Genomic DNA, 57,671 nt, shown 5'->3' with positions numbered 1-57,671 from the left:
CGCCCCGTCATGGGCCAGCGCCAGGTTCAGCGCGGCCGTGGACTCGCCCAGGGACTCATCGCCGTACAGGCTCTGGACCCAGTCGCCGTCCTGCTCGATGCATTGGGCAAGCGAGCCCAGGCGCGCGCCGGCGGGCAGCACGCCTATGCTCGACAGGGAGGCGTCGTAGCGGCCGTCGACGAACACCAGGAAATAACCGTCTTCCTGCTGACGCACCGCCTTGACCAGTTCGGCCGCAAGGCCTTGCGTACGCGGCGCAAAGCGCTGCTGCTCCAGCAAGGCCAGCGAGGTGTGGTGCCAGGCCTCGATGCGCGTGGTCGGCCAGCCTTCCTGCGCGAAACGGTCCAGGGCCCGCTGGCGCAAGGCGCTCAGCCAGGGCAGCGCGGCGCCGGGCCGCTGGGCGGCCTGGGCAGCGAAATCATTCACCCAATCCGGCAGGCTCATACGGCAGCTCCTTTGGCGGCCTCGTCGGCCGCGGCCTGTTCCAGCACCCAGCCGTAGCCGCGCTCTTCCAGCTCCAGGGCCAGCTCGCGGCCGCCCGAGCGGATGATGCGCCCGCCCGCCAGCACGTGCACGAAATCAGGCACGATATAGTCCAGCAGGCGCTGGTAGTGAGTAATGACCAGCAGCGAGCGCTCGGGCGAGCGCAGGCGGTTCACGCCGTCGGCCACCACGCGCAGCGCGTCGATGTCCAGGCCCGAATCGGTCTCGTCCAGAATGGCCAGCTTGGGTTCCAGCAGGCTCATCTGCAGCACTTCGTTGCGTTTTTTCTCGCCGCCCGAAAAACCTTCGTTCACGGAGCGGTAGAGGAATTCCTCGCGCATGCCCACAACCTTCATTTCCTCCTTGACGCGCTTGAGGAAATCCATGGCGTCCAGTTCGGGCAGGCCCTGGTGGCGGCGCACGGCGTTGACCGAGGAGCGCAGGAAGTAGGCGTTGGACACGCCGGGGATCTCGATGGGGTACTGGAAGGCCAGGAACAGGCCCGAACGGGCGCGTTCCTCGATCTTCATCTCCAGCAGGTCCTGGCCCAGCCACTGGACCGAGCCGCCCTCGATGGTGTAGTCCTCGCGGCCGGCCAGCACCTGCGACAGCGTGCTCTTGCCCGAGCCGTTCGGGCCCATGATGGCGTGGACTTCGCCGGGGTTGATCTGCAGGTTCAGGCCCTTCAGGATGGGCTTGTCTTCGACCGAGGCGCGCAAATCTTTAATCGTCAGCATTTCATTGTTCTCCTTAACCTACACTGCCTTCCAAGCTGACGCCGAGCAGATTCTGTGCTTCGACTGCAAACTCCATGGGCAATTCTTTGATCACTTCTTTACAAAAACCGTTCACGATCATGGACACGGCGTCTTCGGCGCTCAGGCCGCGCTGCATGGCGTAGAACAGCTGGTCCTCGCCGATGCGCGAGGCCGTGGCCTCGTGCTCCACGCTGGCCGTGGGATTCTGCACCTCCACCGTGGGAAAGGTGTGGGCCGCGCACTTCTTGCCGATCAGCAGCGAGTCGCACTGGGTGTAGTTGCGGGCGTTCTCCGCCTTGGGCGTGATGCGCACCAGGCCGCGGTAGGAATTGATGCCGTGGCCGGCCGAGATGCCCTTGGAAATGATGGTGCTGCTGGTGTTGCGGCCCATGTGGATCATCTTGGTGCCGGTGTCGGCCTGCTGGCGATGGTTGCTCAGGGCGACCGAGTAGAACTCGCCCTGGGAATCGTCGCCGCGCAGCACCACGCTGGGGTACTTCCAGGTGATGGCCGAGCCGGTCTCCACCTGGGTCCAGGAAATGTGCGAGCGGGCGCCGCGGCATTCGCCGCGCTTGGTCACGAAGTTGTAGATGCCGCCCTTGCCGTCCTTGTCGCCGGGGTACCAGTTCTGCACGGTCGAGTACTTGATCTTGGCGTCATCCAATGCGACCAGCTCCACGACCGCTGCATGCAGCTGGTTCTCATCTCGCATTGGCGCCGTACAGCCTTCCAGATAGCTGACCGAGGCGCCTTCCTCGGCGATGATCAGGGTGCGCTCGAACTGGCCGGTGTCGCGGGCGTTGATGCGGAAATAGGTGGACAGCTCCATGGGGCAGCGCACGCCCTTGGGGATGAACACGAAGGAGCCGTCGGAGAAGACGGCCGAATTCAGCGCGGCGTAGAAGTTGTCGCTGGGCGGCACCACCGTGCCCAGGTACTTCTGGACCAGCTCGGGATGCTCGCGCACGGCCTCCGAGAAGGAACAGAAGATGACGCCCACTTCTTCCAGCTGCTTGCGGAACGTGGTGGCCACCGAGACGGAGTCGAACACCGCGTCCACCGCCACGCCGGCCAGGCGGGCGCGCTCGTGCAGCGGCACGCCCAGCTTTTCGTAGGTGCGCAGCAGTTCGGGGTCGACCTCGTCCAGGCTCTTGGGGCCGTCGGCCTTGCTCTTGGGCGCGGAGTAGTAGCTGATGTCCTGGAAGTCGATGGGCGGATACTCCACGATGGACCAGGTCGGCTCCTTCATGGTCAGCCACTGCCGATAGGCGGCCAGGCGCCATTCGAGCATGAATTCCGGTTCGCGCTTTTTGGCGGACAGGAAGCGGATGACGTCTTCGCTCAGGCCTTTCGGGATGGTTTCGGACTCGATCTCTGTGACGAAGCCCGCCTCGTACTCGCGGTCGAGGAAGGTGTCCAGGTGTTCGTTGACGGTACTCATTCGGTTAACTCCACGTTGGAGGTGCTCGCCTTGTTTCTGGTTTTCAATTCGGGGCCCGGTTTGTGCGTGAGAGGAAATTCATTGGCCGGCGGCCGTATCATGTCCGCAACACTGACTTCTTCCAGCGTGCGCCGGACAATATCGTTGATCCGCTGCCAATTGCTGCGGATATGGCAGTCGGATTCCACTGAGCAGGCGCCGGGACTGGCCACGCATTCGGTCAGGCCGAAAGGCTGTTCTTCCAGTGCATCGATGATCTGCGCTACACTAATCTGTTTGGCGGGGCGGCCCAGCACATACCCCCCGCGCGCGCCTCGGCTGCTGATGACCAGCTCGTGCTGGCCCAGCAGTTTCAGCACCTTGCTGACGGTAGGCTGGCCCAGGCCCAGGATGGCGGCCAAATCAGATGCGCTGAACACACGGTCCGGTTCCCCGGCCATGTGCGTCAGCACCAAAGTGCCGTAATCGATGATCTTGCTGATTCGCAGCATTCGTTCTCTCTGAACTGGTCATGTAGGCATATAGTACCGCTTTGGTACTATATGGTCAAATTATCCCCTAGAGACTTTGCTGGATATGCCACATGCGCGCATAGGCGCCCTGGCGCTCCAGCAGTTCGGCGTGCGTGCCCTGCTCCACGATCCTGCCGCGCTCCAGTACCAGGATCCGGTCCGCGTCCGTGATGGTCGAGAGCCGGTGCGCGATGATCAGCGTGGTGCGCTCGCGCGCAATCTCGCTCAGCTGGGACTGGATGGCGCGCTCGGTGCGGGTGTCCAGGGCGCTGGTGGCCTCGTCGAAGATCAGGATGGGCGGATTCTTGAGCAGCGTGCGGGCGATGGCCACGCGCTGCTTCTCGCCGCCCGACAGCTTCAGCCCGCGCTCGCCCACCACGGTGTCGTAGCCGTCCGGCAAGCCCTGGATGAAGTCGTGGATGCTGGCGGCGCGCGCGGCCGCCACGATGTCGTCGCGGCTGGCCTGCGGACGGCCGTAGGCGATATTGTGCAAAATGGTGTCGTTGAACAGCACGGTGTCCTGCGGCACGATGCCGATGTGGCGGCGCAGGCTCTCCTGGCTCCACTGGCGTATGTCCTGTCTCGTTGACCAGGATGCGTCCGCCCGTGACGTCATAGAAGCGGAACAGCAGTCGCGACAGGGTGGACTTGCCCGCGCCCGAGGAGCCCACCACCGCCACGGTCTTGCCCGCGGGGATCTCGAAGCTCAGGTGCTCGATCACGACGCGCCGCGCGTCATAGGCAAAGCTCACGTCCTCGAAGCGCACGCTGGCCTGCGCGCAATCCAGCTCGCGGGCCTGGGGCGCGTCGCGCACTTCCTGCTCGCGGCGCAGCAAGGCGAACATGCGCTCCATGTCGGCCAGCGAGTTCTTGATCTCCCGGTACACGAAGCCCAGGAAATTCAGCGGCGCGTACAACTGCGTCAGAAAGGCGGACACCAGCACCACATCGCCCACCGTCATGCGTCCGGCCAGCACGCCCTGCGCGGACATGAACAGCAAGGCGGTCACGCCCGCGCTGATGATGGCTGCCTGGCCCATGTTGAGCATGTTCAGCGACACCTGGTTGCGCACGGCGGCGTCCACCCACTGCCCCATGTTCTGGTCGTAGCGGGCCATCTCGTACTGCTCGTTGCCGAAATACTTGACGGTTTCATAGTTCAGCAAGGCGTCGATGGCGCGCGAATTGGCCCGGCTGTCCAGCTCGTTCATGGCGCGCCGGTAGCGCATGCGCCACTCGGTCACCAGCAGCGTGAACACGATGTAGCAGGCGATCGTGCCCAATGTCACCAGCGCGAAGCTCCACTCATAGCGCCACAGCAGGATGCCGCAGACCAGCGCGATCTCCAGCAGCGTGGGCAGGATATTGAAGACCAGGAAATTGAGCAGAAAGCTGATGCCCTTGGTGCCGCGCTCGATGTCGCGGGACAGGCCGCCGGTCTGGCGTTCCGTGTGAAAGCGCAGCGACAGGCCCAGCAGATGCCGGAACACATGATTGGCGATCAGGCGCACCGAACCTTGCGTAACGCGGGCGAACAGGGCGTCGCGCACCTCCCCCAGGGCGCTGGAGGCCAGACGCACCACCACGTAGCCCAGCAGCGCCGCCACCGGCAGCACCAGAACCGTGGCCGGCAGGCTCAGCGCGTCGATCACCTGCTTCAGGTAGATGGGCATCAGGACGGTGGCCACCTTGGCCAGCACCAGGCAGGCCAGCGCCAGCATGACGCGCTTCTTGAAGCGCCACACATACGGAAAGAGGGATTTCAGGGTGCCGAAGTTACCGGAGACACCATCGAGGGAAGGAGGACGAGGAGGCACAAGCAGAGAGCCGGCGCCGGGCGGAACGGGTCCGCCGGCGGCCGGACTGGTCAGAATCAGGTTACAGCGGCTCGCTGGGGATCGAGGTCGAAATCGCGCCGGGTCAGCAGTTCGCGCAAAATGCGCACCGCCTGCCAGACATCCTCGAAACGGGTATACAAGGGCGTGAAGCCGAAGCGAAGTATATCCGGTTCCCGGTAATCGCCGATGACGCCGCGCTGAATCAGGGCCTGCATCAGCCCATAACCGTGCGGATGCGCATAGCAGACCTGGCTGCCGCGCAAGGCATGCTCGCACGGGCTGACCAGGGCCAGTTCCACGCCGCATTCCTGCTCCACCAGCGCCATGAACAGGTCCGTCAGGGCCAGGGACTTGCGCCGCACCGCGGCCATGCCGGCCCGCTCGAACATGTCCACGCCGATCTCCACCAACGCCAGCGAAACCATGGGCTGCGTGCCGCACAAAGCCGCGCGTATGCCCTCATGCGCCTCGAAGCCCGGCTCCATCGCAAAGGGGCGCGCATGCGCCCACCAACCGCTGAGCGGGCTGCGGAAGGCGTCCTGGTGCCGCTTGGGTACCCACAGGAAAGCCGGCGCGCCCGGACCGGCATTGAAGTACTTGTAGGTGCAGCCGACGGCGAAGTCGGCCCGGCAGCCGTTCAAGTCTACCTCCAGGGCGCCGGCCGAATGCGCCAGGTCCCAGATGGCCAGCGCGCCGGCCTCGTGGGCGCGGCGGGTCAGGTCCTGCATGTCCAGCAGGCGGCCCGTGCGGTAGTTCACGTGCGTGAGCATCATGACGGCCACCTCGGGCGTCAGCGCGCCGGCGATCTGGTCCGGATCGTCGATCAGGCGCACTTCATAACCCTGGTCCAGCCAGCGGGCCAGCCCCTGGGCGATGTAGATGTCCGTGGGGAAGTTGCTGCGCTCGGTCAGGATGACGCGGCGCTCGGGATGGGGGGCCTGCATGTGCAGCGCCGCGGCCAGCACCTTGAACAAGTTGACGGAGGTGGAATCCGTGACCGCCACTTCGCCGGGGGCCGCGCCCACCAGCGGCGCGATCCGGTCGCCCAGCCTGAGCGGCATGTCGAACCAGCCGGCCGTGTTCCAGCTGCGCACCTGGCCTTGTCCCCACTCCTGCCCCACCACCTGGGCGGCGCGCTGCGCCGCCGCCCGGGGCTGGGCGCCCAGTGAATTGCCGACCAGATAGATCTGGCCCTCATTCAACTGGAACTCGTCCCGGAAGGCCGCCAATTCGTCCTGGCGGTCCAGCTCCCGGCAATACTCTAGATCGATCACGCTCATTCTCCTGGATGGATATCCTGCCCGCCCTGTTTCTGCACTTTGTTACCCTCGGGCTTCAAGCGAAAAGCATACAATACGATCTTGTCCGAAAGGAGGCTTTTCCCCCTCCCTGAGAACTTGAATGCGCCAGGCCGCGCCTGCCGCCATGGCGGGCGTCCGGCCCATGGTCACCCTTACAGTGCAGAATCCATCCATGCCGTCTCCCACGTTTTCCTATTCTTCTTCACTGGCCCAGCTTGCCGCGCAGGACGCCCTGGCGCTGGACCTGCTCTACGACCAGGAGGCCCCGCCCATGCTGGCCCTGGGGCAGACTGTGCTGGGCCGGCGCATCGACGCCGAAGAAGTCCTGCGCGACACCTTCGTGCTGCTCTGGAAGAATGCCGCCGGCTACGACCCCGACCTGGGCGAAGCCCGGGCCTGGATCTACAGCATCCTGCGCTTTCGCCTGATCGCGCGCCTGCGCCAGCGCAGCAGCCGGCAGGACGCCGCCACCACCTTGCCGGCCATCCAGCCGCGCGCCGGGCAGGTCTTCATTCCGGCCCTGGGAGGACTGGACGGCACCACCCAGCGCGCCATGATCTCGGCCTACCTGCACGGCAGCAGCTACGAACAGATGGGGCCGCGTCTGAACCGCTCGCCGGCGCAATTGCGCGCCCTGGTGCAGCAGGGCCTGCAACAGCTCAGCCCGCTGCTGGGCACGGAGCGCGGCGTCGATCCGCGCCATGCCCTGCTGATCGGCGAATACACGCTGGGTCTGCTCAGCCAGCATGAACTGGCCCAGGCGCACGCCCTGATGCAGCAGCACGACGATGCCGCCCGCCTCGCCCTGGCCTGGGAGAAAGCCTGGCTGGAACTGGTCGACTGCCTGACGCCGGTCCTGCCCGCACCCACCAGCCTGGCGCATGTGCACCAGACCCTGGGGCTGCCTCCGCCAGCCGCTCGTCGCCAGGCCGGCGCGGCGCCCGCGCCGGCTGCCGCCCAGCCCGCCAAGACAAGCTCCATTCCGGCAGCGCGCCGCCAGGAACCAGCTCTCAAGAGCGAACCGTCCGGGAAGGACGCCTCTGAAGGCGCCGCCGCGCCGGCCGCCAAGGAACGGGCCGAGCCGCGCTTGAGCGCCACGCCGGTGCCGCGCCCCGAAGATCCGGACGCCCACGCGCCGCCTTTTCCGACCTTGCTGCGGGCCGATCCCGAGCCCGGCGCCAGCTCTGCGCTGCCCTTGCGGCAGGCACAGGACGCATCCGTGGCCGACAAGAAAGACAAGCCCAGAAAGGACAAGGCAATCAAGGATGCCGCTTCCCCGTCCTCTTTTGCCGAACCCGCGTCCCAGCCTCCCGTACGCGAAGAAGCTCGCAAGCGCCCGGGCATTTCCCGCAGCATGGTGGTGGCGGCGGCAGCGGTGCTGGCGGCGATCGGCCTGGGCCTGACCCTGCTGCTCACCCGCAATACCGAGCCCCCCGTCACCATGATAGAAATGAAGCCGCGCCAGGCCGCCATCCTGCAGGCGCCGGGCCAGTCTTCCACGCCGGCCTGGATCGTCACTGTCGATCCCCAGGGCAACGTCCTGCTGGTGCCCAAGGTCAGAACCGAGGTCAAGGCGGGCCAGGCCGTGCAGTTATCGACCCACTCGCCGCGCGCCGCCCAGATCCGCTCCCTGGGCCTGATCGATCCCAACCGGCCCATCACCGTGCCGGCCAACCTGATCGGCACGCTGGAAGACGACCAGATCCTGGAAATGACGCTGGAGGCCGATGGCGGTTCGGACAGCGGCAGCCCCGAAGGCCCTGTGCTGTACATCGGCAGCATCGTCAGTTTCGGACAGCTCGACTCCCTGCCCGCCCAGAACGACGCTACGCAGGCCGCCCGCTCCTGATCTCTTCATCCAGGCGTTCCAGCTCGTCGATCTCCGCTTCGGTAAAGCCCGCCTCCAGCCTGGCGGGCCGATTGAAGGGACCGCGCAGGCGCGGCGCCCGATAGCGCCCCGCCAGGCTTGCATAGGTCTCGAAATCCGACAGCCCCTGCTCCTGGCAGACCCGCCTGTACCAGTAGTTGCCCAGAGCGACGTGGCCGACCTCGTCGCGCAGGATGAGGTCGATGATGGCGGCAGCCTCATCGTCGCCCGCCTCGGCCAGTTTCCCGCGCACGATGGGGCAGGCGTCCAGCCCGCGCGCCTCCAGGGTCCGGGGCACCAGCGCCAGGCGCGCCAGCAGGTCCGAACGCGTGCGCTCGGCCATTTCCCACAGGCCGTCATGAACCGGAAGATCGCCATAGCTCACGCCCAACGCAGCCAGGCGGGCGCTGAGCAGCTCGAAGTGCAGCGCCTGCTCCACCGCCACATGCAGCCGGCCGGCGTAGAAGGCCTCCGGCAGGCCGGGGTAGCGCCAGAGCACGTCCAGCGCCAGATTGATGGCATTGAATTCGATATGCGCCAGCGAATGCAGCAAAGCCGCGCGGCCCTCGCGCGATTTCACGGAACGCTTGGGCACCTGCTGCGGCGGCACGAAACGCAAGCCCGAGGGCCGGCCGGGGATTCCCGGCGGCTCGACCAGGTCCAGATCGGCCCCTACCGGCAAGCCGTGGCCAATGGCGCGCACGGCCGCCACCTTGGCGACGGGATCCTCGATCAACAGCGCCCGCAGCGCCTGACTACGCAAGTTCATGACGGTCTTCCTGGCATGAAAAAGGCCGGCTCAGCGGCCGGCCTGTCTGCACCCGCATTGGCGGGAGGTCTTACTGAGCGGCGCTCGGCGCGGTCATTTCCAGAGCCTTGTCCAGCATGGACTGAATCTGGCCCAGGTCCGCGCGCAGCGCCTGCATTTCCTGTCCTGTCAGGCGCACGGCGGCGTCCTGGTCGAACGGGACGTCCGGGCCGTCGCCCAGACGATTGCGCGCCCCGCTGATGGTAAAGCCTTCGTCATACAGCAGGCCGCGGATCCGGCGGATCAGCAGCACTTCGTGATGCTGATAGTAACGCCGGTTGCCGCGGCGCTTGACCGGCTTGAGCTGGGTGAATTCCTGCTCCCAGTAACGCAGGACGTGCGGTTTGACCAGGCAAAGCTCGCTGACTTCGCCGATGGTGAAGTAGCGCTTGGCGGGAATCGGAGGTAGGGCTGCCGTCTTTTCGTTCGTGCTCATGGCCACTGATGCTCATCAACAAGAGGAGTGATTTTACACGTTTGGTCAGGCAAAACTGTACGCAAACGTACCAGGGCTCAGTCCTGCTCGTCCTCGGGGGACACCGGGGCGCCCTCCACCGCGCTCTTGAGCTTCTGGCTGGCGTGGAAAGTAACCACCCGGCGCGCCGAGATGGGGATGACCTCGCCCGTCTTGGGGTTGCGCCCGGGACGCGGCGGCTTGTCCCGCACCTGGAAATTGCCGAAGCCCGACAGTTTGACTTCCACGCCGTCGGCCAGGGAATCCCGGATCTCGGCAAAGAAAGTATCCACAATATCCTTGGCTTCGCGTTTGTTCAAGCCGACGCGCTCGAACAGCAGCTCGGCCAGATCCGCCTTGGTCAGGGTGCGATCTACGTTCATCGTGTCTCCTTATGCTCGCGCCCGCGCACCATGCGCGGACACCAGTGCCTCCAGCAGCGCCTGCATGCACTGCTCTACCCGTGCGTCGTCCAGCGTGGCTGCACTGTCCTGCAGCCAGAAGCGGATGGCCAGGCTCTTTTCGGCCGAATCGCTCTTGTCGCGCCAGACATCGAACAACTGGATGTCCTTGACGATGGCCGCCTGCGGCGCGGTCTGGCGCACGGCGTTCAAGGTATCGAGCACGGCCTGATAGGCCACCTCGTTGTTCACCCAGACGGCCAGGTCGCGCTGCACCACGGGCTGCTTGGAGACTTCCGACGCCTGCACGACAGCGTCGCGGGAAATGGCGTCCACGTCCACCTCGAACACCACCGGGGCCTTGCTCAGGCCGAATACGCTCAGCCATTGGGGATGGACCTCGCCGATCCAGCCTATGGGCCGGTCGTCCAGCAGGATGCGGGCGCTGCGGCCGGGGTGCAGCGCCGGATGGGCCTGCGCCTCGAAACGGGCGTCGGCGGCGCGTCGGCCCAGCAGCGTCTCCAGATCGCGCTTGACATCGAAAAAGTCCACGTCGCGATCGGCCTGGCCCCATTGTTCGGCCACGGCCGGCCCCCAGGCCGCCGCGGCGATGCGATTGGGCTGATGGATGCCGGCCACGGCCAGAGGACCGTTTTCCTGGGCCGGGTCGCGCATGAACACGCGGCCCAGCTCGAAGACGCGCACGCGCGGCTGGCGGCGGTTGGCGTTGTGTTCGATATTGGCCAGCAGGCCGGGAATCAGGCTGGAGCGCATGACCGCCAGTTGGCTGGCGATGGGGTTGAGCAGGCGGATGGGATCGGCCTGGCCGTTGATGTCTCTTTCCCAGGATTCCTCCACGAAGGAGAAATTGATGACTTCCTGGTAGTCCTGCGCCGCCAGCACGGCGCGCAAGGCGTGCGGGCCGCGCAGCGATTCAGGCTGCACGCGCATCTGCGCCGCCGCCACGGGCGGCAGGTCCGGGATGTTCTCGAAGCCGTAGATGCGCGCCACTTCCTCGATCAGGTCTTCTTCGATGTTCAGGTCGAAGCGAAAGCTCGGCGGCGTCACGGTAAACACGCCGTCGGACACGGTGAACTCCAGGCCCAGCCGATTGAAGATGCTTTCCACCTGAGCCTGCTCCAGGGCGATGCCCAGCACGCGGCGGCAGCGCTCCAGGCGCAGGGCGACGGGTTCGCGCTTGGGCAAGGCGATGATCTGATCGTCCAGCGGGCCGGCCTGGCCGCCGCAGATTTCCAGGATCAGCGCGGTAGTGCGTTCCAGATGCTGTGGAATGGTGTCGAAGTCCACGCCGCGCTCGAAGCGATGGCTGGCGTCCGACGAGAACTTGTAGCGGCGGGCGCGGCCCATGATGGCCTCGGGCCACCAGAAGGCGGCCTCCAGGTAGACGTCCGTGGTATCCAGGGTGACCGAGCTTCGTTCCCCGCCCATGATGCCGGCCATGCTCTGGGGCACATCGTTCACGGCGATCACGCCCACGTCCGTGTCCAGCTCCACGTTCAGGCCGCTGAGCAGCTCCAGCTGCTCGCCCTTGCGGGCCCAGCGCACGTCCATCCCGGACTGCACGTGCTGCAGGTCGAACACGTGCGTGGGACGGCCCAGCTCCAGCATGACGTAGTTGGAGATATCTACCAGCGCGGAGATCGACCGCTGGCCGCTGCGCTCCAGCCGGGTCTTCATCCAGTCCGGCGTCTTGGCGCGGGCGTTCACGCCGCGAATGACCCGGCCGCCGAAGCGACCGCACAGGTCGGCGTCATGCACGGTGACGCGCACGCGATCCTGGATGGTGACGGGTGCGGCGGCGAATTCAGGCAGGGTCAGCGCCTCGCCGGTCAGGGCGGACACTTCGCGCGCCACGCCCAGCACGGACAGGCAGTCCGCACGATTGGGCGTGAGCTTCAGTTCGATGATTTGATCGTCCAGGTCCAGCAGTTCGCGCAGGGACTGCCCCACGGGCGCATCGGGGTCCAGCACCAGCAGGCCGTCGTGGTCCTGGGACAGGCCCAGTTCGCGCGCCGAGCACAGCATCCCGCTGGACTGCACGCCGCGCATCTTGACCGGGCCGATCTTCATGCCGCCCGGCAACTGTGCGCCGACGCGGGCGACCGGCACCTTGATGCCCTGCGCCGCATTGGGAGCGCCGCACACGATCTGCAGCAACTGGCCCGAGCCGTCGTCAACCTGGCACACGCGCAGGCGATCGGCGTCCGGATGCTTTTCAATGGCGGTGATCAGCCCGACGACCACCTGGTCGAATGCGGGCGCGGCCGCCTGGATATCTTCGACTTCCAGGCCGGCCATGGTGAGTTGGTGGCCCAGTTCTTCGGTGCCCAGCTTGGGATTCACAAAGCGGCGCAACCACGATTCGGAAAATAACATGATGCTGAAGATGGAAACGTAAAACGGCGAGTACCGGAACCGCCCGGACGCAATGAGCCGAGCGGTGCGAAGGAAGAATCAGCGATTGAACTGCTTCAGAAAGCGCAGGTCGCCCTCAAAGAACTGGCGCAGATCATTGACACCATAGCGCAACATGGTCAGGCGCTCCAGCCCCGAGCCGAAGGCGAAGCCGATGTAGCGTTCGGGATCAAGGCCGAAGTTGCGCACGACCTGGGGATGCACCTGCCCGGAGCCGGAGATCTCCAGCCAGCGGCCCTTGTTGGGACCGGAGGTGAACATCATGTCGATCTCGGCCGAAGGCTCGGTGAAAGGGAAGAAGGAGGGACGGAAGCGCACGACCAGGTCGTCGCTTTCGAAGAAGGCGCGCAGGAAGTTCGTGTAGACGCCTTTCAGATCGGCAAAGGAGATGTCTTCGGCGATCCACAGGCCTTCAACCTGGTGGAACATGGGCGAGTGCGTGGCATCGCTGTCCACGCGATAGGTGCGGCCCGGCGCGATGACCTTGATGGGCGCCTGGTTCATGCGGGCGTAACGCACCTGCATGGGGCTGGTATGAGTGCGCAGCAGGTAAGGCAGGCCCTGGCCGTCCTGCATGTCGACGTAGAACGTATCCTGCATGGACCGGGCCGGATGATTCTCCGGGTTGTTCAGGGCCGTGAAGTTGGTCCAGTCGTCCTCGATCTCGGGGCCGTCGGCCACGTCGAAACCGATGGAACGGAAAATGGCTTCCACACGCTGCCAGGTCTGGATGACGGGGTGAATGCCGCCGGCGCCGCGACCGCGGCCGGGCAGCGTCACGTCGATCTTCTCCTGGGCCCGGCGCTGGTTCAGTTCCGCGGCGGCCAGCGCGGCGCGACGATCATTGAGCAGGGTTTCGATTTCGCGCTTGAGCACGTTGATGCCGGCGCCGGCGGCTTTCTTCTGCTCCGGGTCCATCTGCGCCAGGCCCTTCATCAGCGTGGTGATGGCGCCCTGCTTGCCCAGGAATCGGGCTTTGGCATTTTCCAGCGAAGCGGCGTCCTGGGCCTGCTCGAACAAAGCCCGTGCCTGGGCGATTAGATCATCGTGGGAGGAAGTCATGGCGTGTTACTTTCCAAAAACAAACGGAGCCCCAAGGCCCCGTTTGCGAACTATACAGTCGGATACCGCTTAAGCAGCCAGAGCGTTCTTAGCCTGTGCAACAACGGCGGCAAAGCCGGCCTTGTCGTTAACCGCCAGATCGGCCAGAACCTTGCGGTCCAGGGCGATGGAAGCCTTGTTCAGGCCAGCGATGAACTGGCTGTAGCTGATGCCCAGTTCACGGCAAGCAGCGTTGATACGGGTGATCCACAGCGAGCGGAACACGCGTTTCTTGTTGCGGCGGTCACGGTAGGCGTACTGGCCTGCCTTCATGACTGCCTGCTTGGCTACCCGGAACACGTTGCCGCGGCGACCGCGGAAACCTTTGGCTTGGGCAATGACTTTTTTGTGGCGGGCGCGAGCGTTTACACCGCGTTTTACTCGAGACATGTTGAGTTCTCCCTAATCAAGCGAAAGGCATCATGGCCTTGACGGAAGCGACGTCGGATTTGTGAACCTCGACGGCGCCGCGCAGTTGGCGTTTGTTCTTGGTCGTCTTCTTGGTCAGAATGTGACGCTTGAACGCTTGGCCCCGCTTGATGGAACCGCTACCACGAACCACAAAGCGCTTGGAGGCGCTTTTCTTGGTTTTCATTTTAGGCATGAAATTACTCGATTAATTTATGTCTGTGGGTGGCCGCCCAACAACCAGGCTGCACTTGTAAGACCCAAAAACAGGCACTTGTTTTTTTTCTTCCCCTGGTTCCGTCAATGCCCGCAAAAAAGCGGCCAGGCAAAGCCAAAACGTGGAAAAGCCATTGATTATAGAGTGATTCCCGGAAAATTGTCCAGCCATCCGATGCGTATTCACCAACGCAGGAAGAACAGCAGCCAGGCATCCAGAAACGGCAGCAGGCCCAGGACCAGACAGGCCATGGCGGCCCACCGCCGTCCCGTCAGCGGCGTGCGCCGCGCGGCCAGACGCCAGCACAGGCGCAGGCTCCAGGCCAGCGCCAGGGCCAGCATGGCCAGCCGGACCGCGGTCGCCCAGGCCGTGTCCACGCCTTCGTGCTGCAACAGCGTCAGGGTAGTGGCCGTCAATCCGAGGAAGACGCCGGCGCCGGCCAGGGGATCAGCCCCAGCGCCAGCTTGTTGACGCCTTCCCAGGCCCGCCCCGCCCCCGATACGCGCGGCAGGACGCGGTCGGCCGCCGCCAGGCCCGCCAGGACGGCTCCGCCGCACACCACGCAGGCCCCCGCGATGAATGCCAGGATGACGGCGCCGTCCAGCCAGCTGAAGCTGTCGTTCACCTCGGGATAGTGCGTCAGAAGGAACCAGGGCGCGGTGTCCAGCAAGGGCCAGATGATGTCGCGCTCCACCAGCCACGTGGCCGCCGCCTGCTTCAGGGCGACGAACCAGGGGCTGGCGCTCCACAGGAAAGCGCCCACCGCCAGGCCCATCAAGCCCAGCGTGATCAGCAGGGTCTGCCAGCCGCCGCCGGCGGAGTCCTGCAGGATGTCGCGCTCGGGCGAGCGCAAGCGCAGGCTGATCGCGCCGCGATAGTCGCTGCATCGCCCGCACATATGGCAGTCCCCCGCCCCTTGCATGGTGCGCAGCGGCAGCAGCGGCGCAATTGATGCTCTGCGTGCGACGCTCCGCCTGACGCCACGCCTGCCCATCCACCTGGAACTGCCAGGGCGAAAGCTTGGCCAGCAGATTGAACACGCCGTTGACCGGGCACAGGTAGCGGCACCATACCCGCTTCTCCCGTCCATACAGCCAGCCCACCGCCATGGCGCCCAGGGTGGAGCCGCCCAGGATCAAGGCCACGGCCAGCGGATACTGATAGACGCTGATCAACTGCCCATAGATCGTGGTCAAGGCGAAAGCGACGAAAGGCCAGCCGCCCCAGCGCATCCAGCGCGGGATGGCCCCGCCCCGCCCGTGCCGGCTGGCCCACTCCGTCAACGCCCCCTCCGGGCAGAACACGCCGCACCAGGTCCGCCCCATCAGCGGCATGGACAGCAGCACGAACGGCCACCAGACGCCCCAGAAGGCGAACTGCGCCAGCACAGTGAGGTTGTTGAACATCGAAGCGCTGCGGTCCGGCAAAGGCAGGAACACCGGCGCCAGCAGCAGGACGGCGTAGACGGCCACCACCAGCCACTGCATGCGGCGAATGGCTCGCTGATGATCGCGCAGGAAGTCGCCCATGCGAGCCGGCCAGGGGCGGCGGGCGGACAGCGCAGCACTCATCGTGTCGCTCCCCTCGTCGATGCGGTTTGCGGGCTGCGCGCGCGCAGCAGCCAGCAGACCGCAAGAATGTACAGAACATAGATCAGCACCTGGCTGAGCGCGGGATAGTCCCGATAACCCGCGAAATCGGCCAGCAGCTTGCCCAGCCCGGAGTCGGTGCCCAGCAGCCAGGACGAGTCCCAGACCGGGTCCACCAGGGCCGGCAGCGCATCCAGGGAGATCAGCCTGTCGGTCGCCGACACCAGCAGGGCCGCGCCCAGCAGAAGCAGCAGGACCTCGGTCAGCGCGAAAAAGCGCCGCCAGGTGATGATGCGCCCGCCCCATTGCAAGACCGCGAATGTCAGGATGGCGGCCAGCAGCCCGCCCGCGCCGGCCAGGACCAGGGACAAAAGACTCTGATCCTGGGGAGCCGCGGACAGCACGCCGTACAGGAACACCACGGTCTCGCTGCCTTCGCGCGCCACCGCGATCATGACCAGCGCCAGCACGCCCCATTGGCGCCCCTGGCCAAGCTCGTCGGACAGTCCCTGCTGTAGATCATGGCGCAAGGTGCGTCCATGGCGCCGCATCCAGACCACCATCTGCACCACCAAAGCGCTGGCCGCCAGGCTCATGCCGGCCTGGAACCACTCTTGCCCGGTATCGTCCAGCCAGCTCGACAGGCCCAGCAGAAGCAAGGCCAGCAGGACGGCCAGGGCCAGCCCGGCGGCCACCCCGCCCCACAGCCACGGCAGGCCCTTGCGGCCCTGGGGCGTGCGGCACAGCCAGGCATACAGAATGCCGATGACCAGCAAGGCTTCCACGCTTTCACGCCAGACGATGAATGACACTTGTTCCATGGCAGTTGCTCAAGGAGCGGGACGAACTCGCAACGTGCCTTTCACGGCGGGATGGAAGTCGTCGAAGAATGGATAATCGCCGGGGCGCGACACGGTCAGCACCACAAAGGACGTGACGCCGGGTCCCAGCACTTTTTCTTTGCGCAGAGGCAGGCTCTCGAACTCGACCGCCTCCTGGCTTTCATTGACCAGCACGATCTTGAAACGCCCGGCCTGCACCTCCAGAACGGCCGGCTCGAACGTGCCGTCCGGCTTGAAGGCGAGCGTATGCACGGGCATGTCCGCCCAGGCGGCCGACGCGCCGCCCGCCGCCAGCACGAGCGCGGCGGCCAGTCTGGCTAGCCGGCGCATGATCAGTACCCGCCTTTCTTGCCCGTTCCGGCGAAGACGAATTCGTACTGCTGCTCGAAAGTCTGGAACCAGGGCGCTACGCCGGTCTCCTTGTCCACATGGCGGCCGAAATGGTTCATCTTGCCGCTTTCAGGCGAACCGATGGTCAGCACCAGCGTGTACTTGCCCGGGCCGTCCAGCTTGACGTTGTCGCCGTAGTGGGGACCGTCATTGGCCACCATGGGCATCATCTCGCCGGCAATCACCGTGTCGCTGCCCTGCTTCTGCAGCTTGTACTGGATGTTCAAGTACGGCGCCCAGGCGCCTTCGGGCAGGCCGTTGCGATTGTCGGCGGTGGCGTGGATGTCCGCCTCCAGGTGGATGTCGGATTCGGCGGCGGCGCGCATCATGCCGGGCGGATCCATCTCCACCGGCTGCAGGTAGACGGCCGCCACCTCCAGGCCGTTCTTCTCGACCGGCTTGCCGATGGGATACTCAGCGGCGAGCGCTGAACCGGCCAGGCTCAGGGCCAGCATGGAAAAAAGAATAGGTTTGCGCATCATGGTCTTTGAAGTGAGAGCTGAAAACATATAAAGACTGATTCTTATTCAGACTTGTTTTCAAGCATACAAAAAAAGACCTGAAAAAACGCTTAAATACGGCTCAGCGCCATGCCTTGCATGGCGGGAGCCGGCGCCGCGCCGTTACGGGCAGAACGCGCGAACCGGCTCGCCGGACCCGCTCCGGCGCGACATGTCATGCCGCGAAAAACACGCTGGAGAAAGTCGGCAAGCCGCGTAGCGAAATGATGCTTCAGGGCAGCGCCGCGAACGCCTGCTCCCGAGTGTCGCAAACTTTGAGAACCGCCAGGAAACCGCTGATTTCAAAGATTTCCTTGACGTTGGGCTGGGCGCCGAACAACACCAGGGCGCCGCCGGACTGCTTCATCTTTTTGGCCAGCAACAGCAGGACCCGCAGGCCGGCGCTGGAAATGTAATTGAGCCGTGACAGATCCAGCACGATTTTCTGTTCACCCTTGTCGAGCTGCGTCATGAGATCCGCTTCGAAGGAAGCGGCGTTGGCACTGTTGATCTGACCCTCGGGCTGAAAAACCGGGACGGGGCCGGACTTATCGATAGCAATAGACATGTCGGTTCTACGGGCTGGTGGAACACCCGGTGAATCATACGCGAAACGGCGGCTCCATGACACAGACGCGTCGCTGTTTGCCGATGCGGACCAGGCGGTCGGCCCGCCCTGCATGGGCATGCCACAGCTCCAGCAACCTGTCGGCGCCGGTACGCCCAGTCTGTACGGCCTGCTCGGCATAGCCCAGCCAAGCCCGCTCGCCCTCCGGCAGGCCGGCCCGGGCAACCGCCAGAACGTCCTGCGCCAGCGCCCGCACCTTGTCATCGGCCAGGGCGTCCCGGATGGCAGTCGAACGCAGCTCCCGCAAGGTTCCCCAGCCCCATTGACGCCAGAGCTGCTCGGCCTCGTCCAGATTGCTCAGCAAACCCAGTTGCACGGCTGATGGAGCAATCGGCGCCGTCGCGGCGATCTCCGGCCCCAGTTCGTCTATCAGTTGGGCATCCGCAAAGACCGCGCCGGGGGCGCGTCCCTCGATATAGCCGTCGACGCCGCAGGCCTGCAAGAGGGCCTCTATCCCTCCAGGGCGGTCCCAGGCCGCCAGCAAGGTGTCCAGCGCGGGCTCCTGATCCACCTTGTATCGCCAGCGGGCATCCAGAAAGTGCGCGTACTGCGCATAGACGAAATGGCCGCCCCTGGGGCGTATCGTCAACGGCGCCGCCGTTGGACCGCCGCGGCCCTGCCACGAGTCCGAACGCAGGAATTCGGCCAGCGGCGGGTCCCCATCCAGGAAGACGGACGTCGCTGACTTGTACCCCTGCCCCAATTCCAGCGGCAAGGCCCGGGTTGCCGTCTGCGCGCCGAACATCCAGCGGTAGTGGTCCCCCAGGTCCTCGAAGGGCCTGGGCGGCATGCGCTGCAGGAAATGATCACCCCGGAACCGGGCGGCCGCGAACATGCGGTCCCAGATGGTCAGCCGATTTTCCTTGAGCCCCGTTTCACGGCCCGCTTCCAGAGGACTGTTGGCAAAGATCGCGATCAGGGCGGGCGCCAGCGCCAGCATGGCATTCAGCGCACGAGCGGCCTGATCCACCTTCACGGACGTGCACGGGCCATTCTGAGCCTTCGCATCGATGCCCACCCGGTGCATCCACCCCCGATACCCCGCGAGCTCCTGATAGATCGGCCGGTCGACGCGCACGGCGGCATACCAGGCCTCGTCCATTGCGCAATCCGGGTGCTCGGACGCATTCAGCAAGGCAGCGCCCTCGGCGTCCAGGGCCTGAATGACATCCTTCAGTTCCTGGTGAACCAGGGCGGCCAGCCGGTCCAGGCAGCCCGCGCCGCCGGGAATGGGAGCAAACGCCGTTTCCAGCAGGTTGTAGCCATTGTCCAGGCCGCTGCATCCGGCCACGGTATCCAGGCTGGTCGTGCGCCCGCACAGGTCGGAACAGACCACGTGCAGGCCGCGCTGACGCTTCACGTTCGCCAGCGCCTCGAAATAATGGGTGACGGCATGACTGCGCCCGTCCCGCTGGCCGATGACGCCCATCTCCAGCTCTAGTCCGATCCGCTCGATCATAGGGGATGGCTCTCCTGTTATATTGAAGAAGAATAGCACCGACCCCATGTACCGGATCGATTGGAACCTTTTCCAGACCTGCATTCACTAAGAAGCAAAAGCCGATTTTTGGCCTCACGGATCCGCAGCATTCATGACAGCCTGGCCCGACTCACTTATGACCATCAATTCTTCCGCCCCTATAGCACCCCGACAACTCCCAAGCCTGGACGACTTCGCCTCGGCCGCCACACGTGGTGAAGCAGTCTATGCCTCGTCAACGGGGCAATCTCTTCAGACGCTGGGCACAGGCGCGACGCCCAGCGGACGGACTGTGGCCTGGGTCGAACCCGACGTGGACACCACCCGGCTCTTTACCGATGCCCTGGCGCAAAGCCACGGCATCGGCATCTCCCAGGCCGTGGCCCGGGAGCTCGGCCTGGTTTCCAGTCCCGGCAAGCCGCTGGCCTCGCGCACCATCACCCAGGCCTTGGACATGGTGCAGACGCTGGCCCAGGTCTTTTCCGGCGTGGACTACGTCACCCAGCTGAACCATTCGGCCGCTGCCCGCGGGACCGGATTCACGGCCCTGTGCCAGGACATGGGAATCAGCGCCGCCGACTTCACGCCGGACCAGCAAAAACGCATTGACCAGGCCATGCGCGAAAAATTCGAGCAAGCTGCCGCGCAAGGAAATAGTCCTGTTTCCAGCCATACCGCCCGCGAATGGCTGCGCACGCTCATCGAATCGCGCTGAACGCGTGAAACGCGCTGGCGCCGCGCATTCGGCAGCGGTTCCCGCCTGATCTCCAACGTCTTTCTTCTGCTGCCAACTGCATGCATCGTACAAACCCTTAACATTAAGCAATTTCTTGAAATAAGCAATTTCGTGATGTAATGTTCCGGCACAGCGACCTCACATTTTGAAGCACGCTGATGATCAGCAACAGTACTCTTCGGCGCCCTCATGACAATACTTCCTGATCCAGACTGCGAAGTACCCGGCCCCATGAATCAGCCAGTGCCAGCCAACTCCCCCGCCATGGCTGACGACCAGTTGTTTCGTGAATTAGTGCAGCAACACAGCGACCGGCTGCAACGCTTCATCATCATGCATATCGGCAATACCAGCGACGCCGAAGATCTTGCCCAACAGGCCTTCGTGGAAGCTGCGCGCTCGTATCAGTCCTTTCGCGGCGAATCGCAACTGTCCACCTGGCTGTATGGCATCGCCCTCAATCTGATCCGCAATCACCTCTCGCGCGCGCCGGAGCGGCGTTATCATTTCGTCGATGAAAGCGGCCTCTATGACCTGCCCACCGATGGCGCCTCTCCCGAAGAGGCGGCCGCCCAGACCCAGACGCTGCGCCTGCTGCAGGAATCCCTGGATGAACTTCCGGAAAGCATGCGCACCATACTGCTGCTGGTGGGTCTGGATGACCTCTCCTACGAAGAGGCCGCCGCCCTGCTCACGGTGCCCATAGGCACGGTACGCAGCCGTCTGTCCAGGGCGCGCGCCGCCTGCGCGAGCGTCTGCGGGAAAAAGGCCTGACGCTCAATTTCTGAGCCTTCTCATCCGGCGCCAGCTCAGTGCCGGACTTCTGTTTTCCAAGCACTGCTGAAACATCGCTTTTCGTAGCGCTTGGTAACGCGCCTGTTCGATGCAGGCCCATCCGCCAGCTTCAGCCCGTCTTAGCGCATCGTGAAGCTGTCACCTTATGAACCAATACGTTGCAGACAAACCGCCGGACGCTGCGTACAACGTTTCGTATGGCGACTGGTTTCGCCGCTTGCCCCGGAACCCGTCGAACGCCATGAAGCGCCCTGAAAAACGCCTTCCGGAGTATGACTATGTACAAACGTATCCTGGTACCGCTTGATGGCTCCCATTTTTCAGAAGAAGTCATTCCCTATGCGGCCGGACTTGCCGCTGTCCACGGCACGGAACTCGTGCTGCTGCGCGTGCTGGACAAGGAAGCCGACCACGACGAGGCCGCCGGCTACATCGAGCGGCTGGCAGCCGTCCATAAGGCCCGGGGCCTGTGCCTGTTGAAGACGGACGACGTGGCCCATACGATAGTCGAGCAGGCCCGCGGCGAGCCGGCCACACTGTTGGCAATGACCTCGCATGGGCGCTCCGGCCTGATGGAAATCATGCTTGGCAGCGTGGCGCAGCGCATCGTGCGCGATGCCCGCGGACCGGTGCTCGTCTATCACCCGACCGGGGCGAGCAGATCGGACCACGCGCCGATAAGGCTGCGCCGCGTGGTGCTGCCGCTCCAAGGCAACTCGCCGCATGAGGCGATGGCCAACCAGGCCGCACAGTTCGCCCGCTGGGTCGATGCGGAGCTGGAGGTCGTGAGCGCTGTCCAGACCGACGGCGCAGGCGGCGTCAGTGAAGAATTCGGCAGCGAGATAACCATGCTGGAATCCAGCTATGTACGTTCCAAGGCGGCTGAGCTGGCCCGGCACCATGGCGTGCGCGTCAACTGGGAGGTGCTGCACGGCGATCCCACGACGGCGATCAACGACCACGTCGCTGATCGCCGCGACGCCATCCTGGCCATGGTCACCCGCTGCAGGGGCGCGCTCGAAGCAGCCGTTCTGGGCAGCGTGACGCTGAACTGCCTGCGCAAGGCCGGCGTGCCGATACTGATGCGCCTGCCTTGAGCCAGAGGCCCGTTCCCCCGCGCATAGCGTGCCTCGGGGTCAAAATGGCGCCGGAACCGCGATGGCTCGACTATCCTGATGCGCCGTACATCCGGCAGGACCGGCTAAGCAGAGCCTCCAGGCGCATTGCTCACAGAAGACTCTGTATCCGCCCCGTTCACAGGCGGATGAACGACTCCGTATTGCTCCCGTAAAGCTTGGCAAAAGGCGCCAGGCAGAGCCAAGACGGCCGCGTCCGGGTTCAACAGGGCCAGCATCCGCTCGCACAAGTCGATCGCCGCGTCGGAAGCATCGATTTCCAGCAAGGCCGGCAGTCGCTCGTACATCTCGCCGATCATGCCGCTCAGCAGATGGCGGGTCGCGCCAAGCAGCTTTCCGACCTTCAGATGGCCGTCCTCCCTATCCACATTGCTCGTGAGCTCGGCGGCAATCTTGCCGAACTCGCCCTCCAGACCCATCAGCAGGCTCAGATGCCGCATTGCATCGCGCACGATGGAGGTCCGAGAGATGCCGCCCAGTTTTTCGGTCGCCCGCCGGCACGCCTCTTGCGCCATGGCCAGCCCTTCATTTTCGCCGGGACCGCCGGAGCTGAACTGTCCCAGCTCCATCAATCGCTGAATGCGCTGCAGCTCCACGCCGGACAGATCCCGCAACTGTCGCACAAGCACCGGCATATCGACCGCCGCCGCCGACAGCGTCCGGAACACGTCCGCAATGCCTTCTATGAGCTGCTGGCTAAGCGGTTCGACCCGTTGCAGAGCGACCGCTTTGGCCGCCTCCAGGTCCAGCTCCAGCTCCAAAGGCCGCACCAGCCTCGCAAGCTTGCACAATCGGCTGAGAGTGAGGTCATCCAGACCGTTCAGAGAACTCTGATTCAGCGGGCCATGCGGATTGGCGCTCGTATGCCGAAACAGCCTCAGACTCTCGTCGTCCAGGTCTCGCACGGACTTAAGCGTCTTTTCGGGCAACGGTCCGTAATTCCGCTGCCTCTGGTCCACCAGATCGTACAGATCACGCAAGAACCGGGAGGCGGCGCGCGAATCGCACAGACCTGCCATCCGGGCCAAGCTTTCTTGGAATGGGCTCAATTCAAGCTGCACTCGTACGTGGATCTCTCGTTCTACCGCGAGGCGCAGATAGGCAAGCATGGATGCCGACCCATATCCACGCGCCCACTCGGCGTCATGCCCGCCAAACGCTCGCATCAAGTCATTACGGGCAAGGTCCAGCCTCTCGGGTCGCAATGCGCTCAGCACCTGCTGCGCCGGCTCGCAAGACAAAGACTGGAGATACATGCCTACCATTCTGAAGGCTGGCGAGCCGCCCCTTGCCCTATCGTTATCGAGCACGGTCAGGGCTTTCTGCAATCTGCGCAATTCCACCACCAGCGCCATTTCATGATTGTCCGGCGAAGTCAGCAATTCGACCATCCGCGCCACAGGCTCACGCACGACGTACTCGGCCAGGCGCTGATTCATGGCCGTCTCCATCTGACGCAACACCTCCGCCGCCCGGGCGCGTAATTCAACAGGCGAAATCCGGCGCAGCACCGCCTCATGGATCTGCGGGTAGCCCAATGCCCCGTCACGCAAGACGACGAGGTCGGGATACGCCAATTCATCCACGCAAGCGGACAGCCCCTGCCGCCCCCCTGGCAGAGCGGACAGATCGTCCTGCAAGCGCTTGCTGAGCCGCGTCAGATCTCGCGCGATCCTCGACTGCGCCTTGGCATCGGCAGCCGGAGCCTTCAGGCTGTCCAGCAAGGCGCGCATGTGACGGCTGTGATCAGGGATCTGATCCGGGCCTTCGCGCTGCACCCGTGCGGGCGGGGACGAACTGCTGCAGGAAAATTTCATATGGGCGAACAGGCCGCCCAGGCGCGCCAAGACACCGGGGCGGCCGCTGCCTGAAGCGGCGCCCTGCCCGGTGCTGAACCGCAGCTTGCCAGGTCTTCGCGCGGTATCAGGAATCGGGCCCTGAGAGACCGCCTGGCCAGAAGGTTGAATATGCATGATGATTTTCCTGAACAGAATCAGTCCGCATGCCAAGACCGTCGGCAAGCGATAAACGCCTGGCATTGCCTCATCCACGAGCTCAGCGCGTCCGGGCAGTCCGCCCGGAGCGCATCCATCCTGGCCTTGGCTGGCTGCAGGACCACTATTTAAATAGGACCCTGATTGGCCTCCGAAGCCGGCCACAGATGCAATCCCAAATCGTGCAAATTCGTGGCGGCGCGCAGATTGTCCACCGTAGTCTGATCCAGGTGGCTCAGGGATATCAAGTCCAAAGGCCCTTTCTGGCTGGGATCAGAACCTCGGAAAACGCGCATGCTGTGACTGATCAGATTTTTCACATCCTTAGCCGTTTTACTCGGCAAACACCCATGATTTGCGTTGATATCGCCAAGCTTAGCGTCCAGCTTAAGCAAAGCCTCCGATGCGGCGCGCGCGTCCTCCTGGTTCACCGCCTGAAGCACGGCCATCTCCGCTTTAACCAAATCAGGTGTCGCCCGCCTGTCGATCTCGAGCTCCAGCACCGTGCGGATTTTATTCAGCACAGAGATGGACTCCTTCTTCTGTTTACCGCTGTCGACCAGACTCAAGGCATCTACGGTGCTCGTCCATTTTTCGGGCCGTACCAGAATCAGCAATTCGGTTCGCAGCGACTCGGGCAATGACTGAAAACAGATATGCAGCCCTTCATAAGAGTCCGGCACCTTCCCCAACCCCTTCATGCCCGCCGCCAAGCTTGCGTCAAACAGGCGCACGCTTTCGGCCAACTTGAGCAGTGGCTTTTCCAGCGCTTCCCCATCCACTGATTTGGCGGACAGCAGCCCGCCGATTTCGTCAAAAGGCTTCCTGACAATTTCCTGCTCGAATCGGTGCTTCACATTGTCTGAAATATGCTTCAACATGCTCTCGGCCTCCGTGCGCACTCCGTCAGAGCTCAACTGATCGAGCAGCGCTTCCATGCCGCCCTCACTGCTCAGCACCCCATTGCGCACAGCGATGATGTCTTCACGGCTCAAGCTCTTCAGCTCATTGCGCAGGTCCGGAACTTTTTTCGGATCGCCCTCCATCTTTTCGCTCAGATCTTTCAGCGAGCTGACGACTTTGGACCCAGCCTTGGGATCGTTTGCCTGCGCCGTCAGATTGCCCAACAGATTGCGGGCGCAAAGCTGTCGTTCGCGAGCTTTAACATGTTAGTCTCGCTGCGTCCGCAGATTCTGCGGAAAGCCTTTGATGGCAAACTTGAAACAGAACTTCAGTGTGTCCAGTGCATTGCGTATGCCCAACTTCAGCGTGCTGACACGCGCCGTGCCGCCCTGTACGGGCTTGAACTGCAGGTTGCCGCAAGTGCCGAAAGCACCGGACACCTTGCTCTGAGGCTGCAGATGCGGAACTCCCGTCTGGCCAAGAGATTGAATCGTCATGATGGTCTTCCTAAAGAAAATCAGGCCCATGTGGCAAACCTGGGGCAGAAACACCGACACCCCCGCCACAGTCGCGTTGATGACGGCGCAACGGATCGCACGCCGCCCCGGCAACACCTTGGTAACCGACGGATACCAAATGTTCCCTTGCCTGAGTTCTAGGAATCTGTACTGCTCCAGCAATTGGACCGGGCCTTGACCTCATCGGCCAAGGCCATCATGAATCAAGTCCACCAGAACAAGCTGCGACTGGCGCTGGGAACCGCTTCCACGTCCAGACCAAAGTGGATCAAGCTCTTCTTGGCTTTGCTCAGGTACCGCACGACAGCTTTATCCAGTGCGCCCCCGGAGTCCTGGAACAGAGGCAGGCTGTCATTGACCAGTTGCCTCACCTTATTGGAGGTCTCGTCGGGCAGCCATTCCGGGGACTGCATCCTGTGCACCAAGACGTGCAAGCCATACAAAGCCTTCGAGCCGGCGAGCCGATCGTCTTCCGCCACCGCCTGGCTCAGGGCGGCTTCGAGCCCATCCAGAGTAGGCCGAGCCCGCCTGTGAATCTCGCGTCCTAATGACTGGCGGATGCTGTCCAGCATGGCCAGGGCCTGCCGTTTTTGAACATAGTCGATTCCCTGCAGGGCCTCTTGGGCGCAAGCCATTCTTGAGGGCTTGAATACGTACGCCAGGTCCGACAAGCGATACTCGGGCAAAGATCGAAAATACGCATCCAGCAGGGCGATGGTCGCAGGGCCGTCCTCCCATTGGTTGAAGCGCGGCGGCGCCAGGTCCATGAACAAGATGATCAATGACGTCGCCAACGCCGGCCCATTGACATGCGGAGCGGGCAGCATCAGTCTGCGTATCTGCGACAAAGGCTCCTCCACGATAGTGCGAGCCAAGGGCAGATCCAGGGCCTGAGCAACCTGGCCCAGCACCCCGGCCGCCTGTACAGGTACCTGACCCAATACCGCATCGCGGGCGCCTGGGTCTCCCAAGGCCCCGTCGCGCAACGCGATGAGATCGGCACGAGTCAGGTCATTCATGTAGATGAACAGGGATTCGCGTCCGCCCCGCAGATTGGCCAGATCGTCGCGCGCCGGCATGCTTAGCTGTTCGAGCGCTTTGGCGGTATGGGTTCGGGCCTTGACATTGCCGGGCGGGGCCGTCAGCCTGCCCAGCAGATTGCCGACGCGACGGCTGTTCTTGAAAACCTGCATCGAGGCATTGTGCTGTCGCCGGGCTTCCGAAGACGCAAAGCTGCAGCGAGACTTCACGTTGGCCAAGGTTCTGCGCACGTTCTCCTTGATTACATCCCGGCGTCCCAGGCCTGCTGTGCCGCCTTCTTGCGGCGTAAAGCGCAGGTTGCCGACAACACCCAGAGGACCGGGCGAGAGATCCTGCCGCTGCAGGCCCCGGCCCCCGTCTGAAGAAGAGGTTGAGTAACCATGATGATTCTCCACGAAAGAAATACGCGCTCAAAGCTTGGGAGACTGAACAATCCGGTGCGTTCCTCTTCCCGCAAGCTCAGCGCGTCCGGCAAACCCTGGCGGAGCGCGCCCGTCGCGCCCCTGAGGAGGCTGCCAGCTTGGCAGCCTGGAGGCGCCTCAACCCGCGTCAGCAGCCTCCTCCAGTTCCAATCCAAGGCGGTGCAGGCTCGAGGCAAGACGCAAATTATTCAAGGTGTCCGGATTCAGCCTGCGCAGGGAGGCTTCGCTCAATGGGCCGTCCGGGTTGGACGTTGGGTCCCGGAAAACAGGCAGGCTATGATTGACCAGCTTGCGCACATCGTCAGCCAGCTCCTTGGACAGCGATCCATGGGCCTGCTCAATACACCACACCAAGCTGCTCAAATCGCATAAAGCCATGGATGCGGCGAACGGCTTATCCGCATTCACCGCCTGAAGAAGAGCCAGTTCCACTCTCGTCAGAGAAACGGCGGCCCGCTTGTCGATTTCACGCTCCAGCGACTGATGCAGACAATCCAGCTTGGACAGAGCCTGCTGCTTCTCTGACCCATTGGTGATCCGCGACAAAGCGTCTTTGGCGTCATCCAGCCTTCGGGACCTCAATAGGGTCAGCATGGCCTCCAGCTTCTGCGCGTCCGCGGGCCGTATGGACGGCAGCTTGGCAATCTGCGACAAGCGCTCCGGCAGAACGCTCTGGATCAGTTGCCGATTCAGAGCCTCCACCATCTGATGCAGCACGCGGGCCGCTTGCTCACGCATGCCGGAATCCAGCTGATCCAGCAAGGCATTGGCGAAATCAGGGCGGTCCAAGGTCACCGCATACAGGGCAAAGAGTTCCGCATCCTTCAGTTCTCTCAAGTACGCGGCGACTGCTTTGCCCCCCCCCGGGAGATTGGCCAACTCGCCCTTGGACTGCTTGATGAGCTGCGCCAACTCGTTGATGGTCTCGGCCTTGGCTTGTTCGTCGTGCGCCTGGGCGGCCAGATTGCCCAGCAACACGGCGAAAGCACGAGCTCCGCTGGCACCGGCCAGCTTCACCCGCGTCACCCCCTGTGCGGACGAGGGGCTGCTGGAAAAAGAATTCAGCGCCCCTGCCCTTCCCGAGGGCGAAAGCCCGCCGCCCCGTCGTCCACCTCCGGTTTCACCCTGCGCCAGGCTGAACCGTAGCTTGCCTGCATCCTCCCGAGAATCGAAGTATCGCTCCTGCAGATGCCAGCCATGGACGCCAGTCTGGTTGACGCTATTCATTGGGTGTATATTCATGATGATTTTCCTCGAAAAAACCAGGTTTTCTTGACCTTGCGGTCATTCTCTTCCTGCAGTATCAGTTCATAGTCGCGCAGGCGCTCGACGCAGCGCAGATTCGCCGCGACGGTCTCATCCAGCCTGCCCAGATACGCGGCATTCAGTGGGTCAAATGGGTTGTGCACGGCGTCCGGGAACAACAGATCCAGATTGCCCTGGACCAATCTGCGTACGTCTATATTCACTGTTTCCGGCAACCATCCGTAGGTACGCAGGCCCTCTTTCACAAGCGAGTACAATTCGCATAAAGCCTGGGACGCGGCGAGCTGATCCCCCGCAAGCCTGGCCTGCTCCAGCGCCACTTCGATGTCTCGCAATAGAGGCTGGACCCGTGCATGAATCACGCTTGGCAATGAATGGTGGATGCAATCCAACATGGCAAGAGCTCGCTGCCTGCCCGAATCCTCGCCAAGCTGCCGCAGGGCATCTCGGGCGGGTTGATATCTGTCTGCATGGAATAGGAACATCAATTCGCGCAGCCGATACTCAGGCAAAGACCGAAGATAGGTATCCAGCATGGGGACAAGCGGCGGTTCGCTGGCTTGCTGGTCGGCATCCGGCATGCCCAGGACATCAGCCAGACGATTCAGTTGCGACGCCAACGCCGGCCCATTCATCGGCCAAGACCGCATCAGTATCTGAATCTGCTGTAAAGGCATCGTCACACCATCTCGGGCCCGACGCTGATCCAGGGCCTCGGTGATCTGTTCCAATATCTTAGTCGCCTGGGGGCGAAGGTAAGAAGGCATCAGACTCAGCAGCGCATGGCAGATGCGCGGTTTACTCAACACCCCATTGCGCAGAGCGTCAATATCTTCAGGCGTCATTTCATTCATGTAGCAGGTCAGGGATTCGACTCCACCCGCAAGACTGCTGAGATTGCCGGATTCGCTTCCACCCGAAAGACTGTTCAGATTGCACCGCACCAGGCGGACTAGCTGTGCCAGCTCTGGGCCGAGTTTGGCCAGGGCCGAGCCATGGCCCGCCGTGCCCGTCAGCAGGCCCAGCACATTGCCAATGCGATTGCTATTCTCGCGGGCCTGCGTCAGAAATTTGCGCGGTTCTTGTACTGGCTGGGGTCGAAATGAAAAACCGACCGACGGCCGGCCTGCGCTTGCCGGCGTGGAAGGACCGATGCCCGGCGTCCCTCCCTCCAACGGACTGAACCGCAGATTGCCGACCGCTCCCAAAGGCCCGGGCGCCAGGTCCTGGCGCTGCAAAATCCGGGCGCCCGTCTGGCCAAGGGCTCGAGTATCCATCATAACTTTCTCCAAAAAGATACGCATTCAGCACTTCTGTAACCGATGCATGCCAAACATTCCTTGATTCGCGAATGAAATGCGTACCGCGCATCCGTCCGGACCATGTCCGCCCTGCCCTGGATGAACCGCCGATACAACGCTCAGAGCTGCCCCCAGCCCGTGCGGGCCGCCGCTTCCAACTCCAGGCCAAAGCCGCGCAAGTGCCTGACATTGCGCAGGTTCGCCACGGTGACTTCATCCAGCCTGCTCAGGGATGCGGCATTCAGCGCTCCGCTCGGATTGTGCGTGGCATCCCGGAACAGGATCAGGTTATCGTCGACCAGTTTGCGCACAGCCCTGTCCACCGTCTCGGGCAGCCACCCATAGGCTTGCCGGCTCGCCCCCACCAAGGTGTTCAGTTCACAAAAAATCCGGGATGCCGCACGTGGATTTCTGTCGTGTCTGGCCTGGTCCAGAGCGACTTTGAATTCCTGCAGCGAAGGCTGAACCCGTGCACAGATCTCTCGCTCCAAGGAGCCATGAATGATATTGAGCATGGCAAGGGCGCGACGCTTGGCCAGATCATCGTCCATCCTCTGCAGCGCCTCTTGAGCGGGACGCAGTATCACTGAACCAAATACGAACGCCAGCTTGTTCACCCGAGACTGGGGCAGAGACTGGAAATACGTGTCCAGTATGGGAAGAACCGGCAGGCCTCGCTGTGACCGGCTGGAAACCGGCGCAGCCAGGACTGTGGCCAAGGAGCTCAGTTGCACCGCCAAGGCCTTCCCATCCACACGTTGACGACGCATCAGCTTGCGGATCCGCTTCAGATGCGGCTGCACGATATCTCGAGCCAAGCGCCGATCCAGGGCCGTTGCGATCTGTTCCACCACCCTTGCGGCTTGAGCGCGGACGGCGGGCGATATCGTCTCCAGCACCGCGTCGCGGACGGTCGGATGGCCCAGCATCCCGTTGCGCAACGCCTCCAGATCCGCCAGCGTCAACTCGTTCATGTAGGAGGAAAGGGAATCCAGCGCTCCAGGCAGATTGGCCAGATTGCCCTGCGCCAGACGGCCCAACGCATTGCCGATGAGACCGCTGTTCTGGTAGGCCTGCCTGAAGAAGTCGCGCCGCTCCTGTATCAGTTGGGGCGCACGGTGGCGACGAAATTGCCGAGCGACCCAAGAATTGCTTACGCTGGCCAAGGCGCCGGGAGGACTGAAACGCGTCGTCCCCCCATCCTGCAGACCGAACTGCAGGTTGCCGACCGTGCCCAAAGGGCCGGGCGCCAGGTCCTGGCGCTGCAGCCTCTGCGTACCCGCATGGCCGAGAGCTTGAGTATTCATGATGATCTTCCCGAAAGATGCACACTCAAGACTTCAGTAACCCGCGGGTGTCAGATGTTCCTCTATCGCCAGCCCGGCGCGCCGCTGGCGCGGCCAGCCCTCCCCCGAAACCTGGAGCGGCGCCCGACTTTCCGCGGGCGGCTCATGCCTGGGGCGGGCAAGGCTCAGCGGCTTCTTGCTTGCGGCTCGCCCTTCATGCCGCCTGGCGCGCCTGGGACTCCAGGAGATCAAAATGGTACCGGAACAGCGGTACCTCGACCCGCTCAATCCGCGAGGCATCCGCCGACACATGCATGATGTACTGAATCTCCGCCCAACTGCTCTCCGGGTTCAGAACGATAGGCGCGTTCGTGTTGTCCGGCCGCAGTCCTCTGGCGGCATGGATGCCAGGAAATCTGACTGTCATCGTATTGCGAAAATTGCCGTTCTCGGTTTGGGCCACATCAAGCGTCAGAGTCCAGCCATCCGTCGGAAAAAGAACGGCCGTATCGTCCTCCAGTTTGAAGGGCGAACCCCTGCCCAAGCTCCTCAAACCCTGCACCGCGGCCGCCAGCATGTGCTCGTAGTGCATCAGATGCGCCTGCGCTTTTTCCCGCGAACCAGCCACCTTGCCCAGCGCATCCAGCGCCCTGCCCATGGCATCGGGAAATGCGTCAAGCGACGTTTGAACAGGCCAGGCATAACGCACAGGCTGGCCCTGCGCCTCTGTCCCGCGGACAGACAAGAAGATGCTTCGGCGCTCGATTATGCCTTCATGGAATACATCGCTCACCCAAAAGCGGGTCGGCGTTCCGTCCACCGGCAGCATGATTTCCTGGGTTTTGAACCGAGCGTGTTAGGGCTCCCTCGACCCGCGCATAAATGCAACGCCCCAGCGATCGGCGAAAGGCACGCAACATATCCAGGGCGTGCTGTCTTCTCGAATCATCGTAGAGCTGCAACAGAGCCTGTTCGACGACATCCAATCGTCGCAACAGCTCCCTGTCCAACAGACTCGCCCTGTCGTTTACGGGAATGCATTTGAGATAAATGTCCAGCATGTAGACAGCCGGCGGGGTATTGTTCTCTCCACGTAAATCCAGCCGATCCAAGTCTCTATGCAACCTGCACAATTGACCCTCCAGATCCACTATATTCATAGTTTTGGCGGCCAGCATCGCGATAATCGCTGACAAGGGCTGCTGCGCCACGTCTCTGATCAATCGCAGCTTCAGAGCGTCCTCCACCTCCTTCAGCACGATCTGCGCCTGGTCGCGGAACTCTTCGTCTTTGATCATGCCCAGCACCGCGGCGCGGACTTCCGCATTGCCCGCTGCGCCCAAGCGCAAGGCCTGGAGATCTTCAGACGTCAATTCACCCATGTAAGCGGCCAGGGATTCTGTTCCTCCCGTCAGGCTGGCCAAACAGCCCTTTGACCACTTGCAACAGCCAATCAGCTGACGGGAGACTTTGTCCTGAACCTCGGCTGTGTCCGCCTTGACTGTCAGGTGGCCCAGCAAATTGCCAATCTGGGCGCTATTGTCATTTTGTAGAACCCATGCTGCATCTGTACCTCTTGGGGGGTGCGAGCCCTATGGCTGAAAGCGGCATTCGCAGCGCCACGCAAATTGCTCATCACGCTAGTCTCGCCGATAGGTGCCGTGCCGCCCTCCTGCTGCTTGAAGCGCTTGTTGCCCACCGTTCCCAAAGGACCGGGCGCCAGGTCCTGCCGTTCCAAAATCGGGGTAAGCATCCGGCCAGAGGGTTGGATATTCATGATGATCTTCCTTGAAAAGAAATCACCTCCCACAGGATCTCAGTAACCGTCCAATACCGGGCGTTCCTTCAACCACGTACTCGGCACGCCGCCGACTCAGCCATGAAAAACCCCTCGACTGCCGGAATGAAGTCCAACTGTCGAGGGGCGGCGCACGCTTGGTACGGCCAATGATCAGGAGCTGTTTTTATTAGCGCTTGATCTTCATGTCGACGTGAGCGCCTTGATTGCCATGACTTCGAAATGGTGCCGGAACTGCGGCAGCTCCACGACACGAATCTTCTGCACGTCCGCTGACACATGCAAGGTGTACTGAATCTGCGCCCAACTGCTCCACGGATTCATTCTTATGCCCACATCCGCATTGTCCAGTCGCGTTCCCCGGGCAAACTCGATGCCAGGAAACTCAACTGTCGTCGTGATGAGAAATCCGCCCCCTTCGGCTTGCGCCACATCGAATCCCAAGACTCCCCCATCTTCCACATGCACGACGGTATCGTCAGGCAGCTTGAAGGGTGAACCCCGGCCCATGCTCCGCAAACCCCGCTGTACGGCGGCGTATACGTGCTCATAAGCCATCAAATGCGTCAGCGCTTCAGCACTCGCGCCCGCCAGCTTGTATAGCGCGTCCAACGCCCTTCCCATGGTCTGACGGCGACCGTACGGAAATACTGGATCAGGCCACGTAAAACAAATATCTTGCCCGTCGATTCCCACACCTCGCACCGAAAGAACGACAGAAGCGTTTTCAATTCCGTGCGTATGGAACTGCGTATTCACAGCAAACGTCCTGTCCATTCCGTTGACGAGCAACGTGGCCTGCCGTATGTCGCGGACAGCCTGGGGGGAAGCTTCTCCAATTCAGGCGCCATCTCCGCCCGTGCCGTATCCGTCACAAGCAAGGCGACTTCGCCCGTATCCGGTGTATAGGCCAGCCCGTACTGGTCTCGCAAAGCCGGACAAAAAATGCCGGACAAAAAGCTGGCGACCGAAACCGCGCTGGCCTGCCGCGACGTATCAAAAAGGCTTGCGCCCGTCCTAGCCCTCATCGCATCGTCCATGCCATTGAGCAGGTGATAGCAGGTGACAAGGTGCTCTCTGATCTTGCCGCCGCTCTTTTGGTAATCACCTTGAGCAATGACGCTCTCCAGCTTGTACGAGATCATGAAGTACCTGCGTGCCATGTCCCTGAGCAGGCCAATATGCCGTAGCGCATCGTCCACGCTGAAAACCGGACCTTCGTCGATCAGCCTGCCCATCGCCTCCTTGCACGTATTCCGAGCCCAGTCCCGACGCTCATCTTGATTAGGACGGCCGGAGATGAACTGCCCCAAATCCTCCATTTGCTGAAGGCATTGCCATTCGACACAGGCCAGCTCCTGCAGTTGCTGCACAAACACCTGCATGTTCGCCCGCGCGGCGGACAGCGCACAAAACATGGCCATCATTGCCTCGACGGCCTGCCGACGGAGCGCTTCGACCCGCTGCAGGCCGACTGCCTTGGCCGCATCAAGCCCCAGGGCCAGCCCCAAGCCCCAGGGGTGCAACAAGCCAGAGATCTGGTGCAGATGATTGAGCGTGAAGTCGTCCAAGTTCTTGAGGAAACTGTCAGTCAGAGGCCCTGTCGGATGGCGCTCCGCATCTCGCAGCAGGGTCAGGCAGTCGATAACCAACTTGCGCACGTCTTCGGATAACTCTTCGGGCAGCGGACCGAAGGTTTGCCGTATCATGTCCACAAAGGCGTGCAAGTCACGCAAAACCTGGCTTGCGACGCGTCGATCCCGTGTGCTCGCCGCCAGCTCCAACACTTCGTGCAGTTGCCACAATCCAGGCCGGGCCCGTGCGTGAACCTCGCGCTCCAAGGCCGCACGCAGACGGACCAGCATGACGAAGGGCGCAAGCGTGCGCTCCCTCCGGGCCTCGGGATGCCCATACCGCTGCGACAATAGAGCATGGACCGTATCCAGCCTTTCAGGCCGCAACGCGATCAGCAACCGCTCCGACTGGCCATTGGACAAAGACTGAAGATAGATATCCAGCATGTCGACAGCAGGCCAGCGGCCCTCCTCTGCGCGAACGTCCAGCTCGTCCAGTTGTTCCTGCAAGGCGAGCAATTCCGCCTCCAGTCCCGCCGCATCGCCGCCCGCCCCTGGGCCGGGCAGCAGCTTGACCATCTCCATGAGAGGCCCGCCCACTCTCTCCCGGGCCAAGTACTGCTTGAAGGCCAGCGCCACCTCATTCAGCAGGCTGACCGCCCAGCCATGCGGGTCATGTGTAATCTTGCTTTCCAACGCTCTGCAGGCCCCCGGATGGCCCAATGGCCCGCCCCACAAAGCCTCAAGTTTTTGAGAGGGCTGCTCATCCAGCCAATTGTCCAGGGCTTCCCGCGCTCCCGGCAGCTTATCCAGATCGCCCTGCATCGCCTCGCCAAGAATGCCCAGCATCCGGACGACGGGGGACTGGACGTCCGCATTGGCCACCATCAGCGCTGGTTGGCGCATTAACTCGAGAATGACGTATCCACTGACCGGGGCGGGATGCGCGTCCCTGCGCCGCAGTGTTGCTGGCGGGGACTCAGGGCTGGCCGCACCTGGACGTCCGGCGCGCCCCGTGCCGCCCCGTCCCGTGGTGAACCGCGCAGCGCCGATGGCTCCCAAGCGGCTGGATGTCGCCCCGCCCCAACCTGTACCTCTGGATTCCCTTTGGCCGAGAGGATAGAAGTTCATGATGATATTCCTTGAAAAGAAATCACCTCCCCCAAGCCTTGGGTAACTGGGAAACACCAGCCGTTCCGCTAGCCATGAATCCGGCGCATCATCGGCTCGACCATGAAAAAACCCCGAAGCCTGGCGCTCAGCCGCAGCTTCGGGGTCGAACCCAAGCGAGGGGCAATCGAGACGCGCGGCCCCGTATTATCAGCCCTTTATTTTCAAGTCGTCGTAAGCTCCCTGATCGTCGTGACGTCGAAATGATGCCGGAATTGCGGCGCTTCGCTTAAACGTATCTGCCGCAGGTTCGCCGACACATGCAAGGTGTACTGAACCCGCGCCCAGCTGGCCCATGGATTCATGCTTATACCCACAGTCGTACCGTCTGGCCGCGTTCCTTGCACAGATGCGATTTTAAGAAACCCGACCGTCGTTGCGATGAGGAAACCGCCGTCCTCGGTTTGAGCCACATCGAACTCCAAGGTCCCGCCACCTTCCAGATGCACAATGGCGCCATCCTCAGGCAGCCTGAAAGGGGAATCCGCACCCATTGCCTGCAGCCCCTGTATCACGGCCGCATATACGTGCTCATAGCCCATCAAGTGCGTGAGCGCCTCGGCCCTCACGCCAGCCACCTGGCCAAGCGCGTCCAACGCTCTTCCCATGGCCAGACGGCGATCGTGAGGAAAGGCCGGATTGGGCCATGTAACACATATGCCTTGACCATCGGCTCCGATCCCTCGTACAGAAAGAAACACCGAGGCGCCTTCAATGCCATGCGCATGGAACCGCGTATCCACGGTAAACGTTCCCTCCGTCCCATTCACAGGCAAGGTGACCTCCTGGGTGGTGCAGTCGGCAGCGGAAGGAAAAGAGGTCAGCGCTGGCGCCATTCTCGCGCGTGCCGAATCCGTCGCAGACAAGGTAACTGCATGCGTCGTCGGACTATAGGCCAGCCCATACTGTGCGCGCAGGATCGGGTCGAAAATGCCGGGTGAGAAGCTGGCTGCCGAATCTGCGCTGCCCCGCTGCGTCCTATCAGAAAGGCTTGCGCCCGTCACGGTCGCCCATTTTTCATGCATGGCGTCGCACATGCCCCCAAGCAGGTAAGCAGAGATGAAAAGCAGGCTCTCGATTTTTCTGCCGCCTTCTCGATAATCACGCTGAGCAATCGCGTTCTTCAACTCGTCTGAGATTACGAAATACCTTTTTGCCATCTCCCGCATCAGCCCAACATGTCGCATCGCAATGTCCGCACTGACAGCGGGTCCTTCCTCGAGCAGCATGGTCATCGCCTGCTCGCCCATCTCCAGGATCTTGTCATCGAGATCGTCCACAGCAATCCCGCCGGAGCCGGACTGGCCCAGGTCCTCCAACTGCTGAATACGCTGCAATTCCACCCCGGCCAGATCTCCCAATTGCCGCATGAGCGCCGGCATGTCGACCGCCTCCTCGGATAGCGTGCGAAGCATGGCCATCATGCCCTCGACAGCCTGCCGGCGCAGCGCGTCGACGTGCTGCAGGCCGACTGCCTTGAGCGCCTCGATGTCCAGGTCCAGTCCCAAGCCCCAAGGACGCAGTGAGCTCGAGATCCGGCGCAGATGATGGAGCGTGTAGACATACAGGTCCTGGAGATTGCTTTCGTCCGGCGAGCCGGTCTGCCGGCTCTTCGCATCCAGATACACGCCCAGGCTGCTGACAGCCAATTTCCGTACTTCTTCAGCCAACTTTTCGGGCAACTGCCCGTAGGTCTGCCGTATCCTGTCCCCCAAGATGTGCAAGGCACGCATAACCCGATAGGCGACATGTCCGCTTTCTGGTCTTGCCGCCTGATCCAGCGCTTCGTGCAATGACCGCAGATCAGGCTCGGCCCGTGCATAAAGCTCGCGGTCCAGGGACGCGCGCAGACGTTTCAACGCGATGAAAGGGAAAAGCACGCACTCCAGTTGGGGAGGCGGCCTCTTGTTCACTCGCGACAAGATAACGTGGACAGCGTCCAGCCTTCCCGGCCGCAATGCAATCAGCAGGCTCTCCCATTTTCGTGCGGGCAAAGACTGAAGATAGAAGTCCAGCATGTCGACAGCCGGCCAGCGGCCCTGCACCTCCGGGATGTCCAGTATGCACAGCTCTTCGCACAAGTCGGACAACATCTCGTTCAGCCTTTTCTCATAGCCGCGCTTTTCTGGATTGGGCAGCAGCTCGACCAGTTCATTCAGAGACTGGCTTATTCTCAACTCGGTCAGCTTTTGCCTGTAGGCCAGCGTCACCTGATTCAACACGCTCACCGCCTGATCATATGAGTCCGCCCCAAGCTTCGCCACCAGCGCCGCGCAGACCACCGGATCGCCCAGTGGACCTAGGCGCATAAGCCAAAGATCTGGAGAGGGCCGCCCATCCAACCAATCGTCCACGACCTCCCGCGCTCCCGGCAGATTATCCAGGTTGCCCTGCGTCACTCTGCCAAGCCTGGTCAACAACGCGGCGACCCTGTACTGAGCCGCTGCATTGGGCGCCACATTCGATAACTGGTCCAGCAAGCCCAGGACGGCATACTCACCGACGAAGTTCGGATTCACGGTCACGATCCGCAGCTCTGCCGGCGGCGATGCAGAACTGACCGTACCCGAAGCGCGCGCCGCGCCGCTGCGCTGTGAGGCGAACCGCGAAGTATCGGTGGTCCTTGAAGGACCAGATGCCTGCCCGCTCCAGCCCGAATCCCTGGACCCCCACTGGCCGAGAGTAAAAAAATCCATGATGATCTTCCTTAAAAAATCACCTCCCACAAAACGTCAGTAACCGGCAAATATCCAGCGTTCCTCGATCGAGGATCTTGAGCCCTATCGGCGCCTCCGACTGGTCCTTACTCGAACACGGACGATAGATGGCCAGCGTATCCGTGCACGTAGACGGCATTGTCGATAACGATCTGCTCCACATCAAAACGGTGCCGAAACTGTGGCAGCTCGACGACCTCAATCCTCTGCACATCCGGCGGCACCTGCAGGGTGAATTGGACCTCGGCCCAATTGATGGTGTCCAGGCGCATCATGATGAACAAATCCGCGCAGTCAGGCCGCATTCCCTTACAACACAAAATGGGGGCGAATCGGACGGTCGTGGCAATGCGAAAGCCGCCGTCCTCGGTCTGAGCCACGTCAAACGTCAGGATGCCCTGGCGCTCCAGACGGACGACCGTAACATCGTCGTTCAGCTTGAATGGCGAATCCATGCCCATGCTCTGCAAGCCTCTGGACACCGCAGCGCCTATTGTTTCCTGGGTCAGAACACGCGTCAGCGGTTCAGCCGCCGCACCTGCCATCCTGACGAACGCATCCAATGAACGCCCGACGGCATAAGCGCGCTCCGCCTTCTGCAGTAGATCCGGCCTCGTGTAATGCAAGGGCTCGCCGTTCTCGTCAGCCCCCCGCACAGCGGAGACGATGATGGCGCCATCTTCCACTGCGCCCCTGTAAAACGCCTCGCTCATGGACAATGCTGCGCTCATGGGGGCCGCCGCTTCGGTTTCACTCACAGGCAGCACGCAGATGCGGGCGGCATGGACAAGCTCCGTGGGCCGAACTGTCTCCAGCTCACGCAACAGACTGGCGCGTGCCGAATCCGTCACAAGCACGACTGCCCGGTCTTCCGTCGGATCGTACGACACGCCGTATTGCTCCCGCAACGCTCGATAGAAGCCGCTGGGCAAGATGGCAAGGGCCGAACGCGGACTCAACGGGCTCAGCGAATCCGCGCTCAATACGATGGCCTCATCGGATAGAACGATTTCCATCAAATCCCTTAGCCGGCTGGACAGCCCGGCGGACATGCCATTGAGCAGATGACGGGTGGCGCCAAGCTCCCTCATGATCTTCATGCCGCCGCTTTTATAATCATCCAGAGCAACGACGTTTTCCAGCCTGGAGGCAACTTTGCCGAATTCGCCTTCAAGACGACCAAGCAGGTCTATGGCCTGCATCGCATTGCGCACGATTGGAGCTTGACCTGCATCGAGCAGCTCGCCCATCGCCCGCTCGCACAGCTTCTGCGCCATGGCCTGACGGCCATCTTCACTCAGCCCTCCGGGAGCGGATTGTCCCAACTCCATCAATTGCTGGGTACGCTGCAGTTCCACGCCGGACAGGATCCGTAGCTGCTGGAGGAACATCCTCATGTCGACCGGATCCCAGAGAAACGTCCGGAATACGTTCGTCATGCCCGCGACAAGCTGCCGACTGAGTCCTTCAACCCGTTCCAGACCAATCTCATTGGCTGCCTCGAGGTCCAGCCCCAATCCGAAAGGGAGCAAGCTGGAGGCCTGGCGCACATAGACGAATGAGAAATCATCCAGTTTCTGCAGAGAGGCTTTGTTCAAAGGATCAGGCGGATCGTTCCCGGCGTCCGGAAGCACGCTCAGACTGTCATTCACCAATTTGCGCACATCCTCAACCATCTCTTCGGGAAGCCCGCCATAGGTCTGCTGGATCTCCTCGACCAAAGCATTCAGATCGCGCAAAATCCGGGCTGCAGCACGCCTGTCCTTCGCATGCACCGCTTGGCCCGACTTTTCTTGCAACTGCTGCAACTCGGACTGAACCTGCGCGTGTATCTCGCGCCCCCAAGGCGCCTGCCGATGCTCACGCGCCTGCTCCGAGGCTGCGTGTTGTGCCCGTACCGGACTGCCCTGCTCTGCGTTGAATCGCATCATGCCGACGGCTCCCATGGAGTACGACGCCAGGTTCCGCTGCCGCCCGCTTCGGACATCTGCCTGGCCAGGGGATTGAATGTTCATGATGATCTTTCCCGAAAAAAAACCGCGCACCACGACATGCCCCATCAAGCGCTGGATCAGAGCATGGATGGTTCCTGCCCTCGCCGCGCCCACATCGCCTTCAAGACGCAGACATCATCCTGGCTGCCCTGCGGCAAGCGACCAATGCCCGGCGCCCCCTGGCCGCGGATTTCGCGCCATAGCGCATCGACGATACGAAAATCCCCGAAACCAGGAACGGTGTCCTGCTTTCGGGGATAAGAAGCAAGAATCCAGGAATTCCGCTGAACCACTTCAGTCCGTCAAGCGGGAGGTATTTCAAGTGCGCGGTCGCGCACGCCGTCGCTGATGTCCTGCCATTCCTGCCTCAACCGCCATACGTGCTTTACCATCTCGCCAGGCGCCCATCCGGAAAGGTCATAATCTCGCTCTTGCAATAACGAGGCCAGAATCGACGACGCTTCGGACCCCCTCGCCTCATCATCTGCAGCATCCTTCACTCGGGCCAGGCGATTTTCCATTACCGTCAGGCCGGGCTGAGCCCGTGCGCACATCTCGCGCCCCAAAGACTTGCCAAGGAGTCCCCGCATGGCGAGGGCCTGCCGCTTCTCCGGACTATCGTTGAGCTTATGTAGGGCATTGTCGGCCGCCTGAAGTTTTTCTCCGTGCAAACCAAGCATCCACGCGTCAAACTTGTCCCTGCTCAAGGACTGGATCTTGCCCAAAGGCTCTGACACGACCACATGGGCCAATTGCTCAAATGCGGCCCCCCCTACCTGACCCAGCATCTTGACCGCCTGAACGCGTAACCTGGCGGATGGGATCTGTTCCAGCACCGCTTCATACGCTTGCGGATGGTTGAAAATCCCGTCGCACAGCGCGATGAGATCGGGATAGGTCATGGCCTTCAGATAAGCACACAAGGCTTGGTCCCCTTCTGCCAAGTCGAACATTCTGCTGGGGTGTAAAGCGCAGATTGCCCACCGTGCCCAGAGGCCCGGGAGCCAGCTCTTGCATCTGCGTGGTCCGGGCGTGCGTCCGGCTCAAAATTTGGATGTTCATGATGGTTTTCTCTGAAAAGTCAGACTCGCGCTGCGGCTGATCGATTTTATTGAAGCGTCTCAGGCCGTCGCTCGGGCTTCTACTTGAAGGTTGCGGCAGCGTATCCCTGCTAAAATATCTACGCCTTGCTGCATCAGTTCCCAAGCTCCTCTATCATCTCGTTCGGCGCCCATCCAAAAAGGTCATAATCTTGCACCAGAGCAGTCAGAATCGGCATCGCCAGAGATTCCCTCTTCTCATGTGGCGCAACCCTCACCTGAGCCAGGCTGTTTTCCAATAGCTTCAGGCCAGGCCGTGCCCGTGCGTACACCTCGCGCCCCAATAACTTGCCGAGGAGCTCCCGCACGGTGAGGGCCTGCAGCTTTTCTGGACTATTGCTGAGCTTGTACAAGGCATTGTCAGCGGTCCGCAGTTTTTGATACGGCAAACCAGCCATCCGCGCGTCAAACTCATTTTTGCTCAAGGACTGGAAATAGATATCGAGCATGGAGACAGTCGGAAACCTATCCGCTATCTCGATGGCATCCAGCGTGGGCAAACCTGTGTGCAACGTATTCAACTGCGCCGCCAGCTTCTCTCCATCCACGGACGTGGCATTAAGCATTTCGCTTATCCTGTCCAAAGGCTCGGACACGACCACGCGGGCCAATTGCTGAAATGCGGCGTTCCCTACCTGATCCAGCATCTCGGCCGCCAGAGGTCGTAACTCAGCAGGTGAAATCCGGTCCAGCACCGCTTCATACGCTTGCGGATGGTTGAAAACCCCATCGCACAGCGCGATGAGATCGGGATACGTCATGGCCTTCAGATAAGCGAACAGGACTTGCTCGCCGCTTGCCGAGTCGAACAAATTGCCCTGGGACAGCCCGCTGATCTGCTCCAACTCCTTGGCGATTCGGGTCAAGGCGGGCTCATCATTGGCCGGGGCCGTCAGATTACCCAGCAAATTGCCGACGCAGCGGCTGAGCACCCTGGCCTCAATGCAATGCACGAGCTGCGCGCGGGCATCTCCCGACGCATTGCCAAGGTCGAACTCCAGATCCTCAACAGAACAATTGTCAAATGGGAATACGCTTGCGCGGCTGGCAGGCACCGTACCGCCCTGCTGTGGCGTAAAGCGCCGAGTGCCCACCGTGCCCCGAGGACCAGGCGCCAGCTCTTGCATCTGCGCAATCCGGGCGTCCGCCTGGGCCGGAGCTTGAACATTCATGATAATTTTCCCAAAGAAATGAACTCTCGCTGTTGCTGATCGACGGCCAGAGCAATCCCGGGCTCGGACACGGCGGGCAGCCTGGCCGTGTCCGCATAAGCCAGTTCCGATTCCGACAACCAGCGCCCCGGTTCGTGCCTTGTTGAAAGCCAGCGGGGCGCGCGTCTGACAGCGTCTTGGGGCTTGAGTAACCCATGGGCGCCGGATGTTCCTTCCCGCCGGCCGGCAGCCCGTTCGCCCCAGGACCAGGCGCCTTGCCTGACGCATCCAAAGTCCTTACTGCAGGCCGACCGTATCCGTAACCGAGTTATAGGTCACGCCGTATTGTTCCTGCAAAACCGGATAAAGGATGCCGGGCAAGCGGCTGGCGACCGAATCCCTGAGCTCCTGCTCCAGCCAGCGCTCATACACGTTTTCATTCATACGTAGAATGTTCAGGTCCTTCAACCGCTCCAGCATCGCGCCGCTCACGCCGTTCAGCAGAAGATGGATGGTAAGAAACTCGTTCACGATATTCTGTCTCACCTGCTCATAACCGCTCTGAACCGTAGCGCTCTCCAGCTTGTAGGCGGTCGTAAAGTACCTGCTGGCCATTTCCCTGATCAAGACCCTATTGCGCATCGCACTGCTCACCAGCATGACTTCACGCGCGCTGAGCAGCTCATCCACTACCCGTCCGCAACTCTCTCGAGCCAGCTCCCAACGGGAGCCCAGCGTGGGACCGTTGGAGTTGAAATGCCCCAGGCCTTCCAAGCGCCCGATACGCTGCGATTCCACGCCGGCCGCATCCCGCAGTTGCTGTGTGAGCAGCGGCATGTCGACCCGCTCCTCGGCCAGCGTCCGGAACACGTCCGTCATGGCTCTGATGAGTTGCCGGCTAAGCAGCCCGACGCGATGCAGGCTGGATGCTACGGCCGCCTCATGGTTCAGCTCCAATCCCAAGGAGTGCAAACTCACGGCGCGGCGCAGGCGTCCGAAAGTGAGGCCACCCAGCCTGCGCAAAGAATCTGCACTCAGTTCGCCGTCCGGATTGTTCTCTATGTCCCGGAACAGCATCAGGCTATCCTCGATCTGCCTGCGCACTTCCCGCTCCGTCGCCTCCGGCATACGCCTGTACGTCGTCTGGATTCCATTCACCAAGGCATGCAGATCAAATAAAGCCTCGGATGCGGCTAGCTGATCGCCCTCATGCACCGCGGAGCGCAGGGCACGGTTCAGTTCCCTCAGGGAAGGCGCGGTCCGTCTCTCGAGATCGCGCTCCAGGGACGTGCGCAGATGATTCAGCATGGCAAGAGGCTCGTACTCCTCCAGGCTCAGCATGAACTTGATCATTCGCAGCCCGCTATGGGCCAGCAAGGGATCGTTTTTTTTCTTCTCCGCCGCCGCCTCCGTCTTCCAATCCTCCCACCTGATCAATAAAGCAGCCCGGGCGGCGTCCAATGCGCCAGAATTCAGTTGACTCAGCAGCAGGTCCCACTGGGCCTGCGGCAAAGCCTTGAAATAGACGTCCAGCAAGTGAAGAGCCGGCGTCCGGTCCTGCACCCCGCTGGCATCCAGCATGGCCAGGCTAGTGTGCAACTTGATCAATTGCGTCTCCAGCTTCTGCGGATCCGGATAGTGCAGAAACAGCAGGCCCGCAATCTCCCACAAAGGCTCCAGCACGACCTCTTGAGCCAGACGCAGCTTCACGGCGTCCGCCATGTCCCCCAGCAAGCCGGCCGCCTGGCGGCGCAAGCCGGAATCCACCTGATCCAGCACCGCCCTGCGGGCGTCCGGATGGCCTAGAACCCCGCTATACAAAGCGATGAGATCCGCATAGAGCAATTCATTCAGGTAGGCGGACAAGGCCTCCGGCCCCCCCGTCAATCGAGCCAGACCGCCCTTATACCGCTCGCACAGCCGGGTAAGCCCTTGGGCGATGATGGGCCTGGCCTTAGGGGCATCCGCCGGTGCCGTCAGGTGGCCCAGCAGATCGCCGATGAGGCGGCTATTCTTGTAGGCCTCAATCACTATGTCCTGCTGCTTCAACTCTTCCAGGGACGGGCCGCTAACGGCGAATCGCAGATTGGCCCATGCTCTGTATATGTTCGACACCGGGCTGGTCGGGCTGACAGGCGCCGTGCCGTCCTGCTGCGGCGTGAAGCGCTGGTTGCCCACCGTTCCCAGAGGTCCGGGTGCCAGGCCCTGTCGCTGCAGAATCCGGGCTCCCGTCTGGCCAAGGAGTTGGATATTCATGATGATTTTCCTTGAAAAAAATCACCTCCCGCCAGACTTCAGTAACCGACAGGTACTGGACGTTCCTCTGACCGCAAATTCAACAGGCGGCCGGCCCGACAATGCCAAGCCCTGGCCAAAGCGCAAGTCCGGTGCTTAGAACAATCTCCAACTTGTGCCGGCAAGCCCTTCCAGCTCCAGGCCAAAACCTCGCAAGCCCCAGGAGGCATTGCGCAGATTCTCCACAACGACGGGATCCAGCCTGTCCAGCGAGGCGGCGCTCAGCGCTCCGTGCGGATTGTGCTCCGTATCGCGGAAGACCGACAAGTTGTCATTGACCAATCTGCTCGCACTTTCGGCCACTCCATCGGGCAGCCATCCGTAGGCCCGTCGCGTCTCAGCCACCAAAGCGTCCAGCTCGCAGAAAGCCTCGGATACGGCGCGCTGATTGCCCGCAAACCTCGCCTGGAACAGTTCGTTGTCCAATGCTCTCAGAGCAGGTTGAACCCGTGCGTGGATCTCGCGCCCCAAGGCTTGACGGATACTCTCCAGTCTCTCGATGGCACGCTGGCTTCCCGAACCATTGTTGAGCCGCTGCAGGGCATTTCGAGCGTCATGCATTGTGAGGACATCAAACACGCGCGACAACTGTTCCACTTGGCTCTGGGGCAAGGACCCAAAATAAACTTCCAACATGGCCGGGGCCGCGGGCAAGGCGATCAACCCCGCCGCCAGCTCCCGCGCCGCCACAAACGGGACTTGCAGCACCAGCTCGCGAATCCGCGACAAAGGGGCCTGCACGGCATCCCGGGCCAAACGCTGATTCAGCGCCCGGACGATCTGATTGAGCAGGTCGCTCGCCTGGAAATGCAAATCAGTCGACATCAAATTCAGCAAAGCGCTGCGGGACGCCAGGCTGCCCAGCAGATTGGCCACGTGACGGCTATTGTCATGGACCCGGTTCATCAAGTCGCGCTGTTGCCATGCTTCCAGGGTCATGCGGTTAAAGCGAAGCCTCAGATTGGCATAGAGATTGCTCAATGGTCGGCGTACGTTCGAGAGCGTCGCTCTGACTCGGCCGACACCCGCGGTGCCGCCCTGCCGTCGACCGAACTGCAGATTGCCGGCAGTTCCCAAAGGACCAGGCGCCACGCCCTGCCGCAGACTATGCGCGCCCGCCTGGCCAAGTGCTTGAGTATGCATGATGATCTTCCTTGATAAGATGCTTGCTCAAGCATTCAGTAACCGCCCCATACGGGCCGTTCCTCTTTTGAAGAAACCTGGACAGGACCTGGGCGTCATCCACTGAAGCCTTGGAGCTGACCGACCTTTTCTCTATGTCTTTCGGCGGCTGTCCTTCCGGGCTTGAATCTCGTGCGCGAATTGCCGGATAAGTGACGGCCTCAGGACGTTCTCGATCTCCATGATCGCTTCGGACGCCCGCCGCGCGGCTGGAGGCGACATCATGGACAGTAGAGCACCCCACGCGAATTTGCGCAGATCTCTTTCACGCAAGCCGCGGTATATAGCCAAGAGCTCCTGGTCACTCAGGTCCTGCAGGCGGAAGCTCCGGGGGTCGGCCTTCCCATTTCGACCGGCTGAACGGCCCATAAACAAGTTCTCCAGCAGTTGCACATGTTGAGCGAACCTGGACAGGACCTGGGCGTCGTCCATTGGCGCCTTGGGATCAAGCGGCGTGTCAATGCGGCGGATACCCTCGCGGGCTTGTATCGTCTCCTTGGGCGGCGCCTGCTTTTTCGCAGGCTTGGAAAGACTAAGATCTATATACCTAAGCGCGGCCCGCATCTGCGCCGAATCCTCATCGATGATCGACAAGGCTAGTTGGGCCTGAGCCTGTTTCATTAGCCGTAACCACTCCAACCGCTCCTGCGGCATATGCTTGGCTGCTTTGGTGTACTCCTTGACATGCGCCCGGACACGCGCCAGACCCGCTTCATTGAGCGCCTGGCGGTCCAGATCCAATCCCAGTACATGCAAATGCGGGACGCGACGCAGATTCAACAAAACGCCGTCCGGCAGCTTCTTCAGGGAAGCCGCATTCAGCGGATGGACCGGGTTGCTTGCCGCGTCCCGAAACAAGTTCATGCCAATCCCGATCAAGTCGCATACATCGTCGGCCGTCTCGTCGGGAAACTTTCTGTACGCCTGCAGATTCCTGTCCACCAGGGCATTGAGCTCAAGCAACACGCCGGAGGCGGCAGGAAGGTCATTGTCACGTACGGCCTTATCCAGCTTGCCTTTCAACTGCTGCAGCTCAGGCTTGGCTCGTGCGTGGATCTCGCCATACACCGATTGGCTGATTCGATCCATCATGATTTCGGCCCGATGGCTTGGCCATATGACGCTGAACGAGGCAAGGGCCTGCCGGCCGGCATCCAGATTTACTGACAGTAACCGGTTCAGCAGCGCCTTCGACTCCCCCTCCTGCAAACACTGAAAATAGCTGTCCAGCGCATCGCCGTCTCCCCTTCCGGTACTCGACGCCCTGCTGGACTCAAACTGTCGCAGGCCCCAGGCCAAGCTGGTCAATGCTTTCTCCAGTTGCGCCCCATTCACCGGACTGGCGGACAACAGCGCGGCAATCTCTCCCAAAGGCTTGCATACGACTTGTCGCTGAAATCGCGGAATCAAGGCGTCCTCAATCTGCTTCAGAACGTCCGAAGCTTGCCGTTCTGCTGCCAGCGAATCCTTGGGAATCTGCTCCAATACGGCTTTGCGAGCGGCCGGCTGGCCCAGCACCCCGTTGTACAAGGCAATGAGATCCGCATCGCTCAGCTCATCCAGGTAGAAGCGCAGGGATTCCTCTCCTCCTTTCAGGCTGGCTAAACGACCTTTGGACAGTTCGCCCAGCTGCGCCAGATTCCGGGCCAGCTTGGACAAAGCCGCGGCGTCGCTCGTCGGGGCTGTCAGACAGCCCAGCACATTGCCGACATGGCGGCTGTGCTTGCGGACTTGCATCAACTCCTTGCGTTGCGCGCGCGCCTCCGAGGGCGCACAGGTAAAGCGATCCTTCAAGACGGCCCATGCATGGGCGAACGAACGCCGCAGGTCCGACAGCCTCACACCCAGGCGAGTGGCGCGAGCGGTTCCGCCTTCCTCCATTGCGAACCGCAGATTGCCGACGGTGCCTAGAGGACAAGAACCCAGGTCCTTGCGTTCCAGCGCATGCTGCAGCTTCTGCTGGCCATATGTCGGAAGGGCGGGGTAAGCAGCTTGAAGGTCCATGTCAGTTTTCTCGAAAAAATCAGGCTCGCATGCCCACGCCTGAATCAGCGGACGGGTGGTGTCACCCCATCTGCATCAAGGTCGTAGCAAGGACCATTTGTTGTGATCTCAAAGCGTGAGTCACCAACGAATACCTGAGGTTCCTTGACCCGCCATTCAGCGCCTAGCTCTGGATTCGGGCCAGCATCGCTTCGGCCTGCTGCTTTTTCGGCCCCTCGTCGATCATCGACACGAGCTTGCGGATGACATCCTGCCTTGGCGCCTCCCATGCAGCCAGCAATGCAGCCGATCCGGCGTTCTCCGCAAGATTTCGCTCGGGAAACTGCTGGATATGCGTTTCGAGCCGCGACAGGGCCACATCATTGAGCGCGTCCTGGTCCAGAATCAGTCCCAAGGAACGCAAATTCGAGGCGCGATGCAAATACCAAAGAGTCGAGTCGCCCAGCCTCATCAGGGAAGCCCTGTTCAACGAACCGATCGGATTGTTCCGAGCGTCCCGGAACAGAGCCATGGCAGCATCGACCTGGCTGCGCACTTTCTCATACAAGCCTTCGGGCAAGGATCCCTGGGTGCGCATGGTCCCCCCCACCCAGGCGCTCAGGTCATAGAGACGCTTGGACGCCTTGAACTGCATTTCCGCGTGGTCCGCGTGACCCGGACTGTTCGCCGGTCCCGGCCGGGCCCGCGCGCGCCATTCGCGCTCCAGCGAGTTGCCGATACGCTCCAGCATGGCGGCGGCCTGGCTTTCCGAGTCATTGTCGGTTCGCGACAGGGTCTGTTGAACGGTATTCAGTCGCCCGCTCAAGCAATGGGTCAGCAATAGCTCCAATTGACCCTCGGGCAAAAATCGGAGGTAACCGTCCAGCGGGTCGCCGCCCTTGCCCATCGCCGTCGCCCTCCTGCTGGCTTCGAACTGATCCAGACCCTTGGCCAGTCTGATCAGCGGCTCCCTCAGCTCGCATCCATCCACTGAGCGGCCGGAGAGTTGCCTGACGATCTGCCCGAAAGGCTCCTGCACGACTCTCTGGATGAACTGATCACGCAGAGCCTCTGCAATCTGGTTCAGCACCTCGGGCAACTGCTCACCTTTCCAAGCCGAAACCCGGGAAATCTCCTTCAGCATGGCGGCGCGGGCGAGTGGACAGCCCGACACCCCATTGTGCATGGCAATGAGATCCGAATCGGACAACTCACTCAGGTAAAAAGTCAGGGATTTTTGTCCCCCCATCATCCTGCCCAAATCGCCTCTCAACGGATCGCACAGTTTGATCAGCTTTACGGCGATCCTGGAACAAGCCTGGGCGTCGTCCGCCCGGGCAGTCAGGCTGCCCAGCAGATCACCGAGGCGGCGGCTGTTCTTGCGAGCCTGAACCACGGCATGGCGCTGCGACCGCTCTTCCGAAGGCTCGCAGATAGACGTGAATCCAAATTCATTCAGAAAATGAGCCAAGGAATGGCATATATCCGACAGCAAAGTGCTGATGCGGCCGGCGCGCGCCGTCCCGCCCTGTTCCACGTTGAATTGCAGATTGCCCATGCGCCCCAGAGGACAAGGCTCCAGATCCTTGCGCTCCAGCGCCAGTTCCGGATTCTTTGGGATGCAGGCTTGGATAAAGTTTTGAAAGGGTCGAGCAACCATGATCGCCCTGCTCGACAAAAGTCAGACACGAATACCAGGATCAGAAACATTGACGGGTCGCGTCGTCGTTACATCCACGCCTTGACAACACTAAGCCCGGAGGCGGGCCAGCATGTCTTCAGCCCGCCGTCGCGTCGCAGCATTGCTGATCAGCGACAGGGCCTGCAGGGCTTCATTCAGTTTTTTTTGCCGGAGTTCTTCTGTGGGCTGTCCAAGGGCTTTTGCTCTGAAGAACGTATTAATGTGATTCTCGAGCCGTGTCATGCCCAAAACATTGAGCGACTCACCGTCCAGTTTCAGCCCCAAGGAATGCAAGTGCGAGGCGCGATGCAGGTTCAACAAGATGGCATCCTCCAGCCCGCTCAGAGAAAACGAAGTCAGCGGGCGGGCCGGATCGTCACCCTCATTCCGGAAAATCGACATGCCAACGTCGACCAAAACGCGCGCGTCCAGATCAATTTTCGCGGGCAGGAAACCGCAGGCCTTCTGCTCCTTGTCAATGAAGGCATTCAGATCATATAGAACCTTGGATCCGACGGACGGATCCTTATTGTTCGACGCTTCCAGCATCGTATTTGCCAACGCGTCCAGATCATCCTTGGTTTGCGCCAGGATCACGCCCTCCGACATGGCGCGCAGGCGATCCAACGTTGCCAGGGCCGCGTCCTGCGAACCGTCGGTGACCTGCGACAGGGCCTGGCGGGCGGCCTCCAGATTCTCGGGCCGCAATGCGAACAGCACCTTCTCCGGCTCGCCCTTGGGCAAGGACTGAAGGTAAAGGTCCAACTTGGCCACGTCCTGGGGGAACTCGCTCAGTTGTCGGTGCAACGCTTGCCCATCCAGAGGGAAGACGGTCAGTTCCTGGATCGTGTTCGCCAACGGCCCCCGTATGAGGTCCTGGGCGCTGCGCAGCTCCAGGGCCGCATTGATCACCTTCAGCGCGCCGGCCGCCTGATTGCGCAGCGGATTGCTGGCATCCGGCGAAATCCGGTCCAGCACCGCGTCACGGGCCTTGGGATCACCCAGCACCCCGTCGTACAGCGCCTGGAGATCCATATCTTTCAACTGGCCCATATGGCTGGACAGGCTCTGCTCCCACCCTTTCCGGCTGTTCAAGTCGCCGTCCGCCAGCGTGATGAGCTCCTCCAGCCTTTGGGCAACGTCGGTCCGACCCTTTTCGTCCTTCGCCAGAGCCGTCAGGTCGCCCAGCAAATTGGCGACGCATTTGTTGGTCTTGCGGTTCTCGACCAAAGCCTCGTGCGGCGCCCGCGCCTCCTTGGGCGCGTTGGTGAGGAAAAATGTCAGTTTGGCTTGCCAGTTGGCCACGAAATGGCGCAGGTCCGACAACGTCGTGCGGATGAGGCCGGCGCGCGCCGTGCCGCCCTGCTTGGCCGTGTACTGCCGGTTGCCGACGGTCCCCAGCGCGGAGGAAGACCCCGCACCTTGTCCTTTCAGTTCCGGTTTCGGCTGAACAGCTATCGGGCTGAACAAGCCGGAGGTGCCAGAAATAGCCATAATCATCTTCCTCGAAAAGCCCCCGAACCGTGGCGCGGCGTCCGGTTTGCGGGGGCAGCTCAAATCCAGAACGCTTGTCTGGCTCAGGGGTTTGAATCAACAGGCTGGCCATCCTGGAAACAACTAGATCCGGATGCTGTTTAATACCGCTTGGGCCTGCTCTCTCATCGAAACATCGTCGATCAGCGCCATGGCCTCTCGGATGGCGTCCCCTCTTGTTTTCGCCATGTCACTCATCATCTTCCTCGTCTGTCTATGAGACGTGCGCTCGGCGAACTGCTCGCCATGCTTCTTGACCCGTGCCAGGCACTCTTCATTGAGAGCGTCACGATCCAGCTTCAGTCCCAAAGAGCGCAGGTTCTTGGCGCCATGCAGGTACCCCAGAGAGGTATCATGCAGCTTCTTCATGGAAGCCCGATTGAGCGGGCCCTCCGGATTGCTCTGCGCGTGGCGGAACAAGCGCAAGCCGGTATCGACCTGGGCGCGCGCATCCTCGACCATGCCTTCAGGCAAGGACCCGCAGGCTTTCAGATGCTTGTCCAGCAGAACATCGAGCTGACGCAAGACATTGGCTGCAGCGAACCGGTCCGCCTGGCTGGCCGCCGTATCCAGCTTGCCTTGCAGCTCCTTCAGCTCAGGCTGGGCTCGTGCGTGAATCACGCCTTCCGCCGAAGTGCGCAGACGATCCAGCGTTGCGCGGGCCAAGTCCTGCGAACCATCGGTGACCCGCGACAGGGCCTGTTCAACGGCCTCCAGGTTCTCGGGCCGCAATGCGAACAGCACCTTCTCCGGCTCGCCCTTGGGCAAGGACTGGAGGTACAGATCCAACTTGGCCACGTCCTGGGGGAACTCGCTCAATTGCCGATGCAGCGCTTGCCCATCCAGAGTAGACGCGGACAGTTGTTCCATCGTGTTCGCCAACGGCTCCCGTATGAGGGCCTGGGCGCTGCGCAGATCCAGGGCCGCATTGATCACCTTCAGCGCGCCGGCCGCCTGATTACGCAAATGATTGCTGGCGTCCGGCGAAATCCGGTCCAGCACCGCGTCACGGGCCTTGGGATCACCCAGCACCCCGTCGTACAGCGCCTGGAGATCCATATCTTTCAACTGGCCCATATGGCTGGACAGGCTCTGCTCCCACCCTTTCCGGCTGTTCAAGTCGCCGTCCGCCAGCGTGATGAGCTCCTCCAGCCTTTGGGCAACGTCGGTCCGACCCTTTTCGTCCTTCGCCAGAGCCGTCAGGTCGCCCAGCAAATTGGCGACGCATTTGTTGGTCTTGCGGTTCTCGACCAAAGCCTCGTGCGGCGCCCGCGCCTCCTTGGGCGCGTTGGTGAGGAAAAATGTCAGTTTGGCTTGCCAGTTGGCCACGAAATGGCGCAGGTCCGACAACGTCGTGCGGATGAGGCCGGCGCGCGCCGTGCCGCCCTGCTTGGCCGTGTACTGCCGGTTGCCGACGGACCCCAGCGCGGAGGAAGACCCCGCGCCTTGTCCTTTCAGTTCCGGTTTCGGCTGCTCATCTATCAGTCTAAGGTAGCCGGAGGCGTTGGTAGTTTGAATTGCCATGCTCATCTTCCTATAAAATATCGGATTGCTCTGCTACGTCCGGATGCGGGTCAATGCTTTTTCAGCATGCCACTTCATCCCATCATCGCTGATCAAGGACAGGACCTGTAAGGCATCATTGAGTTTCTTTTGCCGAAATTCGTCCCGCTTTTCCATGGGCAGTTTCGTGACATTGTCCCTGAACTCATTAACGTGGCGGTGGATTCGAGACGTGCTCAATCGATCGAGCTCCGCAGAGTCCAGCTTCAACCCCAAGGGGTGCAAGTGCGAGGCGCGATGCAGATTCAACAAAGCGGCGTCCTTCAACACGTTCAGGGAAGACATTTTCAGCGAGCCGCCCCGTTCGTCCTCGTCGCTCAGAAACAGCTGCATGCCACCGTCGACCAAATCGCGCGCGTCCTCAATTATTTCTGCAGGCAAGGATCCGCAGGCCTTTTGCACCTCGTCAATCAAGGTGTTCAGATCGGATAGAATCCTGGACCCGGCAAGCTTATCCCCCTTATCATGCGCATCTTCCATCTTCGCGCCCAACGCGCTCAGCGCCGGCTGGGCTCGTGCGTGAATCACGCCCTCCGCCGACGTGCGCAGACGATCCAGCGTTGCGCGGGCCAGGTCCTGCGAGCCATCGGTGACCCGCGACAGGGCCTGGCGGCCGGCCTCCAGGTTCTCGGGCCGCAGGGCGAACAACACCTTCTCCGGCTCGCCCTTGGGCAAGGAGTGGAGATAAAGGTCCAGCCTGGCCGCGTCCTGGGGGAACCCGCTCAGTTGCCGGTGCAGCTCCTGCCCATCCAAGGGGGAGGCGGACAGTTGCTGGACCGTGTTCGCCAACGGCTCCCGTATGAGGTCCTGGGCGCTGCGCAGATCCAGGGCCGCATTGATCACTTCCAACGCGCCGGCCGCCTGCTTACGCAGCGGATTGCTTGCTTCAGGCGAAATCCGGTCCAGCACCGCGTCACGGGCCTGGGGATCACCCAGCACCCCGTCGTACAGCGCCTTGAGATCCATATCTTTCAACTGGCCCATATGGCTGGACAGGCACTGCTCCCACCCTTTCCGGCTGTTCAAATCGCCGTCCGCCAGCGTGATGAGCTCCTCCAGCCTTCGGGCAACGGCGGTCCGACCCTTTTCGTCCTTCGCCAGAGCCGTCAGGTCGCCCAGCAAATTGGCGACGCATTTGTTGGTCTTGCGGTTCTGAACCAAAGCCTCGTGCTGCGCCCGCGCCTCCTTGGGCGCGTTGGTCAGGAAAAATGTCAGTTTGGCTTGCCAGTTGGCCACGAAATGGCGCAGGTCCGACAACGTCGTGCGGATGAAACCGACGCGCGCCGTGCCGCCCTGCTTGGCCGTGTACTGCAGGTTGCCGACGCTGCCCAGCGCGGAGGAAGATCTCGCGCCTTGTCCTTTCAGTTCCGATTTCGGCTGAACAGCTATCGGGTTAAACAAGCCAGAGGTGCCAGAAATAGCCATAATCATCTTCCTAGAAAAAATCAGGCCTACATACCAGAACCGGGGCGGAAACCTGCAGGGTCCGCGCCACAATGACATCCACACCGCTGCCGTCATGTCGCAGCTATGGCCATCTCAAAGCGTGAGTAACCGAGAAGCTCCTGGAGTTCCATTGCCCGCACGCTCAGTGCACCGTCGGTTCGGCCATGTAGACCGATCCCCGACGGCGAGTCTGCTCACAAAACGACTAGGTTCGGATGCGCTCAAGCAACGCTTCGGCCTGTTCCCTGTAGGAAACATCGTCGATCAGCAGCAGGGCCTGTACAGCGTCAGTCAGCTTTCTTTGCCGGTATAAGATCAACAAGTCCATCGGCAGCTCTATGGAACTGGCTTTGACGAAGTCATCGCTCTGCGCTCGAACCCGCGACAGGCTCACCTCATTGAGCGCATTGGGATCCAGGTCCAAACCCATGGGATGCAAGCTAGAGGCGTGCTTCAGATTCCGCAGGACGACGTTGTCCAACTCAGCCAGGGACGCCTTGTTCAACGGGCCGGCCGGATTGTTCTGAGCGTCCCGGAACACACGCATGCTGGCGTTGACCAGGGTGCAGACGAGCTCGGTCGTTGCTTTGGGCAGGGTTCCGCAAACTTGCTGCTTATCTTCCACGAAAGCATTCAGACGAAGCAGAATTGCGGATACGGCGAGCGGATCCCGCTCGTCCACCGCCTTGTCCAGATCGACGAGCAGATCGTGCATATCCGCCTCGATGCGCTCGTAAACCTCGCTCTCCAGCGCCGCATGCAGACGATGCAGTGCAGCAACGGCCGGGTCCGGAGAAGCGCCGATGACCTGCGGCAGGACATGCCAGGCGGCCTGCAGATTGTCGGGCCGCAACGCGAACAGCATTTTTTCGGGCTCGCCTTTAGGCAAAGCCTCAAGATAGCGCTGCAGTTGGGCTTCGTCTTCAGGGAAGGCGCTCAATTGGCTATGCAGCTCCTCTCCATTCAAGGGGGAAGCGGACAATAGCCTGGCGACCTGCGACACAGGCTCCTGCATGGTCAGTTGGTCACTACGCTGGCGCAAGGCCTGCTTGACCTCCAGCAGCACGCCAAGCGCCTGGTTGCGCAACAGGTTCTCGCGATCAGGCGAAATCTGGTCAAACGCTGCCATAAGAGCACCCTGACCATCGGCGCTCAATACCCCATCACACACAGCCTTGAGATCCGCATACGTCGATTCAGCCACGTAGAATGCCAAAGCTTGCTTTGCACCCGGCAGGCGGCTCAAATCGCCTTTTGTCAGCTCGCCAAGATGCTTCAACCTCTGGATGATTGCGGACGGTGCATTTTTATCGTTCGCCGCAGCCGTCAGGCTGCCCAGCAGATCGCCGACGAGACGGCTGTTCTTGTGTACCTGAACCCGGTAGTCACGTTGCGTTCGCACGTGCTGCGGCGCGCGGGTAATGAAAAACTTCAGCTTCGCACGGACATCATTCAGAAAACCGCGCATGCCCGACAGCATGACGCCGATGCGGCTGGCGCGGGCCGTGCCGCCTTGCCTTGCTGTATACTGCAAATTGCCGACAGCCCCCAGAGAACGGGCTGCCACATCCTTCCTCTTCAGTTCCGGTTTCGGCTGCTCATCCATCTGCCTGATGCAGGCATCGCTGCCAGCGGCTGTCATAGCCATGATCATCTCCTCCGAAAAAATCCAGCCTGCGTACCAGCACCAGAGGCGCAAACGCGGCGGTTCACGCCACAACGACATCCATATCGCCGTCATGGCGCACTCATAGTCATCTCAAAACGTAGGTAACAACTGATCACCGGATGTTCCCGTGGCCACCCGGACAACGTACCGCCGGCTGGGGCGGACAAACGCAATGTCCATGCCCCAGTTGATGATTTTTCTGGCCAGTACGCTAACCGCGAGGCCATTCATAAAGGCTCGCAAACGAGGATTGGCAGATTCGGTTTAGCATGTCGTAGGCGCGCCCTTTGCCCTCGATCTTCGACAAAGCCTTCAGACCGTCATTCATTGCCGACCCCCGCCCTTCCAGAAACCTCTGCTGCGCCAGGCTTTGCAGCACGTCGAACAGATCCTCGGGCAAAGCTGCGAGGTAGTTCTCCAGATAGTGCCCTCCATCGGGCATATAGTTGGCCTGCCTGCTGGCTTTGAAATGCTCCAGGCCTATGGCCAACCTGAGCAAGGGCTCTTGCAGCTTGCGCCCATCCACCTGTTCGCTGGACAGCAGACGGACAATGTCGCGGAAAGGCTCCTGCACGACCTGGTGGAGAAAACGCGGACGCAGGGCCGCCAGGATCTGATTCAGCACCTCATTCGCGCTCTCATGACACTCGGGAGCAAGCTGCTCCAGCACGCCGTCACGGGCAATCGCGCAGGTCAAGACGCCGTTGTGCAGAGCGATGAGATCTGAATCATTCAACTCATCCAGATATGCATGCAGGCAATATTGACCTCCGGGCAGATCGGCCAGCCCCCCCTTGGACCGCTCGCCGATCCGGGCCAGTACTTCTGCAATCCTGGGCCAGCTCTTTTCATCGTTTGCTGGAACTGTCAGGCTGCCCAGCAGATTCCCGAGGAATCGACTGTTCTCGCGGGCCTGACTCAGGTAATCGCGCCGCGCCCGCATCTGCGGGAATACCCAGCCCAGGCAGAACTTCAGATTGGCCCAGAAAGCGGTCAACAAGCGTCCTATGCCCGATAGATGACTGGCGCGCGCCGCGCCGCCCTGCTCTGCTTGGAACTGCAGGTTGCCTATGGTCCCCAGGGGACAGGGTTCAACATCATTGCGCTCCAGCGCCGGAGGCTTGGCTGCCCGGGCAACAGGACAGGAAACCTGAATAGCCATGTCATTTTGTCGAAAAAGTCAGGCCCGGTCGCCTGAATCGTCGGGAATGGCGCCTAGCGTCCCGCGTATGCGACGCAGTATGTCACAAGCGTGTCCGCTGCCCTCGATCGCCGACAAAGCCCCTATGCACTGGTCCCATTTATCCTTCTGCATCAGGGCCAGCAGCGCCTTCAATTGATCCTTGGGCAGACCCTGTACATAGCGGTCCAATTGGTGGCCGTCTTCCAGCTCGAAGCTTGCTCGCCGGCATGCCTCGTACTGATTCAAACCTTTGGCCAGTCTGACCAGCGGCGCCCGCAGGGCTAGCCCGTCGACGGAGCTGGCGGATACCAGCCTGGCTATCAGCCCAAACGGCTCCTGCACGACTTTTTGTTCAAATCTTGGCTGCAGCACCTGCTCGATCTGATCCAGCAGCCAGGACGCCTGAGCGCGCAAGCCATCAGGCGCAACCTGGAGCAGCACGAATTCGCGAGAACTCTCGCAACCCAGTATCCCATAGCGTAGGGCGATGAGATCCGAATCGCTCAGTTCATCGACATACCTGGACAGGCAGAACCTCGCCCCCGGCAGCCCGGCCAGATCGCCTTTGCATGATTCGCTTAGCTTCGCCAGTCTTTGGGCGATGCTGGACTGGCCGCTTTCATCCACCGCCCGGGCTGTCAGGCTTCCCAGCAAGTTGCCGATGCGGCGGCTGTTGCGGCGAGCCTGAGCCAGATAATCATGCTGCGCTCGCACTTGCTCGGGCGCGCGGGTAAGAAGAAACGTCAGCTTGCTGCGCAGCTTGCTCAACAGGCAGCGCAT

Annotated in this window: 46 protein-coding genes and 3 pseudogenes (2 of these 49 cut by a window edge); 4 read left to right on the top strand and 45 right to left on the bottom strand. The window is 61.8% G+C overall.

Annotated features, from left to right (window positions below):
- From sufD to kynU, 6 genes and pseudogenes are all read right to left on the bottom strand, one after another.
- A protein-coding gene (gene sufD, locus ACWPWO_RS09230) for a Fe-S cluster assembly protein SufD (RefSeq protein WP_454006183.1) crosses the window boundary here: on the bottom strand, positions 1-444 show its start. 864 nt of this gene lie to the left of the window's left edge; the window shows 444 of its 1,308 coding nt (coding positions 1-444); its start codon is at positions 442-444; its stop codon lies off the left edge, out of view.
- Positions 441-1,220, bottom strand: a complete 780-nt coding sequence (gene sufC, locus ACWPWO_RS09225) for a Fe-S cluster assembly ATPase SufC (RefSeq protein ID WP_394065688.1) — start codon at positions 1,218-1,220, stop codon at positions 441-443. The genes sufD and sufC overlap by 4 nt, the downstream gene beginning before the upstream one ends.
- A 13-nt stretch (positions 1,221-1,233) precedes the next feature.
- Positions 1,234-2,682, bottom strand: coding sequence for a Fe-S cluster assembly protein SufB (gene sufB, locus ACWPWO_RS09220; RefSeq protein ID WP_394065687.1), 1,449 nt, complete (start codon positions 2,680-2,682; stop codon positions 1,234-1,236).
- Entirely contained in the window at positions 2,679-3,173 is a 495-nt protein-coding gene (locus ACWPWO_RS09215; RefSeq protein WP_394065686.1) for an SUF system Fe-S cluster assembly regulator, read from the bottom strand. Before ACWPWO_RS09215 ends, sufB begins: the two co-directional genes overlap by 4 nt.
- A gap of 67 nt (positions 3,174-3,240) precedes the next feature.
- Positions 3,241-5,017: pseudogene (locus ACWPWO_RS09210) on the bottom strand (ABCB family ABC transporter ATP-binding protein/permease).
- A gap of 50 nt (positions 5,018-5,067) precedes the next feature.
- Entirely contained in the window at positions 5,068-6,312 is a 1,245-nt protein-coding gene (gene kynU / locus ACWPWO_RS09205) for a kynureninase (RefSeq protein ID WP_454006181.1), read from the bottom strand.
- Positions 6,313-6,475: 163 nt separating this feature from the next.
- On the opposite strand from kynU, the gene ACWPWO_RS09200 reads away from it, so the two are divergent.
- The gene (locus ACWPWO_RS09200; protein ID WP_454006179.1) at positions 6,476-8,182 is read left to right on the top strand and encodes an anti-sigma factor domain-containing protein; all 1,707 of its coding nucleotides are present in this window, start codon (positions 6,476-6,478) and stop codon (positions 8,180-8,182) included.
- Here ACWPWO_RS09200 and ACWPWO_RS09195 read toward each other — a convergent pair.
- From ACWPWO_RS09195 to ACWPWO_RS09135, 13 genes and pseudogenes are all read right to left on the bottom strand, one after another.
- Positions 8,160-8,969: a ferritin-like domain-containing protein gene (locus ACWPWO_RS09195; protein ID WP_454006177.1), complete on the bottom strand. Its 810-nt coding sequence runs from the start codon at positions 8,967-8,969 to the stop codon at positions 8,160-8,162. The two genes, ACWPWO_RS09200 and ACWPWO_RS09195, sit on opposite strands and share 23 nt — an antisense overlap.
- A gap of 70 nt (positions 8,970-9,039) precedes the next feature.
- Complete coding sequence (locus ACWPWO_RS09190; RefSeq protein ID WP_394065682.1) at positions 9,040-9,444, bottom strand: MerR family transcriptional regulator; 405 nt, start codon at positions 9,442-9,444, stop codon at positions 9,040-9,042.
- 77 nt (positions 9,445-9,521) lie between these two features.
- Positions 9,522-9,845 (bottom strand): integration host factor subunit alpha, encoded by a 324-nt coding sequence (locus ACWPWO_RS09185; protein WP_454006175.1) that lies wholly within the window; start codon positions 9,843-9,845, stop codon positions 9,522-9,524.
- 9 nt (positions 9,846-9,854) lie between these two features.
- Positions 9,855-12,260: a phenylalanine--tRNA ligase subunit beta gene (gene pheT, locus ACWPWO_RS09180; protein WP_454006173.1), complete on the bottom strand. Its 2,406-nt coding sequence runs from the start codon at positions 12,258-12,260 to the stop codon at positions 9,855-9,857.
- Positions 12,261-12,338: 78 nt separating this feature from the next.
- A complete protein-coding gene (gene pheS / locus ACWPWO_RS09175; RefSeq protein ID WP_454006171.1) occupies positions 12,339-13,361 on the bottom strand; it encodes a phenylalanine--tRNA ligase subunit alpha in 1,023 nt (340 codons plus the stop codon).
- Positions 13,362-13,430: 69 nt separating this feature from the next.
- The gene (gene rplT / locus ACWPWO_RS09170) at positions 13,431-13,790 is read right to left on the bottom strand and encodes a 50S ribosomal protein L20 (RefSeq protein WP_394065678.1); all 360 of its coding nucleotides are present in this window, start codon (positions 13,788-13,790) and stop codon (positions 13,431-13,433) included.
- A gap of 16 nt (positions 13,791-13,806) precedes the next feature.
- The gene (rpmI, locus tag ACWPWO_RS09165; protein WP_394065677.1) at positions 13,807-14,004 is read right to left on the bottom strand and encodes a 50S ribosomal protein L35; all 198 of its coding nucleotides are present in this window, start codon (positions 14,002-14,004) and stop codon (positions 13,807-13,809) included.
- A 203-nt stretch (positions 14,005-14,207) separates the two neighbouring features.
- Positions 14,208-15,596: pseudogene (locus tag ACWPWO_RS09160) on the bottom strand (4Fe-4S binding protein).
- On the bottom strand, positions 15,593-16,435 hold the full coding sequence (locus ACWPWO_RS09155; RefSeq protein WP_454006168.1) for an FTR1 family iron permease: 843 nt from the start codon (positions 16,433-16,435) through the stop codon (positions 15,593-15,595). The pseudogene ACWPWO_RS09160 and the gene ACWPWO_RS09155 overlap by 4 nt, the downstream one beginning before the upstream one ends.
- Positions 16,436-16,444: 9 nt before the next feature.
- A complete protein-coding gene (locus ACWPWO_RS09150; protein WP_454006166.1) occupies positions 16,445-16,786 on the bottom strand; it encodes a cupredoxin domain-containing protein in 342 nt (113 codons plus the stop codon).
- Positions 16,787-16,788: 2 nt separating this feature from the next.
- Positions 16,789-17,328, bottom strand: coding sequence for an iron transporter (locus ACWPWO_RS09145; protein WP_454006165.1), 540 nt, complete (start codon positions 17,326-17,328; stop codon positions 16,789-16,791).
- Positions 17,329-17,578: 250 nt separating this feature from the next.
- Entirely contained in the window at positions 17,579-17,977 is a 399-nt protein-coding gene (locus ACWPWO_RS09140) for an STAS domain-containing protein (protein ID WP_454006163.1), read from the bottom strand.
- Complete coding sequence (locus ACWPWO_RS09135; RefSeq protein ID WP_454006161.1) at positions 17,949-19,433, bottom strand: glutamate-cysteine ligase family protein; 1,485 nt, start codon at positions 19,431-19,433, stop codon at positions 17,949-17,951. Before ACWPWO_RS09135 ends, ACWPWO_RS09140 begins: the two co-directional genes overlap by 29 nt.
- Positions 19,434-19,590: 157 nt before the next feature.
- On the opposite strand from ACWPWO_RS09135, the gene ACWPWO_RS09130 reads away from it, so the two are divergent.
- The 3 genes and pseudogenes from ACWPWO_RS09130 to ACWPWO_RS09120 all read left to right on the top strand — a co-directional run bounded on the left by ACWPWO_RS09130 (position 19,591) and on the right by ACWPWO_RS09120 (position 22,082).
- The gene (locus tag ACWPWO_RS09130; RefSeq protein WP_454006159.1) at positions 19,591-20,169 is read left to right on the top strand and encodes a hypothetical protein; all 579 of its coding nucleotides are present in this window, start codon (positions 19,591-19,593) and stop codon (positions 20,167-20,169) included.
- A gap of 252 nt (positions 20,170-20,421) precedes the next feature.
- A pseudogene (locus ACWPWO_RS09125) lies at positions 20,422-20,978 on the top strand (RNA polymerase sigma factor).
- A 279-nt stretch (positions 20,979-21,257) separates the two neighbouring features.
- Positions 21,258-22,082, top strand: a complete 825-nt coding sequence (locus ACWPWO_RS09120; RefSeq protein WP_454006157.1) for a universal stress protein — start codon at positions 21,258-21,260, stop codon at positions 22,080-22,082.
- Between the two features lie 104 nt (positions 22,083-22,186).
- Here ACWPWO_RS09120 and ACWPWO_RS09115 read toward each other — a convergent pair whose 3' ends face one another.
- The 26 genes from ACWPWO_RS09115 to ACWPWO_RS08990 all read right to left on the bottom strand — a co-directional run.
- Entirely contained in the window at positions 22,187-24,160 is a 1,974-nt protein-coding gene (locus tag ACWPWO_RS09115) for a hypothetical protein (RefSeq protein ID WP_454006155.1), read from the bottom strand.
- An 83-nt stretch (positions 24,161-24,243) separates the two neighbouring features.
- Positions 24,244-25,242, bottom strand: coding sequence for a hypothetical protein (locus tag ACWPWO_RS09110; RefSeq protein WP_454006153.1), 999 nt, complete (start codon positions 25,240-25,242; stop codon positions 24,244-24,246).
- Between the two features lie 42 nt (positions 25,243-25,284).
- Positions 25,285-25,698, bottom strand: a complete 414-nt coding sequence (locus tag ACWPWO_RS09105; RefSeq protein ID WP_454006151.1) for a hypothetical protein — start codon at positions 25,696-25,698, stop codon at positions 25,285-25,287.
- 41 nt (positions 25,699-25,739) lie between these two features.
- A complete protein-coding gene (locus ACWPWO_RS09100) occupies positions 25,740-26,972 on the bottom strand; it encodes a hypothetical protein (RefSeq protein WP_454006149.1) in 1,233 nt (410 codons plus the stop codon).
- 144 nt (positions 26,973-27,116) lie between these two features.
- Positions 27,117-28,241 (bottom strand): hypothetical protein, encoded by a 1,125-nt coding sequence (locus ACWPWO_RS09095; RefSeq protein ID WP_454006147.1) that lies wholly within the window; start codon positions 28,239-28,241, stop codon positions 27,117-27,119.
- Complete coding sequence (locus ACWPWO_RS09090; protein ID WP_454006145.1) at positions 28,238-29,569, bottom strand: hypothetical protein; 1,332 nt, start codon at positions 29,567-29,569, stop codon at positions 28,238-28,240. The genes ACWPWO_RS09095 and ACWPWO_RS09090 overlap by 4 nt, the downstream gene beginning before the upstream one ends.
- A gap of 116 nt (positions 29,570-29,685) precedes the next feature.
- Positions 29,686-30,804 carry a hypothetical protein gene (locus ACWPWO_RS09085; protein WP_454006143.1) on the bottom strand — a complete coding sequence of 373 codons (1,119 nt, stop codon included), beginning with the start codon at positions 30,802-30,804 and terminating at the stop codon, positions 29,686-29,688.
- A 262-nt stretch (positions 30,805-31,066) separates the two neighbouring features.
- Complete coding sequence (locus tag ACWPWO_RS09080) at positions 31,067-31,681, bottom strand: hypothetical protein (RefSeq protein WP_454006142.1); 615 nt, start codon at positions 31,679-31,681, stop codon at positions 31,067-31,069.
- Positions 31,626-32,372: a hypothetical protein gene (locus ACWPWO_RS09075; RefSeq protein ID WP_454006140.1), complete on the bottom strand. Its 747-nt coding sequence runs from the start codon at positions 32,370-32,372 to the stop codon at positions 31,626-31,628. The genes ACWPWO_RS09080 and ACWPWO_RS09075 overlap by 56 nt, the downstream gene beginning before the upstream one ends.
- A complete protein-coding gene (locus tag ACWPWO_RS09070) occupies positions 32,357-32,629 on the bottom strand; it encodes a hypothetical protein (RefSeq protein WP_454006138.1) in 273 nt (90 codons plus the stop codon). The genes ACWPWO_RS09075 and ACWPWO_RS09070 overlap by 16 nt, the downstream gene beginning before the upstream one ends.
- 204 nt (positions 32,630-32,833) lie before the next feature.
- A complete protein-coding gene (locus tag ACWPWO_RS09065; protein ID WP_454006136.1) occupies positions 32,834-33,409 on the bottom strand; it encodes a hypothetical protein in 576 nt (191 codons plus the stop codon).
- Positions 33,406-35,355 carry a hypothetical protein gene (locus tag ACWPWO_RS09060; protein ID WP_454006134.1) on the bottom strand — a complete coding sequence of 650 codons (1,950 nt, stop codon included), beginning with the start codon at positions 35,353-35,355 and terminating at the stop codon, positions 33,406-33,408. The genes ACWPWO_RS09065 and ACWPWO_RS09060 overlap by 4 nt, the downstream gene beginning before the upstream one ends.
- A 203-nt stretch (positions 35,356-35,558) precedes the next feature.
- Complete coding sequence (locus tag ACWPWO_RS09055; protein ID WP_454006132.1) at positions 35,559-38,090, bottom strand: hypothetical protein; 2,532 nt, start codon at positions 38,088-38,090, stop codon at positions 35,559-35,561.
- A 107-nt stretch (positions 38,091-38,197) separates the two neighbouring features.
- A complete protein-coding gene (locus ACWPWO_RS09050; protein ID WP_454006130.1) occupies positions 38,198-40,174 on the bottom strand; it encodes a hypothetical protein in 1,977 nt (658 codons plus the stop codon).
- A gap of 233 nt (positions 40,175-40,407) precedes the next feature.
- Complete coding sequence (locus ACWPWO_RS09045; protein WP_454006128.1) at positions 40,408-41,007, bottom strand: hypothetical protein; 600 nt, start codon at positions 41,005-41,007, stop codon at positions 40,408-40,410.
- A gap of 293 nt (positions 41,008-41,300) precedes the next feature.
- Positions 41,301-42,377 (bottom strand): hypothetical protein, encoded by a 1,077-nt coding sequence (locus ACWPWO_RS09040; RefSeq protein ID WP_454006126.1) that lies wholly within the window; start codon positions 42,375-42,377, stop codon positions 41,301-41,303.
- Positions 42,378-42,653: 276 nt separating this feature from the next.
- Entirely contained in the window at positions 42,654-44,612 is a 1,959-nt protein-coding gene (locus tag ACWPWO_RS09035) for a hypothetical protein (RefSeq protein WP_454006124.1), read from the bottom strand.
- Positions 44,613-44,747: 135 nt separating this feature from the next.
- Positions 44,748-45,794 (bottom strand): hypothetical protein, encoded by a 1,047-nt coding sequence (locus ACWPWO_RS09030; protein WP_454006122.1) that lies wholly within the window; start codon positions 45,792-45,794, stop codon positions 44,748-44,750.
- 132 nt (positions 45,795-45,926) lie between these two features.
- The gene (locus ACWPWO_RS09025; RefSeq protein ID WP_454006121.1) at positions 45,927-47,837 is read right to left on the bottom strand and encodes a hypothetical protein; all 1,911 of its coding nucleotides are present in this window, start codon (positions 47,835-47,837) and stop codon (positions 45,927-45,929) included.
- A gap of 163 nt (positions 47,838-48,000) precedes the next feature.
- Entirely contained in the window at positions 48,001-49,476 is a 1,476-nt protein-coding gene (locus tag ACWPWO_RS09020; protein WP_454006120.1) for a hypothetical protein, read from the bottom strand.
- 90 nt (positions 49,477-49,566) lie between these two features.
- Positions 49,567-50,991 (bottom strand): hypothetical protein, encoded by a 1,425-nt coding sequence (locus ACWPWO_RS09015; RefSeq protein ID WP_454006118.1) that lies wholly within the window; start codon positions 50,989-50,991, stop codon positions 49,567-49,569.
- Positions 50,992-51,114: 123 nt separating this feature from the next.
- Positions 51,115-52,560, bottom strand: a complete 1,446-nt coding sequence (locus ACWPWO_RS09010) for a hypothetical protein (RefSeq protein ID WP_454006116.1) — start codon at positions 52,558-52,560, stop codon at positions 51,115-51,117.
- Positions 52,561-52,587: 27 nt separating this feature from the next.
- Entirely contained in the window at positions 52,588-54,018 is a 1,431-nt protein-coding gene (locus ACWPWO_RS09005) for a hypothetical protein (protein ID WP_454006114.1), read from the bottom strand.
- Positions 54,019-54,244: 226 nt separating this feature from the next.
- A complete protein-coding gene (locus tag ACWPWO_RS09000) occupies positions 54,245-55,780 on the bottom strand; it encodes a hypothetical protein (protein WP_454006112.1) in 1,536 nt (511 codons plus the stop codon).
- A gap of 139 nt (positions 55,781-55,919) precedes the next feature.
- The gene (locus ACWPWO_RS08995; protein ID WP_454006110.1) at positions 55,920-56,870 is read right to left on the bottom strand and encodes a hypothetical protein; all 951 of its coding nucleotides are present in this window, start codon (positions 56,868-56,870) and stop codon (positions 55,920-55,922) included.
- 18 nt (positions 56,871-56,888) lie between these two features.
- Positions 56,889-57,671, bottom strand: partial view of a hypothetical protein gene (locus ACWPWO_RS08990; RefSeq protein ID WP_454006108.1) — the 3' portion only. Its footprint extends 177 nt past the window's final position; the window shows 783 of its 960 coding nt (coding positions 178-960); the start codon falls outside the window, past its right edge — the gene reads right to left on this strand; the stop codon is at positions 56,889-56,891.

This window comes from Alcaligenes sp. Marseille-Q7550, from assembly GCF_965112015.1.
The sequence above is the reverse complement of the archived record's forward strand: the minus strand, read 5'-3'. Positions and strand labels throughout refer to the sequence as shown.

What these genes read in the sequence shown, in the direction of transcription:
- pheS (WP_454006171.1), bottom strand. Translation starts at nt 13,361, where the DNA reads ATGACTTCCTCCCACGATGATCTAATCGCCCAGGCACGGGCTTTGTTC.
- rplT (WP_394065678.1), bottom strand. Translation starts at nt 13,790, where the DNA reads ATGTCTCGAGTAAAACGCGGTGTAAACGCTCGCGCCCGCCACAAAAAA.
- ACWPWO_RS09045 (WP_454006128.1), bottom strand. Translation starts at nt 41,007, where the DNA reads ATGACCTATCCCGATCTCATCGCGCTGTGCGACGGGATTTTCAACCAT.
- ACWPWO_RS09095 (WP_454006147.1), bottom strand. Translation starts at nt 28,241, where the DNA reads ATGAATATACACCCAATGAATAGCGTCAACCAGACTGGCGTCCATGGC.
- ACWPWO_RS09040 (WP_454006126.1), bottom strand. Translation starts at nt 42,377, where the DNA reads ATGAATGTTCAAGCTCCGGCCCAGGCGGACGCCCGGATTGCGCAGATG.
- ACWPWO_RS09090 (WP_454006145.1), bottom strand. Translation starts at nt 29,569, where the DNA reads ATGCGTATCTTTTTGGAGAAAGTTATGATGGATACTCGAGCCCTTGGC.
- ACWPWO_RS09195 (WP_454006177.1), bottom strand. Translation starts at nt 8,969, where the DNA reads ATGAACTTGCGTAGTCAGGCGCTGCGGGCGCTGTTGATCGAGGATCCC.
- ACWPWO_RS09115 (WP_454006155.1), bottom strand. Translation starts at nt 24,160, where the DNA reads ATGCCAGGCGTTTATCGCTTGCCGACGGTCTTGGCATGCGGACTGATT.
- ACWPWO_RS09000 (WP_454006112.1), bottom strand. Translation starts at nt 55,780, where the DNA reads ATGACGGCGATATGGATGTCGTTGTGGCGTGAACCGCCGCGTTTGCGC.
- ACWPWO_RS09080 (WP_454006142.1), bottom strand. Translation starts at nt 31,681, where the DNA reads ATGCTGCCGGTGGACGGAACGCCGACCCGCTTTTGGGTGAGCGATGTA.
- ACWPWO_RS09120 (WP_454006157.1), top strand. Translation starts at nt 21,258, where the DNA reads ATGACTATGTACAAACGTATCCTGGTACCGCTTGATGGCTCCCATTTT.
- ACWPWO_RS09055 (WP_454006132.1), bottom strand. Translation starts at nt 38,090, where the DNA reads ATGGATTTTTTTACTCTCGGCCAGTGGGGGTCCAGGGATTCGGGCTGG.
- ACWPWO_RS09015 (WP_454006118.1), bottom strand. Translation starts at nt 50,991, where the DNA reads ATGGCTATTTCTGGCACCTCCGGCTTGTTCAGCCCGATAGCTGTTCAG.
- ACWPWO_RS09030 (WP_454006122.1), bottom strand. Translation starts at nt 45,794, where the DNA reads ATGCATACTCAAGCACTTGGCCAGGCGGGCGCGCATAGTCTGCGGCAG.
- ACWPWO_RS09070 (WP_454006138.1), bottom strand. Translation starts at nt 32,629, where the DNA reads ATGAATATCCAACCCTCTGGCCGGATGCTTACCCCGATTTTGGAACGG.
- ACWPWO_RS09025 (WP_454006121.1), bottom strand. Translation starts at nt 47,837, where the DNA reads ATGGACCTTCAAGCTGCTTACCCCGCCCTTCCGACATATGGCCAGCAG.
- ACWPWO_RS09185 (WP_454006175.1), bottom strand. Translation starts at nt 9,845, where the DNA reads ATGAACGTAGATCGCACCCTGACCAAGGCGGATCTGGCCGAGCTGCTG.
- pheT (WP_454006173.1), bottom strand. Translation starts at nt 12,260, where the DNA reads ATGTTATTTTCCGAATCGTGGTTGCGCCGCTTTGTGAATCCCAAGCTG.
- ACWPWO_RS09130 (WP_454006159.1), top strand. Translation starts at nt 19,591, where the DNA reads ATGACCATCAATTCTTCCGCCCCTATAGCACCCCGACAACTCCCAAGC.
- ACWPWO_RS09145 (WP_454006165.1), bottom strand. Translation starts at nt 17,328, where the DNA reads ATGATGCGCAAACCTATTCTTTTTTCCATGCTGGCCCTGAGCCTGGCC.
- ACWPWO_RS09020 (WP_454006120.1), bottom strand. Translation starts at nt 49,476, where the DNA reads ATGGTTGCTCGACCCTTTCAAAACTTTATCCAAGCCTGCATCCCAAAG.
- ACWPWO_RS08995 (WP_454006110.1), bottom strand. Translation starts at nt 56,870, where the DNA reads ATGGCTATTCAGGTTTCCTGTCCTGTTGCCCGGGCAGCCAAGCCTCCG.
- ACWPWO_RS09035 (WP_454006124.1), bottom strand. Translation starts at nt 44,612, where the DNA reads ATGAATATCCAACTCCTTGGCCAGACGGGAGCCCGGATTCTGCAGCGA.
- ACWPWO_RS09190 (WP_394065682.1), bottom strand. Translation starts at nt 9,444, where the DNA reads ATGAGCACGAACGAAAAGACGGCAGCCCTACCTCCGATTCCCGCCAAG.
- ACWPWO_RS09135 (WP_454006161.1), bottom strand. Translation starts at nt 19,433, where the DNA reads ATGATCGAGCGGATCGGACTAGAGCTGGAGATGGGCGTCATCGGCCAG.
- ACWPWO_RS09215 (WP_394065686.1), bottom strand. Translation starts at nt 3,173, where the DNA reads ATGCTGCGAATCAGCAAGATCATCGATTACGGCACTTTGGTGCTGACG.
- ACWPWO_RS09060 (WP_454006134.1), bottom strand. Translation starts at nt 35,355, where the DNA reads ATGAACTTCTATCCTCTCGGCCAAAGGGAATCCAGAGGTACAGGTTGG.
- kynU (WP_454006181.1), bottom strand. Translation starts at nt 6,312, where the DNA reads ATGAGCGTGATCGATCTAGAGTATTGCCGGGAGCTGGACCGCCAGGAC.
- ACWPWO_RS09005 (WP_454006114.1), bottom strand. Translation starts at nt 54,018, where the DNA reads ATGGCTATTTCTGGCACCTCTGGCTTGTTTAACCCGATAGCTGTTCAG.
- ACWPWO_RS09155 (WP_454006168.1), bottom strand. Translation starts at nt 16,435, where the DNA reads ATGGAACAAGTGTCATTCATCGTCTGGCGTGAAAGCGTGGAAGCCTTG.
- ACWPWO_RS09200 (WP_454006179.1), top strand. Translation starts at nt 6,476, where the DNA reads ATGGTCACCCTTACAGTGCAGAATCCATCCATGCCGTCTCCCACGTTT.
- sufB (WP_394065687.1), bottom strand. Translation starts at nt 2,682, where the DNA reads ATGAGTACCGTCAACGAACACCTGGACACCTTCCTCGACCGCGAGTAC.
- sufC (WP_394065688.1), bottom strand. Translation starts at nt 1,220, where the DNA reads ATGCTGACGATTAAAGATTTGCGCGCCTCGGTCGAAGACAAGCCCATC.
- ACWPWO_RS09010 (WP_454006116.1), bottom strand. Translation starts at nt 52,560, where the DNA reads ATGAGCATGGCAATTCAAACTACCAACGCCTCCGGCTACCTTAGACTG.
- ACWPWO_RS09150 (WP_454006166.1), bottom strand. Translation starts at nt 16,786, where the DNA reads ATGCGCCGGCTAGCCAGACTGGCCGCCGCGCTCGTGCTGGCGGCGGGC.
- rpmI (WP_394065677.1), bottom strand. Translation starts at nt 14,004, where the DNA reads ATGCCTAAAATGAAAACCAAGAAAAGCGCCTCCAAGCGCTTTGTGGTT.